The 56185-nt window shown below is 59.7% G+C and carries 51 protein-coding genes and 3 tRNA genes (1 of these 54 cut by a window edge); 19 read left to right on the plus strand and 35 right to left on the minus strand.

Annotated features, from left to right (window positions below; translation table 11 throughout):
• Window positions 1–166: 166 nt before the first annotated feature.
• The 6 genes from SNL23_RS19510 to rluD all read right to left on the minus strand — a co-directional run bounded on the left by SNL23_RS19510 (window position 167) and on the right by rluD (window position 5091).
• Window positions 167–242 (minus strand) — tRNA-Lys (locus tag SNL23_RS19510).
• Between the two features lie 5 nt (window positions 243–247).
• Window positions 248–324: transfer RNA gene (locus SNL23_RS19515), tRNA-Pro, on the minus strand.
• Between the two features lie 10 nt (window positions 325–334).
• Window positions 335–410 (minus strand) — tRNA-Asn (locus SNL23_RS19520).
• Between the two features lie 300 nt (window positions 411–710).
• On the minus strand, window positions 711–3275 hold the full coding sequence (clpB, locus tag SNL23_RS19525) for an ATP-dependent chaperone ClpB (RefSeq protein ID WP_318303164.1): 2565 nt from the start codon (window positions 3273–3275) through the stop codon (window positions 711–713).
• 131 nt (window positions 3276–3406) lie between these two features.
• Complete coding sequence (gene pgeF / locus SNL23_RS19530; RefSeq protein WP_076014001.1) at window positions 3407–4132, minus strand: peptidoglycan editing factor PgeF; 726 nt, start codon at window positions 4130–4132, stop codon at window positions 3407–3409.
• Window positions 4129–5091 (minus strand): 23S rRNA pseudouridine(1911/1915/1917) synthase RluD, encoded by a 963-nt coding sequence (gene rluD, locus SNL23_RS19535; protein ID WP_003215899.1) that lies wholly within the window; start codon window positions 5089–5091, stop codon window positions 4129–4131. Before rluD ends, pgeF begins: the two co-directional genes overlap by 4 nt.
• Before the next feature lie 149 nt (window positions 5092–5240).
• Between rluD and SNL23_RS19540 the strand changes: the two genes are divergently transcribed.
• Together SNL23_RS19540 and SNL23_RS19545 are read left to right on the plus strand one after the other, a co-directional pair.
• Window positions 5241–6266 (plus strand): outer membrane protein assembly factor BamD, encoded by a 1026-nt coding sequence (locus tag SNL23_RS19540; protein WP_076014002.1) that lies wholly within the window; start codon window positions 5241–5243, stop codon window positions 6264–6266.
• Window positions 6267–6390: 124 nt separating this feature from the next.
• Complete coding sequence (locus tag SNL23_RS19545) at window positions 6391–6624, plus strand: PP0621 family protein (protein ID WP_076014003.1); 234 nt, start codon at window positions 6391–6393, stop codon at window positions 6622–6624.
• On the opposite strand, the gene thiO is transcribed toward SNL23_RS19545, so the two are convergent.
• The 5 genes from thiO to pilV form a co-directional block, all read right to left on the minus strand.
• Window positions 6611–7720: a glycine oxidase ThiO gene (gene thiO, locus SNL23_RS19550; RefSeq protein ID WP_318303166.1), complete on the minus strand. Its 1110-nt coding sequence runs from the start codon at window positions 7718–7720 to the stop codon at window positions 6611–6613. The two genes, SNL23_RS19545 and thiO, sit on opposite strands and share 14 nt — an antisense overlap.
• Window positions 7721–7782: 62 nt before the next feature.
• Window positions 7783–8184 (minus strand): type IV pilin protein, encoded by a 402-nt coding sequence (locus SNL23_RS19555; protein WP_318303167.1) that lies wholly within the window; start codon window positions 8182–8184, stop codon window positions 7783–7785.
• Window positions 8185–8196: 12 nt separating this feature from the next.
• Window positions 8197–8724 (minus strand): pilus assembly PilX family protein, encoded by a 528-nt coding sequence (locus SNL23_RS19560; protein WP_167665247.1) that lies wholly within the window; start codon window positions 8722–8724, stop codon window positions 8197–8199.
• A 7-nt stretch (window positions 8725–8731) separates the two neighbouring features.
• On the minus strand, window positions 8732–9439 hold the full coding sequence (locus tag SNL23_RS19565) for a PilW family protein (protein ID WP_318303168.1): 708 nt from the start codon (window positions 9437–9439) through the stop codon (window positions 8732–8734).
• Window positions 9436–9912: a type IV pilus modification protein PilV gene (gene pilV / locus SNL23_RS19570; protein WP_318303170.1), complete on the minus strand. Its 477-nt coding sequence runs from the start codon at window positions 9910–9912 to the stop codon at window positions 9436–9438. The genes SNL23_RS19565 and pilV overlap by 4 nt, the downstream gene beginning before the upstream one ends.
• Window positions 9913–10130: 218 nt before the next feature.
• On the opposite strand from pilV, the gene SNL23_RS19575 reads away from it, so the two are divergent.
• Window positions 10131–10712 carry a GspH/FimT family pseudopilin gene (locus SNL23_RS19575; RefSeq protein ID WP_076014008.1) on the plus strand — a complete coding sequence of 194 codons (582 nt, stop codon included), beginning with the start codon at window positions 10131–10133 and terminating at the stop codon, window positions 10710–10712.
• Here the strand turns inward: SNL23_RS19575 and ispH are convergent.
• From ispH to murJ, 6 genes are all read right to left on the minus strand, one after another.
• Complete coding sequence (gene ispH / locus SNL23_RS19580; RefSeq protein WP_048724209.1) at window positions 10666–11613, minus strand: 4-hydroxy-3-methylbut-2-enyl diphosphate reductase; 948 nt, start codon at window positions 11611–11613, stop codon at window positions 10666–10668. The two genes, SNL23_RS19575 and ispH, sit on opposite strands and share 47 nt — an antisense overlap.
• Window positions 11614–11816: 203 nt before the next feature.
• Window positions 11817–12254 (minus strand): FKBP-type peptidyl-prolyl cis-trans isomerase, encoded by a 438-nt coding sequence (gene fkpB / locus SNL23_RS19585; RefSeq protein ID WP_003215879.1) that lies wholly within the window; start codon window positions 12252–12254, stop codon window positions 11817–11819.
• A gap of 7 nt (window positions 12255–12261) precedes the next feature.
• Window positions 12262–12771, minus strand: coding sequence for a signal peptidase II (gene lspA / locus SNL23_RS19590; protein ID WP_076014009.1), 510 nt, complete (start codon window positions 12769–12771; stop codon window positions 12262–12264).
• Window positions 12764–15595 carry an isoleucine--tRNA ligase gene (gene ileS / locus SNL23_RS19595; RefSeq protein WP_076014010.1) on the minus strand — a complete coding sequence of 944 codons (2832 nt, stop codon included), beginning with the start codon at window positions 15593–15595 and terminating at the stop codon, window positions 12764–12766. The genes lspA and ileS overlap by 8 nt, the downstream gene beginning before the upstream one ends.
• A 13-nt stretch (window positions 15596–15608) precedes the next feature.
• Window positions 15609–16547 carry a bifunctional riboflavin kinase/FAD synthetase gene (ribF, locus tag SNL23_RS19600; RefSeq protein WP_076014011.1) on the minus strand — a complete coding sequence of 313 codons (939 nt, stop codon included), beginning with the start codon at window positions 16545–16547 and terminating at the stop codon, window positions 15609–15611.
• A 118-nt stretch (window positions 16548–16665) separates the two neighbouring features.
• The gene (gene murJ / locus SNL23_RS19605) at window positions 16666–18204 is read right to left on the minus strand and encodes a murein biosynthesis integral membrane protein MurJ (RefSeq protein WP_076014012.1); all 1539 of its coding nucleotides are present in this window, start codon (window positions 18202–18204) and stop codon (window positions 16666–16668) included.
• A gap of 254 nt (window positions 18205–18458) precedes the next feature.
• On the opposite strand from murJ, the gene rpsT reads away from it, so the two are divergent.
• Window positions 18459–18737, plus strand: a complete 279-nt coding sequence (rpsT, locus tag SNL23_RS19610) for a 30S ribosomal protein S20 (protein ID WP_003215870.1) — start codon at window positions 18459–18461, stop codon at window positions 18735–18737.
• A gap of 147 nt (window positions 18738–18884) precedes the next feature.
• Here rpsT and SNL23_RS19615 read toward each other — a convergent pair whose 3' ends face one another.
• The 5 genes from SNL23_RS19615 to rplU all read right to left on the minus strand — a co-directional run bounded on the left by SNL23_RS19615 (window position 18885) and on the right by rplU (window position 22648).
• Complete coding sequence (locus SNL23_RS19615) at window positions 18885–19346, minus strand: CreA family protein (RefSeq protein WP_076014013.1); 462 nt, start codon at window positions 19344–19346, stop codon at window positions 18885–18887.
• Window positions 19347–19363: 17 nt separating this feature from the next.
• Complete coding sequence (proB, locus tag SNL23_RS19620) at window positions 19364–20482, minus strand: glutamate 5-kinase (RefSeq protein ID WP_017477809.1); 1119 nt, start codon at window positions 20480–20482, stop codon at window positions 19364–19366.
• A gap of 123 nt (window positions 20483–20605) precedes the next feature.
• Entirely contained in the window at window positions 20606–21829 is a 1224-nt protein-coding gene (gene cgtA / locus SNL23_RS19625; protein ID WP_076014014.1) for an Obg family GTPase CgtA, read from the minus strand.
• Between the two features lie 194 nt (window positions 21830–22023).
• Entirely contained in the window at window positions 22024–22299 is a 276-nt protein-coding gene (rpmA, locus tag SNL23_RS19630) for a 50S ribosomal protein L27 (protein ID WP_003215862.1), read from the minus strand.
• Between the two features lie 34 nt (window positions 22300–22333).
• Window positions 22334–22648, minus strand: coding sequence for a 50S ribosomal protein L21 (gene rplU, locus SNL23_RS19635; protein WP_003176051.1), 315 nt, complete (start codon window positions 22646–22648; stop codon window positions 22334–22336).
• Between the two features lie 239 nt (window positions 22649–22887).
• Between rplU and SNL23_RS19640 the strand changes: the two genes are divergently transcribed.
• From SNL23_RS19640 to SNL23_RS19650, 3 genes are all read left to right on the plus strand, one after another.
• Entirely contained in the window at window positions 22888–23856 is a 969-nt protein-coding gene (locus SNL23_RS19640; protein ID WP_003215860.1) for a polyprenyl synthetase family protein, read from the plus strand.
• A 185-nt stretch (window positions 23857–24041) separates the two neighbouring features.
• Window positions 24042–24383, plus strand: coding sequence for a zinc ribbon domain-containing protein YjdM (locus tag SNL23_RS19645; RefSeq protein WP_003215858.1), 342 nt, complete (start codon window positions 24042–24044; stop codon window positions 24381–24383).
• Window positions 24384–24580: 197 nt separating this feature from the next.
• A complete protein-coding gene (locus SNL23_RS19650) occupies window positions 24581–24838 on the plus strand; it encodes a PA4570 family protein (RefSeq protein WP_003215856.1) in 258 nt (85 codons plus the stop codon).
• Between the two features lie 131 nt (window positions 24839–24969).
• On the opposite strand, the gene SNL23_RS19660 is transcribed toward SNL23_RS19650, so the two are convergent.
• On the minus strand, window positions 24970–25587 hold the full coding sequence (locus tag SNL23_RS19660; protein WP_034115957.1) for an FKBP-type peptidyl-prolyl cis-trans isomerase: 618 nt from the start codon (window positions 25585–25587) through the stop codon (window positions 24970–24972).
• Window positions 25588–25708: 121 nt separating this feature from the next.
• A complete protein-coding gene (locus tag SNL23_RS19665; RefSeq protein ID WP_076014015.1) occupies window positions 25709–26197 on the minus strand; it encodes a TIGR00645 family protein in 489 nt (162 codons plus the stop codon).
• 166 nt (window positions 26198–26363) lie between these two features.
• Here SNL23_RS19665 and SNL23_RS19670 point away from each other — a divergent pair, with 166 nt between their 5' ends.
• Window positions 26364–28199, plus strand: coding sequence for a hypothetical protein (locus SNL23_RS19670; protein WP_076014016.1), 1836 nt, complete (start codon window positions 26364–26366; stop codon window positions 28197–28199).
• Window positions 28200–28332: 133 nt separating this feature from the next.
• Here SNL23_RS19670 and SNL23_RS19675 read toward each other — a convergent pair whose 3' ends face one another.
• Window positions 28333–28659, minus strand: coding sequence for a PA4575 family protein (locus SNL23_RS19675; protein ID WP_076014017.1), 327 nt, complete (start codon window positions 28657–28659; stop codon window positions 28333–28335).
• Window positions 28660–28960: 301 nt separating this feature from the next.
• Entirely contained in the window at window positions 28961–31399 is a 2439-nt protein-coding gene (locus SNL23_RS19680; protein ID WP_076014018.1) for a Lon protease family protein, read from the minus strand.
• A gap of 267 nt (window positions 31400–31666) precedes the next feature.
• Here SNL23_RS19680 and SNL23_RS19685 point away from each other — a divergent pair, with 267 nt between their 5' ends.
• The 5 genes from SNL23_RS19685 to SNL23_RS19705 all read left to right on the plus strand — a co-directional run bounded on the left by SNL23_RS19685 (window position 31667) and on the right by SNL23_RS19705 (window position 35743).
• Window positions 31667–32155: a DUF3015 domain-containing protein gene (locus SNL23_RS19685; protein ID WP_003215845.1), complete on the plus strand. Its 489-nt coding sequence runs from the start codon at window positions 31667–31669 to the stop codon at window positions 32153–32155.
• A gap of 93 nt (window positions 32156–32248) precedes the next feature.
• Window positions 32249–34102: an Lnb N-terminal periplasmic domain-containing protein gene (locus tag SNL23_RS19690; protein WP_076014019.1), complete on the plus strand. Its 1854-nt coding sequence runs from the start codon at window positions 32249–32251 to the stop codon at window positions 34100–34102.
• Window positions 34103–34251: 149 nt separating this feature from the next.
• Entirely contained in the window at window positions 34252–34548 is a 297-nt protein-coding gene (locus SNL23_RS19695; RefSeq protein ID WP_318303178.1) for a chorismate mutase, read from the plus strand.
• 270 nt (window positions 34549–34818) lie between these two features.
• On the plus strand, window positions 34819–35175 hold the full coding sequence (locus SNL23_RS19700; protein ID WP_318303179.1) for a hypothetical protein: 357 nt from the start codon (window positions 34819–34821) through the stop codon (window positions 35173–35175).
• A gap of 70 nt (window positions 35176–35245) precedes the next feature.
• Window positions 35246–35743, plus strand: coding sequence for a GreA/GreB family elongation factor (locus tag SNL23_RS19705; RefSeq protein WP_318303180.1), 498 nt, complete (start codon window positions 35246–35248; stop codon window positions 35741–35743).
• Here SNL23_RS19705 and gdhA read toward each other — a convergent pair.
• Together gdhA and ettA are read right to left on the minus strand one after the other, a co-directional pair.
• A complete protein-coding gene (gene gdhA / locus SNL23_RS19710; protein WP_318303181.1) occupies window positions 35740–37077 on the minus strand; it encodes an NADP-specific glutamate dehydrogenase in 1338 nt (445 codons plus the stop codon). The genes SNL23_RS19705 and gdhA overlap by 4 nt on opposite strands.
• 349 nt (window positions 37078–37426) lie before the next feature.
• Window positions 37427–39091, minus strand: coding sequence for an energy-dependent translational throttle protein EttA (gene ettA / locus SNL23_RS19715; RefSeq protein WP_076014026.1), 1665 nt, complete (start codon window positions 39089–39091; stop codon window positions 37427–37429).
• Between the two features lie 285 nt (window positions 39092–39376).
• Between ettA and SNL23_RS19720 the strand changes: the two genes are divergently transcribed.
• Both SNL23_RS19720 and glyA read left to right on the plus strand, forming a co-directional pair.
• Window positions 39377–43228 carry a bifunctional diguanylate cyclase/phosphodiesterase gene (locus tag SNL23_RS19720; RefSeq protein ID WP_318303183.1) on the plus strand — a complete coding sequence of 1284 codons (3852 nt, stop codon included), beginning with the start codon at window positions 39377–39379 and terminating at the stop codon, window positions 43226–43228.
• 277 nt (window positions 43229–43505) lie between these two features.
• A complete protein-coding gene (gene glyA / locus SNL23_RS19725; protein WP_063027005.1) occupies window positions 43506–44759 on the plus strand; it encodes a serine hydroxymethyltransferase in 1254 nt (417 codons plus the stop codon).
• 126 nt (window positions 44760–44885) lie between these two features.
• Here glyA and yjiA read toward each other — a convergent pair whose 3' ends face one another.
• The 3 genes from yjiA to SNL23_RS19740 form a co-directional block, all read right to left on the minus strand.
• Window positions 44886–45845, minus strand: coding sequence for a GTPase (gene yjiA, locus SNL23_RS19730; protein WP_076014029.1), 960 nt, complete (start codon window positions 45843–45845; stop codon window positions 44886–44888).
• Between the two features lie 147 nt (window positions 45846–45992).
• On the minus strand, window positions 45993–46190 hold the full coding sequence (locus SNL23_RS19735) for a YbdD/YjiX family protein (RefSeq protein ID WP_003176208.1): 198 nt from the start codon (window positions 46188–46190) through the stop codon (window positions 45993–45995).
• A gap of 12 nt (window positions 46191–46202) precedes the next feature.
• Window positions 46203–48272: a carbon starvation CstA family protein gene (locus SNL23_RS19740; protein ID WP_318303185.1), complete on the minus strand. Its 2070-nt coding sequence runs from the start codon at window positions 48270–48272 to the stop codon at window positions 46203–46205.
• 173 nt (window positions 48273–48445) lie between these two features.
• Between SNL23_RS19740 and SNL23_RS19745 the strand changes: the two genes are divergently transcribed.
• Window positions 48446–48814, plus strand: a complete 369-nt coding sequence (locus tag SNL23_RS19745) for a PilZ domain-containing protein (protein ID WP_318303186.1) — start codon at window positions 48446–48448, stop codon at window positions 48812–48814.
• A gap of 115 nt (window positions 48815–48929) precedes the next feature.
• Here SNL23_RS19745 and radA read toward each other — a convergent pair whose 3' ends face one another.
• The 3 genes from radA to katB are packed head-to-tail and all read right to left on the minus strand — an operon-like array spanning window position 48930 to window position 52467.
• Entirely contained in the window at window positions 48930–50297 is a 1368-nt protein-coding gene (gene radA, locus SNL23_RS19750; protein WP_003215821.1) for a DNA repair protein RadA, read from the minus strand.
• Between the two features lie 35 nt (window positions 50298–50332).
• Complete coding sequence (locus SNL23_RS19755) at window positions 50333–50872, minus strand: ankyrin repeat domain-containing protein (protein ID WP_318303187.1); 540 nt, start codon at window positions 50870–50872, stop codon at window positions 50333–50335.
• A 53-nt stretch (window positions 50873–50925) separates the two neighbouring features.
• Window positions 50926–52467 (minus strand): catalase KatB, encoded by a 1542-nt coding sequence (gene katB / locus SNL23_RS19760; RefSeq protein WP_318303188.1) that lies wholly within the window; start codon window positions 52465–52467, stop codon window positions 50926–50928.
• 286 nt (window positions 52468–52753) lie between these two features.
• Here katB and mscL point away from each other — a divergent pair, with 286 nt between their 5' ends.
• Complete coding sequence (gene mscL / locus SNL23_RS19765; protein ID WP_003215816.1) at window positions 52754–53170, plus strand: large-conductance mechanosensitive channel protein MscL; 417 nt, start codon at window positions 52754–52756, stop codon at window positions 53168–53170.
• Between the two features lie 42 nt (window positions 53171–53212).
• Here mscL and SNL23_RS19770 read toward each other — a convergent pair whose 3' ends face one another.
• The gene (locus SNL23_RS19770; protein ID WP_167665230.1) at window positions 53213–53989 is read right to left on the minus strand and encodes a ferredoxin--NADP reductase; all 777 of its coding nucleotides are present in this window, start codon (window positions 53987–53989) and stop codon (window positions 53213–53215) included.
• A gap of 436 nt (window positions 53990–54425) precedes the next feature.
• Between SNL23_RS19770 and SNL23_RS19775 the strand changes: the two genes are divergently transcribed.
• Together SNL23_RS19775 and SNL23_RS19780 are read left to right on the plus strand one after the other, a co-directional pair.
• Window positions 54426–55136 (plus strand): helix-turn-helix transcriptional regulator, encoded by a 711-nt coding sequence (locus tag SNL23_RS19775; protein WP_076014035.1) that lies wholly within the window; start codon window positions 54426–54428, stop codon window positions 55134–55136.
• Between the two features lie 128 nt (window positions 55137–55264).
• Window positions 55265–56185 carry the 5' portion of a methyltransferase gene (locus tag SNL23_RS19780; RefSeq protein ID WP_318303195.1) on the plus strand. The gene runs 204 nt beyond the window's last position, so the window shows 921 of its 1125 coding nt (coding positions 1–921); the start codon lies at window positions 55265–55267; its stop codon lies beyond the right edge, outside the window.

The following is a 56185-nucleotide window of genomic DNA, read 5'->3' on the forward strand; positions in this document are numbered from 1 at the left end:
GGGGTAAGGGGATTCGAACTCCTGACATCCTGCTCCCAAAGCAGGCGCGCTACCGGACTGCGCTATACCCCGGTAAAAAAAAGGCGACCTCTCAGTCGCCTTCTTCGATCAGCGCTTTTGGCCTCTGATCTTAAGATTCGATTCCAGCGTTAACTGGTCTCAAAAATGGTGGGTCGTGTGGGATTCGAACCTACGACCAATTGGTTAAAAGCCAACTGCTCTACCAACTGAGCTAACGACCCAAATATGGTCGGGGTAAGGGGATTCGAACTCCTGACATCCTGCTCCCAAAGCAGGCGCGCTACCGGACTGCGCTATACCCCGGTTTTGAAATTGGCTCCGTGACCAGGACTCGAACCTGGGACCCAATGATTAACAGTCATTTGCTCTACCGACTGAGCTATCACGGAACTACATATTTCAAAGTGTTACGTTGTTGCTTGTTACCTTCTCTTCGATGCTTCCGTATCGCTACGTTAGTGTCTCTGAGGCGCGCTATTCTACAATCTTAAAAACCCCTGTCAACCCTTTAAATTGCTTTTAAGACAATGATTTGCGCTTCTTTCTGATTTCTCCTTGGGGAGAAGAAACCGTTGGGCTGACGTTGCTGCGGGGCGCACTTTACAAGCCTTTGCCTTACAGTTCAACGCCCTATCGAAAAAAAAGGCCCCGCAACGCGGGGCCTCTCCTTAGAGCAGTACCACTCGGGCTTAGTGGAAGACGATTTCGTCGTTCTCCACCGCCGCCTCGACGCTGGTGCCCGGCATAAAGCTGCCCGACAGGATCAGCTGTGCCAACGGGTTCTCGATCCAGCGCTGGATCGCACGCTTCAACGGCCGTGCGCCATACACCGGGTCGTAACCGACAGCGATCAACTTGTCCAACGCCTCGCGGCTCAGGTCCAGGGACAACTCACGTTCCGCCAGACGGCTACGCAGGCGGCCCAACTGGATCTCGGTGATGCCCGCGATCTGATCCCGCGCCAGAGGCTCGAAGATCACCACTTCATCGACCCGGTTGATGAACTCCGGCCGGAAGTGGCTGGTCAGCGCGTCCATCACGGCTGCGCGCTGGGCTTCACGATCACCCACCAGTTCCTGGATCTGTACCGAGCCCAGGTTGGAGGTCATCACGATCACCGTATTGCGGAAATCCACGGTACGTCCGTGACTGTCCGTCAGGCGGCCATCTTCCAGCACTTGCAGCAACACGTTGAACACATCCGGGTGGGCCTTCTCGACCTCGTCCAGAAGGATCACCGAGTAAGGCTTGCGCCGTACCGCCTCGGTCAGGTAACCACCCTCTTCGTACCCTACATAGCCTGGTGGCGCCCCGATCAGGCGGGCCACGGAATGTTTCTCCATGAACTCGGACATATCGATCCGCACCATGGCCTCTTCGGTATCAAAGAGGAACTCGGCCAAAGCCTTGCACAGCTCGGTCTTACCCACGCCGGTCGGGCCGAGGAACATGAACGAGCCGCTCGGACGGTTCGGGTCGGACAACCCGGCCCGGGAACGCCGCACCGCGTTGGACACCGCAATCACCGCCTCGTCCTGGCCGATAACGCGCTGGTGCAACAGGCTTTCCATCTTCAGCAGCTTGTCGCGCTCGCCTTCGAGCATTTTCGACACAGGAATACCGGTCCACTTCGAGACAACTTCGGCGATTTCTTCCTCGGTCACCTTGCTGCGCAGCAACTGGTTCTCAGGCTTGCCGTGCTGGTCGACCATCTGCAGGCTGCGCTCCAGGTCCGGGATCACCCCGTACTGCAACTCGGCCATGCGGTTCAGGTCGCCTTTACGGCGCGCTGCTTCCAGCTCCTGGCGGGACTGTTCGATCTTTTGCTGGATCTGCGCAGAACCCTGCACTTCGGCTTTTTCCGAGGTCCAGATTTCTTCGAGGTCCGAATACTCGCGCTCAAGGCGAACAATTTCTTCCTGGAGTTTTTCCAGGCGTTTCTTCGCCGGCTCGTCCTCTTCTTTCTTCAGGGCCTGAGATTCAACTTTCAGCTGAATCAGGCGCCGATCCAGACGGTCCAGCACTTCAGGCTTCGAATCGATCTCCATCCGAATACGGCTGGCCGCTTCGTCGATCAGGTCGATGGCCTTGTCCGGCAACTGACGGTCAGTGATGTAGCGATGGCTCAACTTCGCCGCCGCAATGATCGCGCCGTCGGTGATCGCGACTTTATGGTGGACCTCATACCGCTCTTTCAGGCCCCGCAGGATCGCGATGGTGTCTTCTTCGCTCGGTTCTTCCACCAGTACTTTCTGGAAGCGACGCTCAAGGGCCGCATCCTTCTCGATGTACTGGCGATATTCGTTCAGCGTGGTTGCACCGACGCAATGCAACTCACCACGCGCCAGGGCTGGCTTGAGCATGTTGCCCGCATCCATCGAACCTTCGCCTTTACCGGCGCCGACCATGGTATGCAGTTCGTCGATAAACAGAATGATCTGCCCTTCCTGCTTCGACAGTTCATTCAGCAGGGACTTCAGGCGCTCTTCGAACTCGCCGCGGAACTTGGCGCCGGCAATCAGCGACCCCATGTCCAGGGACAGCAGGCGCTTGCCTTTAAGGCCGTCCGGCACTTCGCCATTAATGATGCGCTGGGCCAGGCCTTCGGCAATCGCAGTTTTACCCACGCCAGGTTCGCCGATCAGCACCGGGTTGTTCTTGGTGCGACGCTGCAGGACCTGGATGGTGCGACGAATCTCATCGTCACGACCGATCACCGGATCGAGCTTGCCTTCTTCGGCGCGCTTGGTCAGGTCGACGGTGTATTTGTCCAGGGCTTGGCGCGACTCCTCGTGGTTAGGATCATTTACCGCTTCGCCGCCACGCAGGTTGTTGATGGCGTTTTCCAGGGCTTTTTTGCTCACACCCTGGCCCAGCAACAATTTGCCAAGTTTGCTGTTGTCGTCCATGGCGGCGAGCAGCACCAGTTCGCTGGAGATGAACTGGTCACCCTTCTGCTGGGCCAGGCGATCGGCCTGGTTAAGCAGGCGCGCCAAGTCCTGGGACATGTTCACGTCGCCAGTGGGATTTTGGATTTTCGGCAGTTGGTCGAGCTCTTTGCTCAACTCCTTGCGCAGGCTGTTGACGTCGAAGCCTACCTGCATCAGCAACGGTTTGATGGAACCGCCTTGCTGCTCCAGGAGCGCTTGCATCAAGTGCGCAGGCTCAATGGCCGGATGGTCAAGGCCAACCGCCAGGGATTGAGAATCAGATAATGCCAACTGCAATTTGCTGGTTAAACGATCAATACGCATTAGTCACCTTCCTTTTGAGCAGGCCGGAGCTATAAACACATCCTGAATGAAGAAACCTGCCAGATACCCCTATAGATGTGGTCGATTCTGGGAGATTCAAGCTGCCAATAGTTGACGCAGGTCAGGAGAGTCTAGCGTTCAAGCCAGATAAGGGAGGCAAACCGACCGGTGCGCGGGCTGCGGCGGTAGGAATAGAAGCGGGGATCGGTCACGGTACACAAGCCGCCACCGTACACAGCCGTGACGCCGCGGGCTGCGAGCCGCAGGCGGGCCAGTTGGTAAATGTCCGCCATGAACTTGCCCGGGTTCTGACTGGGGACGAACGCCTCAATCGTTTCCGGAAGTTGCTGCATAAAGGCTTCACGCACTTCCGGCCCCACTTCGAAGGCTTGCGGGCCGATGGCCGGGCCCAGCCAAACCAGCACTTCGCCAGGTTCGGCGTCCAGGCTTTCGAAAGCGGCTTCCAGAACTCCCGCAGCCAGGCCACGCCAACCGGCATGGGCAGCAGCGACGCGGGTGCCGGCGCGATTGCAAAACAAGGCAGGCAAGCAGTCAGCCGTCATCGATGTGCAGGCGACGCCTGGGGTGCTGGTCCAACTGCCATCTGCCTCGGCAGTACGACCGGGGTCCGCCTCAACCACAACCACACCGTGAACCTGACGCAGCCAGGCTGGCTGAATATTGAGGGCATCGGTGAGGCGACGACGATTTTCGAGGACGGCTTCGAGGCTATCCTCAACGTGATCGCCGAGATTGAGGCTGTCGAACGGCGCCAGACTGACGCCGCCCGCACGGGTGGTAACGCAGGCTTTCACCCCGGCCGGCGCAGGCCAGTCAGGAATCAGCCAGTCACTCATCCGATGAACGCCTCGCGATCCTGCTTGAGCAGCGACAACAACCAGACAAAATCGTCTGGAAGTGGCGATTCCCAGCTCATCCGCTTACCGCTCGTCGGATGATCCAGTTCCAGGAAGCGTGCATGCAGTGCCTGGCGCGGGAAGGTTTTCAACGAATCAACCATGGTTGCACTGGCCGCCGGCGGAATACGGAAGCGGCCACCGTAGGCCGGATCTCCGACCAACGGGAAGTTGATGTGCGCCATGTGCACCCGAATCTGGTGGGTACGACCGGTTTCCAGCTTGACCCGCACGTGGGTGTGGGAGCGGAAACGCTCGAGCACGCGGTAGTGGCTGACAGCTTGTTTGCCACCTTCCATTACCGCCATGCGCTGGCGCTGCTGGCCGTGGCGACCGATCGGGGCATTGATTTTGCCACCTGCGGTTACCACGCCGATCACGATGCATTCATAGATGCGGCTGACGCTGCGGCTCTGCAGTTGTGTGACCAGCTGCGTCTGCGCCTGAATGGTCTTGGCCACCACCATAAGGCCGGTGGTGTCCTTGTCCAGACGGTGCACGATGCCGCAGCGCGGAACATTGATGATGTCCGGCACGTGGTGCAGCAAGGCATTGAGCAGGGTGCCATCAGCGTGCCCGGCAGCCGGGTGAACCACCAGACCTGCGGGTTTATTGATCACCAGGATGTCGTCGTCTTCATAGACGATGTCCAGTTCAATGTCCTGGGCGATCCATTCTCCCTGGGCTTCCTGCTCGGCAGTCAGCTCAAGAATCGCACCACCATGGACTATGTCTCGCGGGCGGATAACCGCCCCATCCACAGTCAGGCGGCCGTCTTTGATCCAGGCGGAAAGGCGCGAGCGCGAGTGCTCAGCGAATAATTGTGCGGCGACTTGATCGAGGCGTTGGCCGCCCAATTCGGACGGCACCTCTGCGCGAAGTTCAATTTTATCGGACATGCTCAGACTAGGCGTGGCACAGCCTTTGGTTTCGGCTGCGCGCTTGTGGTTAAATACGGCGTCTTTTGCCCCGAGGCTTTCCAAGGGGCGCTCATCATAACAGGACGGCCCCGCCCAAGACAGCGGCCGTCATAGGGACGCAAGCCGCCATGCAAGTGAAACACCTGCTGCTGATCGCCATCCTCGCCATGACTGCTGCTTGCTCGTCAACAAAGGAAGTCGTCGACGAAAACCTGAGCGAGGTCGAGCTGTACCAACAAGCTCAGACCGACCTGAACAACCACAGCTACACCAGCGCCACGGCAAAGCTGAAGGCACTGGAGTCGCGGTATCCGTTCGGGCGCTACGCCGACCAGGCCCAGCTCGAGCTGATCTACGCCAACTACAAGAACGCCGAGCCGGAAGCTGCCAAGTCCGCCGCCGAGCGTTTTATCCGCCTGCACCCACAACATCCGAACGTGGACTACGCCTACTACCTCAAGGGCCTGACCTCGTTTGACCAGGACGTTGGCCTGCTGGCGCGCTTCCTGCCGCTGGACATGACCCAGCGTGACCCGGGTGCTGCCCGCGACTCCTACAACGAGTTCGCCCAACTGACCAGCCGCTACCCGAACAGCCGCTACGCGCCGGACGCCAAGCAGCGCATGATCTACCTGCGCAACCTGCTGGCCTCCTACGAGATCCACGTAGCCCACTACTACCTGACCCGTCAGGCGTACGTTGCTGCCGCGAACCGTGGCCGCTATGTAGTGGAAAACTTCCAGGAAACCCCATCCGTGGGTGACGGCCTGGCCGTGATGACCGAGGCTTACCAGCGCCTGCACCTGGACGCCCTGGCGGCCACCAGCCTGGAAACCCTGAAGCTCAACTACCCGGATCACCCAAGCCTGAAGGACGGCCAGTTCGTACCGCAGGTTGCCGAAGCCGACAACCGTTCGTGGTTGAGCAAATACACCCTGGGCCTGATCGAGTCCCGTCCACCGCTGCCGCCGGGTGAAACCCGCGCCAACCAGGACATCATCAAGCAATACCAGGACGCCAAGGATTCGATCCCGTCGGACCTCAAACCGCGTGACGAAAACGGCGACATCATCGAAGAGCAAGGGCCTCAAGCCCTGGGCAACAACGAAGATCGCTCGTGGTTCAGCTACATGACCTTCGGTGTCTTTGACTGACTGTTCGCCGCGATGCAAAAAGGGAGCTCTTGAGCTCCCTTTTTTATTGCGCTGCATAATTGCGCTGTGCGCCCATCACGTCCTTGGCTAAACTGGCGCATTACTTGTCGAGAAGCTGCCCACCATGGTTCGTCTACTGTTCTGGATTGCCGTTATTGCTGCCGCGGTATGGATTTGGCGCAAATTCAAAAGCCCGGCCGCCAAACAGCAGCGGCCCAGCGAGCAAGGTACTATTCAGATGGTTCGTTGCGCTCACTGCGGCCTTCATCTGCCGCAGGATCGAGCCTTGAGCCTGCGCCAGGAGTGGTATTGCACCCAGGCGCATCTGGAGCAGGGTCCGAAGGCTATCCAGCGTTGATCCGGCCTGCCGGCGCGTAGGGCGTCGGATCAATGATCGGCTTATGCTCCAGCAACAAATCGGCAAACAACTGACAGGAAGCCGGCGCCAGCACCAGGCCATTGCGGTAATGCCCGCAATTGAGCCATAGCCCGTCAAACCCTGGCACCTTACCGATATAGGGAATGCCTTCCGGCGACCCGGGCCGCAAGCCGGCCCAATGCCCCACCACCTCGGCATCAGCCAGTGCCGGAATCAACTCGACGGCAGAGGCTTTCAGGCTTTCCAGGGCGGAATCGGTGGGCGTCTTGTCGAACCCCTCATGCTCCAGCGTACTGCCGATCAGGATGTGACCGTCTCGCCGCGGAATCGCATAACGCCCCTTGGCCAGGACCATGCACGATAGGAAGTCCGAGGCGCATTTATACAAGATCATCTGCCCCTTGACCGGCTCCACGGGCAACGCCAACCCCAGGCTACCCAGCAACTCACCGCTCCAGGCTCCGGCAGCAAGCACCACCTCATCGCCACGGATCGGCCCAAGAGCCGTATTCACCCCGACAACCTTGCCGCCCTCCTGAATAAACCCTTCAACCGCGCACTGCTCGTGAATCGTCACGCCCGGCAGGGCCAACAAGGCTGCCTTGAGGGATTTGACCAACCGCGGATTACGCACATTGGCCACATCCGCCATATAGATCGCCTGGGAAAACCCGGCACCCAGCACCGGCACAGCGTCATGGGCCGCTGAAACATCCACCTTGCTCAGCGGGCGCCCTTCGCGCGCCGCCCAGGCAAGCGCCTCGGCCTCATCGTCAAGGTCCAGCCAATACAGGCCCGTGGTGTGAACTTCCGGGTCAACGCCTGTAGCGGCGAACAAACGCTCTGCCAGTTGCGGGTAAAAATCCTGGGACCAGTGCGCCAGTGCCGTCACCGCCGGGCTATAGCGCCATGGGTACAGCGGGGAAACAATGCCGCCACCAGCCCAGGAAGACTCCTGCCCGACCGCCGAGCGATCCAGCAACACCACCGTCTGCCCCTGGGTCGCCAGGTTGAACGCTGTCAACAAGCCAATTACCCCGCCACCCACAACCACTACTTGCTGTTGCTTAGCCATTGTTCGATCCAGCCGATAAAAAGAAAAAGGCACGCCCGGCGCCCAATCGTCCAGCTTCCTCATCATTGCCCCCAGCACGCCTTGCGCGTCATGTCAGGCACGGCGCCCGGATTGCTTCGCGCACCGGCACTGGTCAGGCTGAAGGCTGCACAGGGATCGCTCGCCATCACCGAATCAGTTGCGGGCGTGGCAAGCAGAACGAAATCCTGAGGGTTCAATGCAGGGGTGATTCTATAGCGATCATTGCCGGCGATGACGCCAGTCGCATCAATAAAAGTGCCGTTCCTCGCGTAATAACGCTCCAGGTGCTGAGCTTGCTCGGTCAGCAACCCGGCAATTTCGGCGCGATAGACCTTTTTCATATGGTTCGTATAGCCGGGATAGGCGACGCCAACCAGAAGGCCGATGATCGCCACGGCGATCAATAATTCGATCAGGGTGAAACCAGTGCAATCCTTGCTCATCGTGCCGCTTACCTATTGAAGTTGTCGCCACATGATTCGTCGAAAACGCTCACCGGCGCCGCTGCCCACGCGCGCATACACCGTCTCCAGGACGGAACGCGAATGACCGCTGATTCCCACCGAAGTCACTCGATAGAGGGTGGCTTGGGTCTCTGCCGGAAGGTGAGCCAAGCCCATTCCCGGCCCAAGATTCTGAATACCGTAGACGCCATCTTTCATCCCCACCCAAGTGACAGCCGACACAGGGTTCGTCCCAGGCCCTACTACCGAAACCGACTCGGGAGGTGGCGCACACGCAACAGTCGATTGACAAGGACGCAAGCCAAAACCAGGTGCCTGCACCACAGACTCTCCAAGCCTGAGGCCGCTTTCGGCCAGCTGAAACGACTGGTTGCGCTGCCGAACGCTGCCGGTCATTTTTTCTTGCGAGATTGCCCCCTGCATCGAAGACAACCCGAGGAGCGCCAACAACAGCAGGAATACCAGGCTGATCAGCAAAACCATACCTGCCTGCCTCGAACAAGAACGGTAATAACCCATGGGCAAGCTACTCCAGACGATTACGTAGCGCGGCTACAACGCTGTAGGTCTGGTCTTTCACCCGCCCATTTGGATCCTGAAGTGTCAGCAGAATCCGCACACTGCGTATAAGCGACTCATCACCGGGGTTGGGGTCGTATCGGGTGACAATCGTTGAGCCCGCCTTCCCGGCCACCCCGAAACTGATATCAAAAGCCCCCACGTTATCCACCAGCACTGCCTTGCTCGGGGCTGCCAACGTGCTGAGCTTTAGCTGCCCCCCCTCGAAGGTGTAAGTCAGCTTGCGCAATGGAAAGCGGATCTGCCCGGGCGCAGGTGCTGGTGGGCTTCCCCCAAAAGCGTGAGCAGAACCGGTGCAATCGGAAAGCACTGTCCAGTCAGGCTTGCTGCCACCCTCTCCGACGTCAGCGGTCACCAGCGTCAGCGACCGGGAGTTGCCGGTGGCACTCCAGCCGATGGGGCGGCCGAACCCTGGGGGAGCGTTGCTGATTGACGCGGTGGACAGGCAACCAAACATGCCCGCCTGGCGTATTTCCTGAATCAGCTTGCCCAGGACGAACCGTGCATCATCCTGCAACAGCGAAGCTGCACTTTGGTTGTCACGGGTGGCTCGGGAGCTGAGCGCGATCTGGGTCACACCCATGATCAACACCAGCCCCAGCGCCAACGCCAGCAACAGCTCCACCAGGCTAAAACCGCGAGCGGGGCCGCTCATGGCAACCCCCTCGGGTCAACAGCAACCCGGCTGGTCAGGGTGAACGTTTCCCGAGCGCCTTGAGCCTTCGCCCCACGGGAGTCATCCCAACTGATGCTGATGGTCACCTCTCGCTGATTGACCGCAACCGAACCCCTTGCGCTCTCCCCTGCAAACCCTGCGATGTTGGCTTCGAAATCGTGCAGGTCCAGATCACGGACACTTGCGACCGAAGTGCTGGAGGGCGCGCGCTCGCTTTGCCCCCATGAGTAATCGGCGCCTGAGTTGGCGCGGATGCGGTCGAGCATGTCGTACGCAATGAAACTGGCCTGACTGGTCATCCTGGAACTGTCGGTGTATTTCAATGCATTGAGCTGAATCACCGCAGCCCCCAGCAGGCCGACGGCGAGGATCAACACAGATACCAGGACCTCGATCAGGGTCATCCCGGCCTGGGTCAATTGAGGGTGATTCGTTACGGGGCAAGCGATCATTACCATCGTCATCCATGTCGAAGGTCATCAAAAAGCAGTGGAAATCTGCCGTGCGACGCAAGACTAGCGCCGGTCTTGCCTGAGCGCTGCCCCCGGGAACAAAGCGAAATACTTTGGACAGGATGGCCATCATTCACCACGCCGGACTGGCCGCTATAACTAAGTCTGCCACTCGGCATTCACTGAAAAAGCACACCGCGTCCACGGAGGGACGGCACATGAAGCAACGAGGTTTTTCTCTGATTGAGCTGGTTCTGGGCCTGTTCCTGAGCGGCATCCTGGCCAATCTGGCAGTGCCGAGTCTCAAGGGGTTGCTTGAGTCGCAACGTCGCCAGAGCGCCGCAGAATCACTCGCCGGCGGGGTGCGTTACGCCCGCACGGAAGCCATCGCGCGTAATCGCACGGTGGTTATCCATGCACTGGAGGATGACTGGAGCCGGGGATGGAGGGTGGTACTGGACCTGAACGGTCGCGGCCATCTGGACGACAAAAACCCGGTGCTGCTGGAGCGCCAGGACAGTGGCCAGATACCGATTGTGGGGAATACGCCAGTGCGAACCCAGATACGCTTCAGCGGCCTGGGTGAACCGCTGCTGTCAGCAGGGGCTTTCAGCGCCGGCACCGTTCACGTGTGCGCGACGGACCAGCAACTGAGCCTGTATCAAGTAGTGCTGGCCGCCAGCGGGCGCATTAGCCTGCGCAGTAACAAAACCGAGCAGGCGCTGTGCCGGGGCTATGCCGGCACCTTGGGACTCAGAGCAGCGAGCGAACCCGCAGCTCCTTGGGCATGGAGAAAGTGATGTTCTCTTCACGGCCCGCCAGCTCATCAGCGCCTGTGGCGCCCCAGGCCTGCAGTTGCTGAATAACGCCGCGAACCAGCACTTCCGGGGCCGAGGCACCCGCCGTGATGCCGATGCGCTCGACGCCATCGAACCAGCTGCGCTGCATATCTTCGGCACCATCGATCAAATAGGCCGGAGTGGCCATGCGCTCGGCCAGTTCACGCAAACGGTTGGAGTTGGAGCTGTTAGGGCTACCCACCACCAGCACCACGTCGCATTCGTCGGCCAATTGCTTGACCGCATCCTGACGGTTTTGCGTGGCGTAGCAGATGTCGTCCTTGCGTGGCCCGCCAATCGCAGGGAAGCGCGTACGCAACGCATCGATGACGCGGCTGGTGTCGTCCATGGACAGGGTGGTCTGGGTAACGAAGGCCAGCTTTTCAGGGTTGTGCACCTGCAACGCGGCGACGTCTTTTTCGTCTTCTACCAGGTAGATCGCGCCGCCATTGCTGGCGTCGTACTGGCCCATGGTGCCTTCGACTTCCGGGTGACCGGCGTGGCCAATCAGGATGCATTCACGACCATCACGGCTGTAGCGCGCGACCTCGATGTGCACCTTGGTCACCAGCGGGCAGGTGGCGTCGAACACTTTCAGGCCACGGCCTGCTGCTTCAGTGCGCACGGCCTGGGAAACGCCGTGGGCGCTGAAGATAACGATAACGTCGTCCGGCACCTGGTCCAGTTCTTCAACGAAGATGGCCCCGCGGCTGCGCAGGTCTTCGACCACGAATTTGTTGTGGACGACTTCATGGCGCACGTAAATCGGCGGCCCGAAGACTTCCAGGGCGCGGTTGACGATTTCAATCGCCCGGTCCACGCCGGCGCAGAAGCCACGGGGGTTGGCGAGTTTGATTTGCATGCTGTGCCTCGTGTCTTGCCCTGAGGAGCGAGCTTGTGTGGCGAGGGAGCTTGCTCCCGCTGGGCTGCGAAGCAGCCCCAACCTGGGCAATCGAGACACATCAGGTGTATCTCGATGAACAGTTTGGGAGTGCTACGCACTCCAACGGGAGCAAGCTCCCTCGCCACAACAAGCTCGCTCCTACAGTAGGCCGATTTCGTTAGTTACAGCGCTTTAACGTCGATGATTTCGACATCAAAGGTCAAGGTTTTCCCGGCCAACGGGTGGTTGAAGTCGATGGTCACTTGCGCGTCATCAAAAGCTTTCACCACACCCGGCAGTTCGGTGTTCGCCGCATCATTGAAGATCACCAGCAAGCCTTCCGACAGTTCCATGTCCTGGAACTGCGAACGCGGGATGATCTGTACGTTTTGCGGGTTGGGCTGGCCAAAGGCGTTTTCCGGCAGGATCTGCAGGTTGCGCTTGTCGCCGGCCTTGAAGCCGAACAGTGCCGCTTCGAAACCCGGCAGCAGGTTGCCGTCGCCGACCTTGAAGGTCGCCGGGGCCTTGTCGAACGTGCTGTCGACCGTGTCGCCATTCTCCAGGCGCAATGCGAAATGCAAGGTGACTTCCGTGTTCTGGCCGATGCGTTGCTCAGCCAATACCTGTTCAGTCATGAACGGTCTCTCCGGTTTTCTTACTTTTGAACATATCCAACGCCAGCATGATTGCACCGACGGTGATGGCGCTGTCGGCAAAGTTGAACGCCGGGAAGTACCAGCGGTTCTGCCAATGCACCAGAATAAAGTCGATCACATGGCCCAGGGCAATGCGGTCGTACAAGTTGCCCAATGCACCACCGAGCACCAGGGCAAGTGCCACGGCCAGCCAGGTGTCATCGCGCCCCAGGCGTTTGAGCCAGACCACCAGCACGGCACTGACCACCACGGCGATCAGGGCAAACAGCCAGCGCTGCCAGCCGGAGCTGTCAGCCAGGAAGCTGAACGCAGCACCGGTGTTGTAGGCCAGGGTCCAACTGAAGTAGTCGGGAATCACCACGATCTGCTGGTACATCTCCAGGGCGCCTTCGAAATGAGCCTTGCTGAGCTGGTCAATGACCAGCACCAGCACGCTCAATACGAGCAAGCCCAGGCGTCCAAAACGACTGGCTTCAGGCATAGTGACGGACCTCGCCAGCGCCAGAGATGTTGTCGACGCAACGACCGCAGATTTCCGGATGCTCAGGATTCACGCCGACATCTTCACGGCAGTGCCAGCAACGGGCGCACTTGGCGAAGGACGACTTGACCACTTTGAGCTTGAGGCCCGGGACTTCGGTCGCGACGGCATCCGCAGGTGCCTGGGCAAACGGCGCCAGGCTGGCGGTCGAGGTGATCAAGACGAAGCGCAGTTCGTTGCTCAGCTTCGCCAGGTCAGCGGTCAGGCCTTCCTCGGCAAACAGCGTGACTTCGGCCTGCAAGTTGCCGCCAACGGCCTTCGCCGCGCGCTGCACTTCCAGTTCCTTGTTCACGGCAACCTTGACGGCCATCACGCCTTCCCAGTACTCGCGGCCCAGCTCGAAGTCGGCCGGCAATTCGGTCAGGCCTTCGTACCAGGTGTTGAGCATGACGGACTCGTTACGCTCGCCCGGCAGGTATTCCCAGAACTCGTCGGCGGTGAAAGCCAGGATCGGGGCGATCCAGCGCACCAGCGCTTCAGAGATATGGTACAGCGCGGTCTGCGCCGAACGGCGGGCCTTGCTGTTGGCACCGGTGGTGTACTGGCGGTCCTTGATGATGTCGAGGTAGAAACCACCCAGCTCCTGCACGCAGAAGTTGTGGATCTTCGAATAGACGTTCCAGAAGCGGTATTCACCGTAGTGCTCTTGCAGCTCGCGCTGCAGCAACAGGGTACGGTCCACGGCCCAACGGTCCAGGGCGAGCATTTCCTCGGCCGGCAGGATGTCGGTGGCGGGGTTGAAACCGGTCAGGTTCGATAGCATGAAGCGTGCGGTATTACGGATCCGGCGGTAGGCATCGGCACTGCGCTGCAGGATCTGCTCGGACACGGCCATCTCGCCCGAATAATCGGTAGAGGCAACCCACAGGCGCATGATGTCCGCGCCCAGGGTGTCGTTGACCTTTTGCGGCGCGATCACGTTGCCCAGGGACTTGGACATCTTGCGACCGTTCTCGTCGACAGTGAAGCCGTGGGTCAGCAGCTCGCGGTACGGGGCGTGATCGTCGATCGCGCAGCCGGTCAGCAACGAGGAGTGGAACCAGCCACGGTGTTGGTCGGAACCTTCCAGGTACAGATCGGCACGCGGGCCGGTCTCGTGGCCCATCGGGTGCGAACCGCGCAATACGTGCCAGTGAGTGGTACCGGAGTCGAACCAGACGTCCAGGGTGTCGCTGATCTTGTCGTACAGCGGCGCTTCTTCGCCCAGCAGCTCGGCGGCGTCCAGCTTGAACCAGGCTTCGATGCCTTCTTGCTCAACACGCTGGGCAACCACTTCCATCAGTTCGACGGTACGTGGGTGCAGCTCGCCGCTTTCCTTGTTCAGGAAGAACGGGATCGGTACGCCCCAGTTGCGCTGGCGGGAGATGCACCAGTCCGGACGGTTGGCGATCATCGAGTGCAGGCGCGCCTGACCCCAGGCCGGAACGAACTTGGTGTCTTCGATCGCCTTGATCGCGCGGTTACGCAGGGTGTCGCCGCTGGTCGGCTCTTTGTCCATGCCGATAAACCACTGCGCGGTGGCGCGGTAGATCAGCGGGGTCTTGTGACGCCAGCAGTGCATGTAGCTGTGGGTGATGGTTTCGGTGTGCAGCAGCGCACCGACTTCAGCCAGCTTGTCGACGATCGCCGGGTTGGCCTTGAAGATGAACTGGCCACCGAAGAATTCCAGGGACGGCGCGTACACGCCGTTGCTTTGCACTGGGTTGATGATGTCGTCGTTGACCAGGCCGTACTGCTTGCAGATCACGAAGTCGTCTACACCATAGGCAGGCGAGCAGTGAACCACGCCGGTGCCGGCGCCCAGTTCAACGTACTCGGCCAGGTAGATTGGCGACAGGCGGTCGTAGAACGGGTGACGGAAGTTGATCAGCTCCAGCGCGGAGCCGGTGGTGGTCGCGATTACCGAGCCTTGCAGGTTGTAGCGGGCAAGGCACGCCTCGACCAGCTCTTCAGCCAGCACCAGCAGCTTGTCACCGACGTCCACCAGGGCGTAGGTGAATTCCGGGTGCACGTTCAGCGCCTGGTTGGCCGGGATGGTCCACGGGGTGGTGGTCCAGATCACGATGGAGGCTGGCTTGGCCAGGCTCGCGAGACCGAAGGCTTCAGCCAGTTTGGCTTCGTCGGCGATCGGGAAGGCGACGTCGATGGTCGAGGACTTTTTGTCTTCGTACTCGACTTCTGCTTCAGCCAGGGCCGAGCCGCAATCGAAGCACCAGTTCACGGGCTTGAGGCCCTTGAACACGAAACCGCCCTTGACGATTTCGGCCAAGGCGCGGATTTCACCGGCCTCGTTCTTGAAGTCCATGGTCTTGTAAGGGTTGGCCCAGTCGCCCAATACACCCAGGCGGATGAATTCGGACTTCTGCCCTTCGATCTGCTCGGTGGCGTAGGCACGGCACAGTTCGCGGGTTTTATCCGCGCCCAGGTTCTTGCCGTAGGTCACTTCGACTTTGTGTTCGATCGGCAGGCCGTGGCAGTCCCAGCCCGGGACATAAGGCGCGTCGAAACCCGAAAGGGTTTTCGAGCGGATGATCATGTCTTTGAGAATCTTGTTCAGTGCGTGACCGATGTGAATCGTGCCGTTGGCATAAGGAGGGCCGTCGTGCAGGACGAATTTCGGACGATCCTTGCCAATCTCGCGCAACTTTCCGTACAGGCCAATACTGTCCCAGCGCTGCAGGATCTGCGGTTCGCGCTGTGGCAGGCCGGCCTTCATTGGGAAGGCGGTGTCCGGAAGGTTTAGCGTGGCTTTATAGTCGGTCATTTAAGGCTCTTCATTAGCGATGGGCGCTAGGTGCGGCTAGTGCACGGGCGGCGGCGACATCCGCATTGATCGCCGTTTTCAACGCCTCCAGGGAGGCGAAACGCTGCTCTTCACGCAGCTTTTGGTGGAAAGCCACCGTCAAACGCCGGTCATACAAATCACCGGCAAAATCCAAAAGGTGAACTTCCAGGTGGGCTTTGCCATCACCTGCAACCGTGGGCCTGACGCCTATGTTGGCGACTCCGGGCCACGATTGGCCGTCGATGTCGACACTCACCAGGTAAACCCCGGTCAGTGGCACACGACGGCGCTTGAGCTGCACGTTGGCAGTTGGCGTGCCCAGTTGGCGCGCCAGCTTCTGGCCGTGCAGCACCCGCCCGGCAATCCGGAACGGGCGACCGAGCAAGCGCTCGGCCAAGGCGAAGTCGGCAGCGGCCAAGGCGTTACGCACCTGGGTACTGCTCACGCGCAGGCCGTCCAGTTCGACGGTTTGCGCGGCTTCGACGGTAAAACCCTGGGTGACGCCGGCCTGTTGCAGGAAATCGAAATCCCCTACCCGGTCGCAACCGAAACGGAAGTCGTCGCCGACCTCCAGGTGCTGCACGCCCAGGCCGTCCACCAGGATACGGTCGACGAACTCGGCGGCGCTGAGGCTGCGCAAACGCTGGTTGAAAGCCAGGCAGAGGACGCGGTCCACGCCTTCTTCAGCCAGCAGTTGCAGCTTGTCCCGCAGACGGGCCAGACGCGCCGGCGCCGTCTCCGGGGTAAAGAATTCGCGCGGCTGTGGTTCAAAAATCACCACACAGCTGGGCACGCCCAACTCAACCGCACGCTCACGCAGGCGGGCCAGGATAGCCTGGTGGCCACGGTGAACACCGTCAAAGTTGCCAATAGTGGCGACGCAGCCCCGATGCTGGGGGCGCAGGTTGTGGAGACCTCGAACCAGCTGCATAACGCGCTTCTTGCTCATAAAGTGGTCGATTATAACCACACCCAGCCCCGGACGACAGGCAACAGCGCAGGCCATTTGCGCGAATCGATAAAACAACCGCCTTATCGACGAAAAGTCTCTAGCTCAGCGACTTGCGATTGAAATCCCGCAAGCGGAAGCCCATCAGCAGCAACATGCCGAAGTACACCACCACACCAGCCACTACCAACGCACCGAGGCGCATGAAGCGCTCCAGCATATGGCCCTGATCCCAGGCAGGCATAAAGTGCATCAGCCCCAGCAACACCGCAGACATCATCGCCACCGCCACAAGCAACTTGAGCGCGAACATGCCCCAGCCCGGCTGCGGCTGGAACATTTTCTGTTTACGCAGTTGATAGAACAGCAGGCCGGCGTTGATGCAGGCGCCGACACTAATGGCCAACGCCAGGCCGGCATGAGCCAGCGGGCCGATAAACACCAGGTTGAGCAGTTGCGTGACCACCAGGGTGAAGATCGCAATCTTCACCGGGGTACGGATATTTTGCTGGGCATAAAAGCCGGGCGCCAGGACCTTGATCACGATAATACCCAGCAGCCCGACGGAATAGGCGATCAGCGCACGCTGGGTCATCGAGGCATCAAACGCACTGAACTGGCCGTACTGAAACAGAGAAACGGTCAATGGTTCCGCCAGGATCCCCAGCGCCAGGGAGCACGGCAATACCAGGACGAAGCACAGGCGCAGCCCCCAATCGAGAATTCGCGAGTATTCGTGACGGTCCTTGCTGGCGTATGTGCGGGACAGCGTCGGCAGCAGGATGGTGCCGAGCGCCACGCCCAGCACGCCGGACGGCAACTCCATCAGACGGTCGGCGTAGTACATCCACGATACGGAGCCCGAGACCAGCAACGAGGCAAAGGCGGTATTGATGATCAGCGAGATCTGGCTGACGGAAACCCCGAGGATTGCCGGCAGCATGTTGCGCATAACGCGCCACACGCCGGTGTCCTTGAGGTTCAGGCGCGGCAGCACGAGCATACCGATCTTCTTCAGGTGCGGCAGTTGGTACAGCAGTTGTGCCAGGCCACCGGCCAACACCGCCCAGCCCAGAGCCATCACGGGCGGATCGAAGTACGGCGTCAGGAACAGCGCAAAAATAATCATGCTGACGTTAAGCAGGGTCGGCACGAAGGCCGGCACCGAAAAGCGGTTCCAGGTATTGAGGATCGCCCCGGCCAGGGACGACAGGGAAATCAGCAATATATAAGGAAAGGTCACCCGCAACAGATCAGTGGTCAGGGCGAATTTTTCCGGCGTATTGGCAAAACCGGGGGCCGTGGCCCAGATCACCCAGGGCGCGGCGAGCATCCCGGCGATCGTCACCAACGTCAGCACCAACGTCAGCAAGCCCGACACATAGGCAATAAAGGTGCGGGTCGCCTCCTCGCCTTGCTGGGCCTTGTATTCCGCCAAAATCGGTACGAAAGCCTGGGAAAAAGCCCCTTCGGCGAAGATCCGCCGCAGCAGGTTGGGCAGTTTAAAGGCTATAAAGAAGGCATCCGTGGCCATGCTGGCGCCAAAAATACGTGCCAGCAGCGTGTCACGTACAAACCCTAGAACCCGGGAAATCATCGTGATAGAGCTGACGGCGGCCAACGATTTGAGCAGATTCATTGAAAGAGTTTTTGCCTATAGATAAAGAGCAGGCGAACAAACGGCCCACATATGCGATACTCCGCGCCTGCAACAAGCACAGAGCCAAAGCTCGCGAGTTTACAGGTCAAGCGCCGGAAATAAATCACCCGCCTCTTAAGATCGACCACTCAGCAGTTCGCATCACCCGCCCTTGACAAGACTTCAACTCATCGGCATGATTCGCGGCCTATTTTGTTTGCTATTTCCTAAAAAGTCTTTCGAGGAGCTCGACGGTGGCCAACACACCTTCCGCCAAAAAACGTGCAAAACAGGCTGAGAAGCGTCGCAGCCACAACGCCAGCCTGCGTTCCATGGTTCGTACCTACATCAAGAATGTAGTTAAAGCCATTGACGCAAAAGACGCTGAAAAAGCTCAAGCTGCTTACGTTCTGGCTGTGCCAGTTATCGACCGTATGGCCGATAAAGGCATCATCCACAAGAACAAAGCTGCTCGCCATAAAGGTCGTCTGAATGGCCACATCAAGGCTCTGAACCTTGCTGCTGCAGCCTAAGCGATAAGCTTGTTAAAAAACCGACCCTAGGGTCGGTTTTTTATTGCCTGCCTGTTGGAGCAAGCTTGCTCGCGATGGTCTTTAACGATTATGTGCGCCGCCTGAATAAACGCGGCGCCCTCTGGCTTTTCGCGAGTGAGCTCGCACCTACTGGGCAGGCCATGGCAAGATCGGAATCGCCGTCACCGCATTCTGCGGACTGCCTTCGATCAAGCGGTCGCTGTAGACCAGATACACCAGGGTATTGCGCTTCTTGTCGAGGAAACGCACCACCTGCATGGTCTTGAACACCAGGGACGTGCGCTCCTTGAACACTTCATCCCCGTCCTTCAGCTCACCCTTGAAGTGAATCGCGCCCACCTGACGACAGGCAATAGACGCCTCAGCGCGATCCTCAGCCAACCCCAGACCACCTTTCACCCCACCCGTCTTGGCGCGGGACAGGTAGCAGGTCACGCCATCGACCTTCGGGTCATCAAAGGCCTCGACCACAATCCGGTCATTGGGGCCGACAAACTTGAACACCGTCGACACCTGGCCAATCTCTTCGGCCGATGCCAGCAACGGCATCGCCAGCAGTACACCGAGCAACCCCTTCATCACGCGCATCGAGAATTCCTTTTTACTTAAACCAGAATCAGGTTATCCCGGTGAACCAGCTCCGGTTCAGCCATGTAACCCAACAGACCGACAATCGCATCAGACGATTGCCCAATGATTTTCTGCGCCTCAAGGGCACTGTAGTTGGCCAGACCACGGGCAATCTCGCGACCGTCCGGCGCCACGCACACCACCATCTCGCCACGACGGAAGCTGCCTTGGACCAATTTTACGCCCACCGGCAGCAGGCTTTTGTTGCCCTGGGACAACGCCGACACAGCCCCAGCATCCAACACCAAGGTACCGCGCGTCTGAAGATGCCCCGCCAGCCACTGCTTGCGCGCCGCGAGCATGCCGCGCTCAGGCGACAGCAGCGTACCGATGCGCTCGCCCGCCTTGAGACGATCCAGCACCCGTTCAATCCGGCCGCCAACGATGATGGTATGCGCGCCGGAACGCGCCGCCAGCCGCGCCGCACGTAGCTTGGTCTGCATACCGCCACGCCCCAGGGCACCACCGACACTCCCCGCCACCGCATCCAGCGCCGGATCATCGGCACGCGCCTCGTAAATCAGCTGCGCCTCAGGGTTATTGCGCGGATCAGCGTCGAACATGCCGTCGCGATCCGTGAGAATCACCAGCAAATCGGCCTCAACCAGATTCGCCACCAGGGCCGCCAGGGTGTCGTTATCGCCGAAACGAATTTCGTCGGTCACCACCGTGTCGTTCTCATTGATCACCGGGATCACCTTGAGTTCAACCAGGGCACGCAGGGTGCTGCGGGCATTCAGGTAGCGCTTGCGGTCGGACAAATCGTCATGGGTCAGCAGAATCTGCGCCGTGTGGCGACCGTGCTCGGCAAAGCTGGACTCCCAAGCCTGCACCAGCCCCATCTGACCAATGGCGGCAGCGGCTTGCAGCTCGTGCATCGCGCTGGGTCGCGCGGTCCAGCCAAGGCGACTCATGCCCGCGGCAACCGCCCCGGACGACACAAGCACCAACTCGACACCGGCCTCATGCAAAGCCACCATCTGGTCCACCCAGACGCTCATGGCCGCACGATCCAGCCCCTTGCCATCCGCCGTCAGCAGCGCGCTACCGATCTTAACGACCCAACGCTGCGCACCTGTCACCTTGCTCCGCATCATCTTCAACCTTAGATAGAGGGCCGCGCGACCCAGCGCCGCCCATAACGTTATTCGTGACTACCGATTTCCAGATACCAAAACGCCGCTCGATTGAGCGGCGCTTAAGTTTACTGCAACGAATCAGTCGCGCACGTAAATGATTTCCGGACCATCTTCATCATCCACGTCTTCTTCGTCCCAATCATCGTCACCGATGTCATGGACCGACTTGACGCCACTGCGACGCAGGGCACGCTGGTCATCCAGCGCCTGCAACTGGGCACGAGCTTCGTCTTCGATGCGCTGATCCAGCTCGGCCAGCTCTGCCTTGTAGACAGGGTCGGCAGCCAGGCGGTCGGCACGATCTTCGAGGTAACGCATGATGTCGCGCGTCAGGCGCTCAGTGCCTTCTTTGGCAATGGCCGAGATCACGTAGACCGGACCAGTCCATTCCAGGCGATCAACGATTTCCTTGACGCGCTCTTCGTGCTCTTCCTCGAGAATCTGGTCGCACTTGTTCAGTACCAACCAACGATCACGCTCAGCCAGGGACGGGCTGAACTTGGTCAGCTCGCTGACAATCACTTCAGCAGCGTCTGGTGCGCTGGTGTCATCCAGCGGCGCCATGTCGACGAGGTGCAACAGCAAACGGGTACGGGACAAGTGCTTGAGGAAACGAATCCCCAGGCCCGCGCCGTCGGAAGCCCCTTCGATCAGGCCCGGAATGTCCGCAACCACGAAGCTCTTCCACCGATCAACGCTGACCACACCCAGGTTTGGCACCAAGGTAGTGAACGGGTAATCGGCAACTTTCGGCTTGGCAGCAGACACCGAGCGAATGAACGTACTTTTGCCGGCGTTCGGCAGGCCCAGCAGACCTACGTCAGCCAGCACCTTCATTTCCAGCTTGAGGTCACGCTGCTCGCCAGGCTTGCCCGGCGTGGTCTGGCGTGGCGCACGGTTGGTACTGGACTTGAAACGGGTGTTACCCAGACCGTGCCAGCCACCATGAGCCACCAGCAGGCGCTGACCGGCCTTGGTCAGGTCGCCGATGATTTCCTGGGTAGCGGAGTCGATCACGGTAGTGCCGACCGGAACCCGCAGGACCAGCTCTTCGCCTTTTTTACCGGTGCAGTCAGTGCTGCCGCCGTTGGAACCACGCTCGGCATCAAAGTGCCGGGTGTAACGGTAGTCCACCAGGGTGTTGAGGTTTTCGTCGGCGATCATGTAGACCGAGCCGCCATCACCGCCATCACCGCCGTTAGGACCACCGTTTTCGATGAATTTTTCCCGACGGAAACTCATGCAACCGTTACCGCCGTCGCCAGCTTTTACTCGGATCGAAACTTCATCAACAAACTTCATAACAAAACGCCTCTCGCCACACGGACGAGCTTAAGAAACCAAGACATAAGACTCTTGCAAAAATGAGCGCAGCGACCTCAAGCAACGACCGCAAATCCAGCTGCTTTCGCCCATCACAAACAGCTTTGCAAGAGACTCACCCCACAAACGAAAAAGCCCCGTCGCGAGACAGGGCTTTTCCAGCAACTACGTAATTATGCCGCGACGACTTCAGTCTTCGGGACAATGCTCACGTAACGGCGGTTGAAAGCGCCTTTTACTTCAAACTTGATCACGCCGTCGATTTTAGCGAACAGAGTGTGATCTTTACCCATGCCAACACCGTAACCGGCGTGGAATTGGGTGCCGCGCTGACGCACGATGATGTTGCCCGGAATGATAACCTGGCCGCCATACATCTTCACGCCAAGGCGTTTGGCTTCTGAGTCGCGACCGTTACGGGTACTACCACCAGCTTTTTTGTGTGCCATGAGTCAATTCTCCTAGTGAGGAATTAGGCTGAAATTAAGCCTGAATACCGGTGATTTTGATCTCGGTGTACCACTGGCGGTGGCCCATACGCTTCATGTGGTGCTTACGACGACGGAACTTGATGATGCGGACTTTATCGTGACGACCTTGGGAGATCACTTCAGCCACAACGGTAGCGCCTGCAACAACTGGAGCGCCGATGTTCACGTCATCGCCATTGGCGACCAACAGAACGCGATCAAAAGTAACGGATTCGCCAGTAGCGATTTCCAGCTTCTCGATCTTCAGGTATTCACCTGGGGCGACCTTGTATTGCTTGCCACCAGTAACAATTACTGCGTACGACATGGTATTTCTCCGATAATCCTGCTCACCCAGCGCTTTATAAGAAGAGGTATTGGCTGGCATGGCTGCATGGGATGGACGTCCCGAATGCAATTGCGTAAGGCAGGTGCTGCCCAGGAAGTTCAGGGTGCGCGATTGTACGCAAGCTAAGGAGGCGTTGCAAGTGGCCGTCTATCGCGCCTTGACACTACGGGGCGTGGGTCCTAGCATGCCGCGCAACCCTTCTGGAGCGACTGTCGCTGATGCAACCCCAAGCTTTCTACCGCGCGGTGGCGGACGATTTTAGCGCCGTCGACGGCATCATCAAGAAGCAGCTGACTTCTAAAGTGCCGCTGGTCTCCAAAATTGGCGACTACATTACGTCGGCCGGCGGTAAACGCCTGCGTCCTTTATTAGTGTTGCTGTGTGGCAAGGCCCTCGGCCGCGAAGGCGATGACCTGCGCCTGCTGGCCGCGACCATCGAGTTCCTGCACACCGCCACCCTGCTGCATGACGACGTGGTTGATATGTCCGGCATGCGCCGTGGTCGTGAGACGGCCAACGCGATGTGGGGCAACGCGCCGAGCGTGCTGGTGGGCGACTTCCTTTATTCGCGCTCGTTCGAAATGATGGTCGAGCTGGGCTCGATGCCGGTGATGAAGATTCTTTCACAGGCCACGCGCATCATCGCCGAAGGCGAAGTGTTGCAACTGTCGAAGGTTCGCGACGCCAGCACCACCGAAGAAACCTACATGGAAGTGATTCGCGGCAAAACCGCGATGCTCTTCGAAGCCTCGACCCACAGCGCTGCCGCCTTGTGCGAAGCGACGCCCGAGCAGAGCGAAGCCCTGCGCACCTTCGGCGATCACCTAGGCGTAGCCTTCCAACTCGTAGACGACCTGCTGGATTACCGCGGCGACGCCGAAACCCTGGGCAAGAACGTCGGTGACGACCTGGCCGAGGGCAAGCCGACCTTGCCGCTGATCTACACCATGCGCGAAGGCACGCCTGAACAGGCCGCCCTGGTGCGTAAGGCGATCCAGAAAGGCGGGATCGAAGACCTGGAAAGCATCCGCGAAGCCGTGGAAGCCTCGGGCTCCCTCGAATACACCGCGCAACTGGCCCGTGACTACGTCGCTCGCGCCATCCAATGCTTGGAAGCCCTTCCAGCCAGCGAATACCGGGACGCCCTGGTTGAGCTGAGTGAGTTCGCGGTCGCCCGCACTCACTAAGCAATTCCTGTAGAAACGAGCTTGCTCGCGAAGGTCTACAACGATAACGCGTACACCTGATTACACGCGGCGTCCTTGAGTTTTTCGCGAGCAAGCTCGCTCCTACAAGGGACGGTGCCCCCTCCCCCCGCTAAAACCCTATATAATGTGCGCTTTTTAGCCATCCTGAAACCAAAGGAGCTTTAGTGAGCACGTTGCCACCCTGCCCGAAATGCAATTCCGAATACACCTACGAAGACGGCGCCCAGCTGATTTGCCCGGAATGCGCCCATGAGTGGGCCGTCGGTGGCGAAGCCGAGGCTGCCAGCGATGAATCCGTCAAGAAAGACTCTGTGGGCAACGTCCTGCAGGACGGCGACACCATCACCGTGATCAAGGACCTCAAGGTCAAGGGCACGTCGCTGGTGGTCAAAGTCGGCACCAAGGTCAAGAACATCCGCCTGTGCGATGGCGACCACGATATCGACTGCAAAATCGACGGTATCGGCCCGATGAAACTCAAGTCCGAGTTCGTCCGCAAGGTCTGAACCGGCTGCCTCCATCTCGTGCCCGGCACGGGATGGCGTTTCACCCTCCCCGCGTCATTTCCGCACTAGCGGCAAAAGGCCAGCCCTTTTGATCAAAAACAATATCCACACAGAAAAGTCCGGAAATCGCCAATAGAGGCTTGCTATTCATTGAATAAGAATTATTCTCATTGAAACCCATCAAGGAGATGCTTCCCATGACTTATTTGATCGATGCCTGGCTGGACCGTCCACACCCTTACCTGCGAATCCTCCATCGGGAAACCGGGGAAGTCTGCGCAGTACTGGAAGAAGAAGCGTTAAGCGAACTGCAGGATCAGGGCGACCTTGACGTCAATGGCTTGAGTTCCAGTGAACCTGGGGTGCTGAAAGAAGTGGTGAGAAATCTGTTTTTGTTCTGCTATGCCCGAGCGTTGCGCCCGGTGACGGATCTCAATGGCAAGTTTCATCCATGAGCAACCTGCAAAACCGTATAGGAGCGAGCTTGCTCGCGAAGAACTCAAAGACACCGCGTTCATTCAGCATGGGCGCGTCATCGTTGACGTTCATCGCGAGCAAGCTCGCACCTACAACCTAGTCAGCGGTCTTACAGAACGTCGAGCAACTCGACGTCGAACACCAGAACGCTGTGCGGCGGAATGCTGCCAACGCCTTGAGCGCCGTAAGCCAGTTCGCTCGGCACGTACAGACGCCATTTGCTGCCGGCATTCATCAGTTGCAGGGCTTCGGTCCAGCCAGCGATTACGCCGCCAACCGGGAACTCTGCAGGCTGGCCGCGCTCGTAGGAGCTGTCGAACACAGTGCCGTCGATCAGGGTGCCGTGGTAGTGAGTACGCACTTGGTCTTCACGGGTTGGCTTGGCGCCGGTACCGGCAGTCAGCACTTCAAATTGCAGGCCGGAAGCCAGGGTGGTGATGCCGTCACGCTTGGCGTTTTCAGCCAGGAAAGCCAGGCCTTCGCCAGCAGCAGCTTCAGCCTTTGCAGCGGCTTCGGCTTGCATGATTTCGCGGATGACCTTGAAGCTGGCGGCCATTTGCTCTTGGTCCACACGGCTAGGCTTGCCGGCGAAAGCGTCGGTCAGGCCAGCCAGGATCGCGTCCAGGCTCACGCCCGGTGGCGGGTTGTCGCGCAGTTGGTCGCCCAACTGACGGCCAATGCCGTAGCTCACGCGGGTTTCGTCGGTGGACAGATTAACTTCGGACATGGAAAGGCTCCGCTGTAGGACGACACACGTGTCGTCCAAACTAAAAGGGCGAGCAGACTAGCACACAAGCCCCGCTCTTGATGAGCCCTGGAGCCTCAGGCGCACACCCGACGGGCGCTGATCAATGTTTGGTCAACTTGTCCAGATAACCCATGGCAAACGCAGACACCACGAAGGTCATGTGAATAATCACGTACCACTTCAAATGCTCGGGATCGACGTTCTTGGCGTCCATGAACACCCGCAGCAAATGGATCGACGAAATCGCCACGATGGACGCCGCGACCTTCATCTTCAGCGACGAGGAATCCATGGTCCCCAGCCAGTTGAGCTTCTCTTTGCTTTCGTCGATGTCCAGCTGGGAAACGAAGTTCTCGTAGCCGCTGATCATCACCATCACCAGCAAGCCGCCCACCAGCGCCATGTCGATCAACGACAGCAGCACCAGGATCACATCCGACTCGCTCATGGAAAACACCATGGGAATCACATGGAACACTTCCTGGAAGAACTTCAGCCCCAGCGCCAACAGCCCAAGGGACAACCCGAAATAGATCGGTGCCAACAGCCAGCGTGAGGCATACATTGCATTTTCGATAAAGCGTTCCATTGAATCTCACACAGCGTGGCTAAAAATGGCGCCGAGTATATCAGCCGCACACAAACGCCAGAAACCGTCGAGAAAACTGATCTGTACGGCATCTGTAAAAGAATTTTTCTGCTAGTGTCGGGCTCATCAACTCGGCTCGATGATGTCGGACAGGAAAACTCAGATAATGGATGTGCGATCCCCTTTGGCCAGCATTGGCCTGTGCGCGGCGTTGCTGATGGGCAGCGGTTGCTCCCCAAGCGATGAACACAAGCAAGCCAGCCTCGAAGAGAAAACCGCCAAGTTCGAACAGTCCCTGGACGCCATCCAGGATCCCAAGCTCAAGGACGCCGTGTCCGAGCTCGGTGGCTCGCTGTTGCTGCTGGAACGGGCACGGGCCAAGCTGGCCAGCAAGCCTATCGAGGCCGAGTACAGCGAAGACGCCCTGGCACTGCTCAAGCACTACCCCACGCCCCAGGCGTTGGTTGATACCTACATCAACGGCCTGTTTGTCCTGCGCAAGGCATCCCATTCGGACTACCTGACGGACCTGCAACCGATCTTCCCGTTCAACTTCAACATGCCCGACCAGTTCCCCTTCCCCCATGGCCTGGAATGGCAGTCGGTCACCTTGAGCAACAACAAGGTCATCCCCTTCCAGCCGGAGTGGTCGGAAACCGACCCGGGCATCCAGTTGAGCCCTACCAGCTCCAATCTGACCAACCCCGATGACCTGACGGTGACTTACCCGTTCGTCGAAGGCATCGAGACTGAAAACAAAAGCCAGCCGCAGCCCGTCACCCTCAAGGGCAAGGTGGAAGTGATCGCGCCGCGTAAAGTCTTCACCTTCGACCTGTCGAAGAAGGACGTGGGCCGCAAGCGCATTGAAGAAAACGTCACAGTCACCCTGCTGACCCTAGAAAAGAACTACGCCGAGATCGAACTGACCAACAGCGCCCCGCTGGCGCCGGAAGTCGCGGACGAATCGCCTAACCCGCTGCTGGTGCAGGCTCGCGACACTACCGGGCAATTTCTCTCGCGCTCAGGCTCAATCAACGAGAACGCCGCGCAACTGGCGTTCTACGAGAAGCAACTGGCGGAGATGCAAAAGCAGACGGCCTGGTCCGACGCCTTCGAGAAGCAGCTGGAAGACGAGCAGAAAGCCTTCGAACTCAAGCAGGGCAGCCACTACACCAAGGTGTACTTCAATGGCTTGATCGACAATGTGCAAGTCAGCGTGCTCGACTTTTCCCAGGCCACCGTGACCCGCAAGGACCTGGACCTGCCCGTAAGGCGCTTCGACAAAAACAGCCTGGAGAAAACCGTACAGCCCCTGCCGATGCCGGTCACCGTGTATGACGACCAAGCCGCGGACTGGCTCAAGGACGCCACCCTGTCCGAAGACCAGCTAAAGAAAAGTGTCACCATCAACCAATCGGTGGATGACGCCAGTGCGGCGCACGTCGAATTCGATCACCCCTACACCTTCAACGACGACCTGCTGGGCGACGACCGCGGCGGTGGTGACGCTCCCGTGACCTTCCTCACTGCCAACGACGAAGGCAAGCTCGGCGAGCCGATCGAACTGCCCGCCGAAGCCTACGAAGTCGACCCAGGGCGCGGCACCATCACCTATGACCTGAACCTGTTCCCCGAGAATCCGGGGTTTGCCGTGGGATCAATGCCACTGTTCCTGGCCACCATCGAAAAAGGCAGCCTCACGGCTGGGCAGTTGCCCAAAGGTCTGGAGCTGAAAGACAACGCGCTAATTGTCGACCAGAAACTTTTCCCCGCCGACAGCTGGCGGTTCTACGCCAAGGACGCCAGCGGCAACTACCTGAAAGAGATTCTCGGGGTCAGCCACCGCGCCGAGGAATACGGCACGGCGCTGTTCGACGTGCATTACTTCTACGGCCAGCCGACTACATTGGAGACTTACCAGCGCACCGGTCTGGACACGGTGCAGTATGGGTTTGAGGTGAAGCTGGACAAACCCGAAGCGACCCCAGCGCTCAAGCCATAACATCAGCTCCACTGGCGCTGAAGATCGAATGTGAGAGCGGGCTTGCTCGCGAATGCAGTGCATCAGTCACAGATATATTGACTGACACAGCGCATTCGCGAGCAAGCCCGCTCCCACATTTGGCTTTCGGTACTCAGCGGATATCGCTCAGCGCGGTCTGCCGCCCGCCATTGAGCTGTCGCAAGTGCGCCTGCAGGTGCAGGCACCAGATTTGCGGGTCGTCGGCCAGCTCGTACCCGTGCAGGGTCAGGCTTTCGACAATCGAATCAAGGATGGTTTGTGCCACGAAAGGTCCATGAAACGGGCCTTGGGATTTGATGGTGGAAGGCTGTTCACCCGTCATTCCGGCGGCAAACAACAAGGTCCACATCCCGGTATCCCCGGCGAGAGGGCGAATGGAACATTCGATACGAGTAACCAGGCCCAGGCACTGGCGGGTGAGGCAGAGGTTGCGCGACATGGCGGCGACCCTCGGTAGATCCGGTATTCAGCCTCGCAGGGCAAGACTGTTTCTATCCAGCGACTCCTGTGGATATCCCTTGAGCTGAGAATAGAAGAAACCCGGTACAAACCAAGGCCGGGGGACCAACGGACGACTGCCCCGTGGCGAGGGGGCTTGTCCCCCGTTGGGCTGCGTAGCAGCCCCAATAGGATAAACGTGCTCTAACAGGTTAAACGCAGTGCCTGGATTTGGGGCCGCTTCGCAGCCCAACGGGGGACAAGCCCCCTCGCCACAAAGCGCGCCCTTCATCCGATCAAAATCACACCGGTTTGGCTTCTGCCAACGCCTCCTGCGCCAGCTCCTTCTCGGCTTCCTTCAAATCATCTTCACTGATCATCTCGGCAATCGCCCGCAAACGCTCCACCACCCGTGCATTGACGCTGCCTTCCGGGAATTGCCCCTCCTCGTCTGGCGAACCCGCAGGCTCACCCACTAGCAGGCTCAAGGCCTCGTCGGCCTGACGCACGGCATAGACGTGGAACTGCCCGTCGCGTACAGCCTGCAGCACCTTCTCATCGAGCATCAGCGTCGCGACGTTGGCCTGGGGAATGATCGCCCCCTGCTCGCCGGTCAGCCCGCGGGCTTCACAGAGGCGGAAGAAGCCTTCAATCTTCTCGTTGACCCCGCCCACCGCCTGCACTTCACCAAACTGGTTGATGGAGCCGGTGATGGCAAAGCACTGCTTGAGCGGCGTTTTCGACAGCGCCGAAATCAAGGTGCAGGCCTCGCCCAAGGAGGCGCTGTCGCCGTCGACATAACCGTAGGACTGCTCCAGGGCGATACTCGCCGAGATCGCCAACGGGAATTCCTGGGCATAACGGCTGCCCAGGTAACCGGTGAGGATCATCACGCCCTTGGAGTGGATCGGCTGGCCGAGGTTAACTTCACGCTCGATATCCACGATGCCGCTGCCGCCCGGGTACACCGAGGCAGAGATCCGCGCCGGTACACCAAACGCCGAGTCACCCACCTCCAGCACCGTCAGCCCGTTGCACTTGCCCACCGCTGCACCGGCGGTGTCGATCAGGATCACCCCGGCGAGCATGTCGTCGAGAATCCGCGCCGACACCCGCCCGGTGCGCGTGGCCTTGGCCTTGAGCGCACGCTCGATGTGCCCAGCGTCGGTGCGTTCATCACCCGCCAGGTGACGAATGAAGTCCGCCTCGCTGACCAACTGGAACAAATCACCGATACGCGCCGACAAGCGCCCCTGGTTCTCCGCCAGCCGCGCGCTGTAGGTCGCCAGCCGTGCCACGGCATCCGAGGTCAACGGCGCCATGCCTTCTTCCGAGGTGCGGGTTTTCAGCAACTGGGCGAACTGCTCCAGGCTTTCATCCACCATCGGAATGTCTTCGTCAAAGTCCACCAGCACCCGGAACATCTCCTGGAAGTCCGGATCTGCGTCCTGCAACGCGTAGTACAGCTGGCGGGAGCCAATGATGATGACCTTGAGCTGCAACGGGATCACTTGCGGGTTGAGGGTCACCGTGGCCAGGCGGCCCAGTTCGCCCAACGGTGACTCCATTTTCAGCTTGCGCGATTGCAGGGCACGCTTGAGGGCGTCCCACACAAACGGCTCGCTGAGCATTTTCTCGGCTTCGAGGATCAGGAAACCACCATTGGCACGGTGCAGCGCACCCGGCCGCAACTGGCGGTAAGTCGTGTAAAGCGCGCCCTGGTCGGTGCTGTATTCAATACGGCCGAACAGGTTGTCGTAGGTCGGATGCGGCTCGAATACCACCGGCGCGCCACCGTTGACCGGATGGCCTACCACCAGGCTCGGGCAGTACTGCTCCTCCAGCAACTTGCGGGCCTGGGCATCGGTTTTCGCGTCGTCCACCAGTTGCTCGACCACGGTTTTCAGCAGGTAGACCTGCATTGCCTGCAGGTAGCCGCAGACTGCCGCGTTCTCCGCATACTTCTCGGACAGCGGCGACAGCAGTGGCTGCAAAGCCAACGTGATGGTTTCTTCGTTGAACTGGCGCATCTGGTTGTTGGACTCGCGCTTCCACTGGGGCAGGCTGGCGAGTTCTTCGTTGAGGCGTTCTTCCAGTTCGGAAATATCAGTGTGGAAACGCTCGCGGTCAGCTTCCGGCAACTGCGAGAACTCAGCCTCGTCCAGAGCCTTGCCGTCGAGCATCGGGGTGAACGCAATGTTGGTGCTGTCACGGTACAGCGCCACGTCCTTTTCCAGAGCCAGGCGCTCGATGACGTCAAGAGCACGGTCGTAGCGCTGGTTGAAAGCACGGTCGATGGCGCTTTTGCGCTGTTGATAAGTCGGGTGTTCAAACACGGCCGGAAAGGTCGCGACCAGGTTATCGATCAAGCCGTTGATATCGGAGATGAACGCGGCAGCACCGCCCGCGGGCAGCTCCAGCGCGCGGGGTTCGCGAGGCTCATCGAAATTATTGACGTAGACCCAGTCGGCCGGGGTCTGCAGGCGCTTGCCTTCGGCCTTGAGGTAACGTTTGACGAACGAAAAGCGGCCGGTACCGGGCTCGCCCATGACAAACACGTTGTAACCGGGGCGTGGCATGGCCACGCCGAACTGCAAGGCTTCGACCGCACGTTCCTGGCCAAGCACACCGCGAAAGGGCTCCAAATCATTGGTGGTCGAGAAGCTGAACTGTTCAGCGGAAAAAGGACGAGTCAGCGCTTCGGGCGCTAGACGCAAGCTGGCAGCAACAGGATCAGGCATCGGGCTTCCTTACATCAGGCGGGGCAGATGACGGCATTCTGGCGCCGGGTTGGGCCGGCTGGCAAGGACGGCTTAGGGAAAGCATAGACCCAGGTTTGAGGCTGTAAAAAAACCGAGTGTTTCCGGCTTGTTTCATAAAAAGTCACGGAACCCTTGGATCATGCCTAAACTCCAACCTGCTGCGGGTTGGACTAATAACCGACCCCTAGGGTGCTGTCAGGCACCTGAACCCTTGTCCATTGGTTTGCACACAAAGAGAACAAAGCTATGAAACGGATCCTTCTCGGTACTCTCTTCACCGTCGTCTCCCTCAATGCAATGGCTGAAGCGCCAGGTGGCCCGAACTGCGGTTGGGGCAACATGTTGTTCGAAGGCCAACGCGGCACTCCGGCTCACTTCCTGGCCTCCACCACCAACGGTACCTCCGGTAACGCCACATTCGGCATGACCTCGGGCACCAACGGCTGTAGCACCAACAGCGCACTGACCTACGGTGGCAAATCGTGGATTGCCATGAATGGCATGATGAACGAGCTGTCCGAAGACATGGCCAAGGGTAACGGCGAAGCGCTGACTACCTACGCTGTAGTACTGGGCGTTGCTCCTGAAGATCGCGAGCACTTTGCCGCTGTGACTCACGAGCACTTCCAGCAAATCTTCAGCAAGGCTGACGTAACCGCTGATGACGTGCACAACAACACCCTGGCTGTACTGAAAAGCGACACCCGTCTGGCGAAATACGCTACCCAGGCTTAAGCTCGACCCGCCCGTGCCTTTCGAGGCACGGGTTTTGTTATTTTTGGACCTGCCTCCCCTTTGGGTCTTTTTATCTCGACTTAAGTTGCCCACATGCTCAAACGCCTTGCCTACCTGGCACTCTTCGCCTGCGCCCCGCTGTATGCGGCGCCGCACCTTGATGATCAACGTTTGCAGCAGTTGGCCAACGAGCCGTTCTGGCTCTCGCTGGGGCATTACGAATCCGGCAAATTCGAAGGCTGGCGCAGTTATGTCAGCGACAAGAAATTCTTCCTCGCCCCCGATGGCGCCCACCATCCGGACCAGGAGCTGAAGGCCACGGTGGAGGCACTGTATGCCCCGGCCAGCCTCGGCGAAAAACACGTCCAATGCGTTTATCCCGCACGTACCCGTTGGCTCAAGGACCAGTTGCACCTGACTGACTTGCCAACGCTGGACTGCAAGGAATTCAAGCAATGGTTCAAGGACGTTGCGCCCCACAGTGCGGTGATGATCTTCCCGGCGGCTTACCTCAACAGCCCGTCGTCAATGTTCGGCCACACCCTGCTGCGCATCGACCAGGCTGACGTGCAGAGCAACAACACCGCCCTGCTCAGCTACGCGATCAACTTTGGCGCCTATATCGAAGGCTCGGACAACAGCATCCTCTACGCCTGGAAAGGCCTGATGGGCGGTTATCCCGGCCTGTTTGCACTGGTGCCCTACCAGGAAAAGCTCTCGGAATACCGTAGCCTGGAGAACCGCGACCTGTGGGAATACCGCCTGAACCTGACCCAGGTCGAGACCGAGCGCATGGTTGAGCACGTGTGGGAGCTGAAGCAGATCCAGTTCGACTACTTCTTCTTCGACGAAAACTGCTCCTATCGCCTGCTGGAACTGCTGCAAGTGGCCCGCCCAAGCCTGCGGCTGACCGAGCAATTTCCGCTGACCGCCATTCCTACCGACACGGTAAAAGCCGTGAAAGAAGCCGGCCTGGTAGAAAAAATCGACTATCGCCCGTCCCGTGAACGGGAACTGCTGGAGCGCGCCAAACCGCTGGACAGTGACGAGCAGCAATGGGTGCTGAAGATCAGCGACGACCAGAAACAACTGCAAGAGCCGACCTTCAAGGCCATCGCCAAAGACCGCCAGGCCCTGATAATCGACGCCGCCTATCGCCTCGGCCGCTACCGCGCCAACGGCCTGGAGCGTGACACCGAACGCTCCCAACGCAGCTTTGAACTGCTGCGGGCGATCAACCAGAACCCGGCACCAGACCTGAAAATCGAACGCCCCGGCCTGCCCGAAGACGGCCACGAATCCCGCACCTGGCAAGCCGGCATCGGCACCCGGGGCGACAAGGCCTTCGGCGAATACGGCCTGCGCATGGCCTACCACGACCTGAATGACAACGCCGAAGGCTTCCCCTTGGGCGCGCAGATCGAAATCCTGCAAATGAAACTGCGCCAGTACGAAGGCAACCACTGGCAGTTGCAGCAACTGGATTTGGCGACCATTCGCTCACTGACCCCGCGCAACGAACTGCTGCAACCCTGGTCGTGGCAAGTGACCGGTGGCCTTGAACGCGTACCGGGCAAGCATGACGACGAGACGTTGGTCAGCCACGTCAATGGCGGCGCCGGCGGCACTTGGCAACTGCGTGACGACATGCTCGGCTTCGCCCTTGGCACCGTGCGCGTGGAACACAACAGCGACTTTGGCGAAGCCATCTCCCCGGCGGCCGGCTTCAACACCGGCGTGCTGTGGCGAAACCCGCTGGGCAACCTGAGCCTGGAAGCCAAGGGTGATTTCTTCACCAATGGCGAAGTACGGCGCAGTATCAGTCTGAATCAACAGTGGGAACTGTCGCGCAACCTGGGGCTGAGATTGAGTGCGCAGCGCGAATACAGCCACCTCGCGACACCGGTGAACGAAGTGATGCTGGAAGTGAAGTGGTATCACTATTAATCCCTGAGCCGTAGATCATTCCCACGCTCCGCGTGGGAATGCATCCTGTGACGCTCCGCGTCACGACCTTTAAAAGCGGACGCAGAGCGTCCAGGGCGGCATGCCCACGCAGAGCGTGGGAACGATCACTAAAAGGAGCTTCAACCAACATGGCCGTTAATTGCACCAGCCTCGAGCAAGTCCGGGAAAACATCGACCGCCTTGATCACCAGATCGTTACGCTGCTGGCCGAACGGGGCGGCTTTGTCTCACAGGCTGCGCGCTTCAAAAAAGACAGTGACGGCGTGAAAGCCCCGCAGCGGGTTGAGCAGGTGATTGCCAAGGTTCGCGATCTCGCTGATACCGCTGGCGCCAATCCGGACGTCACAGAGCAAGTCTATCGGGCGATGATTGCAGCGTTCATCCAGCAAGAACTCGCAGAGCACGCCGCCCTGACACCAGACTGAACCACACAATAACCTTGTGGCGAGGGAGCTTGCTCCCGCTGGGCTGCGCAGCAGCCCCAAAACCAGACACCTCACCCTTTCTGGAATATCTCAATACCCTGAACAGGGGCCGCTTCGCGCCCCAACGGGAGCAAGCTCCCTCGCCACAGGGGATGCGTGATCGCCCGAAGAAGCAGCGTCACACAGATTTCTCACATCCGTTTCACATACCCCGAACGAATCCACTCCTACACTTCCCCTATCAGCCGTTCAACGGCCAGGGAGCAAGCGATGTGGCGGTACGCAGCAGTGCTGGGCCTGATGGCCCTCCTTTCAGGTTGCCAATCAACCCATGAAGACTTGCTGGCCAAGGGTTACCCGCCCGCCTTCGCCGACGGCTACGACGACGGTTGCAGCAGCGGCCGCCAAGCCGCCGGGGTGATCACTGGGGAATTTCGCAAGAATGTCCCCCGCTACCTGAAAGACCGCACCTACGCCGAAGGCTGGGAAGATGGCTTCCGCCAGTGCAAGGCCATGCGCGAAAACGAAGATCTGAACGACTACAAGAACCGTCATTGGGACGACCGCGAACGCGCCTGGCAGCAGGAAAAAGACCGCGATGCCGCCCGGGCCTTTCGTTCGCAATAGGTCGCTTTCAGACATCCGGCGAAACTTAACCCCTGCGACCATGGCCCAAACTCCATAGCAGGAGAACGCCATGAGTCGAGCTTTCGTCAACGAAGACAGCGCCGCTGCCCAGGCCAGCCAACCGGTGGAGCGCCAGGTCAGCGAACAACCCAATCACCTCACTGCCCGCGGGCTTGCGCAGTTGCAGGCCAAGGTGGCGCAGCTGCAAAGCGAACACAGCGAAGAGTCCGTCAAGGGCGAGCAAGCCGATAAACAGCGCCAGGCCGACCTTGAGCGGGATTTGCGTTACTTCAACCAGCGCCTGCAAAGCGCACAGGTGGTGGCGCCAGCAACCTCCACCGAGAAGGTGCAGATCGGCAGTTGGGTCACGTTTGCCAATGAACAGGACGAAGAGCAGCGGATTCAACTGGTGGGCGAAGACCAGGCTGACGCCACGGTAGGCCTGATCAACTGGGGTTCGCCCCTGGGCCGGGCGCTGCTGGGTGCTCAGGTGGGTGACGAGGTGCTGTGGAAGCGCCCCGTCGGCGATCAGTTGATCGAGATCCTGCGCATCGAGCCCGAGGCTTAGACGATGCCTTGAGCCAGCATTGCGTCCGCGACTTTCACGAAGCCGGCGATGTTGGCGCCCTTCACGTAGTTGACCCGACCGTTTTCTTCGCCGTAATGCACGCAGGCATGGTGGATCGACTGCATGATGTTGTGCAGCTTGCTGTCCACTTCGCCAGCGCTCCACAGCAGGCGCATGGCGTTCTGCGACATCTCCAGCCCGCTCACCGCCACGCCGCCGGCATTGGAGGCCTTGCCCGGTGCGAAGAGGATGCCGGCGTCGATAAAGATATCCACAGCCTCCAGGGTGGTGGGCATGTTGGCGCCTTCGGCCACGCATGCGCAGCCATTGCGCAACAGGGTGCGCGCCGCGTCGGCGTCCAGTTCGTTCTGGGTGGCGCAGGGCAGTGCGATGTCGCAGGCCAGCTCCCACGGTGCTTGGCCGGCGCGGAATTCGAGGCCGAAACGTGGAGCCAGTTCGCTGATGCGCCCGCGCTGGACGTTTTTCAGCTCCAGCAACGCCGACCACTGCTCTTCGGTCAAACCGCTTTCGCAGTAGAGGGTGCCTTCGGAGTCGGACAGGGAAATCACCTTGCCGCCCAGGTCCATGACCTTGCGCGCCGCGTATTGGGCGACGTTGCCGGAACCGGAGATGGCCACGCGCTTGCCTTCGACATGCTCGCCATTGCGCTTGAGCATTTCTTCAGCGAAGTACACGCAGCCAAAACCGGTGGCTTCCGGGCGGATCAGGCTGCCGCCGTAGCTCATGCCCTTGCCGGTCAGTACCGAGGTGAACTGGTTGCTCAGGCGCTTGTACTGGCCAAACAGGAAACCGATCTCCCGGGCGCCCACGCCGATATCACCGGCGGGCACATCCACGTCGGAGCCGATGTGGCGATACAGCTCGCTCATGAACGCCTGGCAGAAGCGCATCACCTCGGCGTCGCTCTTGCCCTTGGGATCGAAGTCGGAGCCGCCCTTGCCGCCGCCCATGGGCAGCGAGGTCAGGGAATTCTTGAAGGTCTGTTCGAAGGCGAGGAATTTCAGCACGCCCAGGTTTACCGATGGGTGGAAGCGCAGGCCGCCCTTGTACGGGCCGATGGCGCTGTTCATCTGGATCCGGAACCCGCGGTTGACGCGTACTTTGCCCTGGTCATCTTCCCACGACACCCGGAACACAATCGCACGCTCCGGCTCGCAGATGCGTTCCAGGATGCCCGAGGTCAGGTAGTGGGGATTGGCTTCAAGAAACGGCCACAAACTGCGCAGTACTTCTTCCACGGCCTGGTGGAATTCCGGCTGGTCGGGGTCGCGTTTCTTGAGGCGGGCAAGGAAGGATTCAACGGATTCGATCATGAAAAGTCTCGGCAAATTTATTGTCGTTAAAGGAGATTTGTCCCGGACTTTATCAATTCATGTCGCACCGCGACAGGGCGAAATGTCGCTTTTGTGAATTTAAATGGTGCATTAGATATAAATACAGGCGGTTTTTGCACCTTAATGAGGATTTAAAGTCGAGTTTTGCACCAATAGTTAAACCGTCTTCGCGAGCAAGCCCGCTCCCACATTTGGAATGCATTTCAAGGTGGGAGCGGCGGTGCGACGATTCGACTTGCTCGCGAATGAATCCAACTCGGTCTTACAAAAAAACACGCAAAAAAAAGCGGAGCCCGAAGGCTCCGCTTTTTTAAACCACCAACCCGAATCAGGCCAGTTTTTTATGCCGTACACGATGCGGCTGGGCAGCGGCTTCGCCGAGGCGTTTCTTGCGATCGGCTTCGTATTCGGTGTAGTTGCCTTCGAAGAACACCGCTTGGGAATCGTCTTCGTACGCCAGGATGTGAGTGGCCACACGGTCAAGGAACCACCGATCGTGAGAGATCACAATGGCGGCGCCCGGGAAGTCCAGCAGGGCTTCTTCCAGGGAACGCAGGGTTTCAACGTCGAGGTCGTTTGACGGTTCGTCGAGCAGCAAGACGTTGCCGCCTTCTTTCAAGGTCAGGGCCAGGTGCAAGCGACCGCGCTCACCACCGGACAGGTCCTTGACGAACTTTTGCTGGTCGCCGCCCTTGAAGTTGAAACGGCCCACATAGGTGCGCGACGGGATTTCATAGTTACCGATACGGATCTGGTCGGAACCGTCGGAAATCTGCTGGAACACCGTCTTGCTGCCGTCGAGGTCGTCGCGGCTCTGGTCCACACAGGCCAGTTGCACGGTTTCGCCGACTTCGATGGTGCCCGAGTCCGGTTGTTCCTTGCCCATCAGCATGCGGAACAGGGTGGATTTACCCGCACCGTTACCGCCGATCACGCCAACGATGGCGCCTTTCGGCATGGAGAACGACAGGTTGTCGATCAACACGCGATCGCCGTAGCCCTTGCAGACGTTCTTGAACTCGATGACCTTGTCACCCAGGCGCGGACCGGCCGGGATGTAGATTTCGTTGGTCTCGGAACGCTTCTGGAATTCCTGGGACTGCATTTCTTCGAAACGCGCCAGACGGGCCTTGGATTTCGATTGACGTGCCTTGGCGCCTTTACGCACCCATTCCAACTCGTCTTTCATGGCCTTTTCATGGGCCGACTGCTGCTTGGATTCGGCCGCCAGACGGTCGGACTTGGCTTCCAGCCAACCGGAGTAGTTGCCCTCGTAAGGGATACCGGCGCCACGGTCGAGTTCCAGAATCCAGCCGGCCACGTTGTCCAGGAAGTACCGGTCGTGCGTGATCGCAACCACGGTGCCCGGGAAGTCGTGGAGGAAGCGCTCCAGCCAGGCGACGGAATCGGCGTCCAAGTGGTTGGTGGGTTCGTCGAGCAGCAGCATGTCGGGGGCCGACAACAGCAGGCGGCACAGGGCCACACGACGCTTTTCACCACCGGACAGGTGCTCAATCTTGGCGTCCCACGCCGGCAGGCGCAGCGCATCGGCGGCAACTTCCAGCTGGCGGTCCAGGTTGTGACCGTCACTGGCTTGCAAGATGGCTTCGAGCTTGGCCTGTTCTGCCGCCAGTTTGTCGAAGTCAGCATCTTCTTCGGCGTAGGCTGCATAGACCTCGTCCAGGCGGGCCTGGGCGTTCTTGATCACGCTGACCGCTTCCTCGACCACTTCACGCACGGTCTTGGTCGGGTCCAGGATAGGTTCCTGTGGCAGGTAGCCGATGTTCAGTTCGGGCATCGGGCGGGCTTCGCCGTCGAACTCGGTGTCGACGCCGGCCATGATTTTCAACAGAGTGGATTTACCCGAACCGTTGAGGCCGAGCACGCCGATCTTGGCGCCCGGGAAGAAGGACAGAGAAATGTTTTTCAGGATTTCCCGCTTCGGCGGAACAACTTTTCCCAGCCGATGCATGGTGAAGACGTATTGAGCCATGGTGAACCTAGCGTCAGTGACTGATGAATTAAGCGGGCGAAACCCGTGCCAGGCCATGCGCGGCGCGGGCCGTTGACCATGATCAATGCCTGCGTGCGGTAGAAGCCTGATTGTCTGGGGCTGGAACGCCCTCGCGTAACCGGCAAAGCTACCTGAATGCGCATGGGCAGTCCAGCCAAGCGGGGCTGGCACTTTGCCACAACACAAGGCATGCTAGCCGCCCTCCGGGCGTCCGGCTTATAGTGCACGTCGCGCGCCAGTCCAGCCAAACCGCAGGATCACAGTTTGTCCAACGTCACCCCGCCAACTCCCCTGCGCGCCGCTCATATAGCGCCGGGAGCGCCCCTGCACGGCACCTTGAAGGGCGCATTGGCGACGCTGGTCTTGTTGCTGCTCGCCTTATTGTTCTGGCAACTGCTGGACCAACTGCAGCAAAACCAGAAAAACCAGCAGCAGTACACCATCGACTACAGCGCCGACCTGGCCGAACAAATCAGCCTGAACATGGCCCTCAGTGCGCAGATCGCGCTGAACCTGCTGCCGATCGTCGAGCCGCCTCGGGACAATGAACAGCAACAAATCCTGATGCGCACCCTGCAACGCTCCCTGCCGGAGCTGCGCAGCGTCGCCCTGCTCGCCCCCAGCGGCGCGATGATCAGTGACAGCGCCGGCGACAGCCAGGACAGCGCCTGGCTCGAAGAACTGGTCAAGCGCAGCCACGCCCAGTCCTATTACTTGAGCAACAACAACGACGGCACCGTCATCTACCTGTTGCTGCATCAGCCCAGTGGCGGCACCAAGATGTACTGGGCCTTGCGCCTGGCGCCCAACTTCCTGGCCAACCTGACACGCCAGGACGGTCAGGGCCAGCGTCCGATGTGGGTGATCGAAAACCGCCTCAACCACCGCGTAGTCAGCCGTGACAGCGGCATGCCGGCCCAGTGGGCCTCGGCGTTGACCCCGGACGAATTGAACAAAAGTGTACTGGTCACGCCCCTGAGCAAAAGCGACTGGCAACTGCGCGGCCTGTTCGACCGTGCCGCCGTGCTGGAGCAACTGCTGCCGGCCTTTATCGGCAAATGCCTGCTGGGCCTGGCCTTCTCGCTGATCCCGGTGATCGTGCTGCTGAACATGCGCCGCCGCCAGCGCCAGGTGCATGAAGGCCGCCGCCGCTACCAGGATATTTTCGAAGGCACCGGCGTGGCGCTGTGTGTATTGGACCTGTCCGGCCTGCGCGCCTTCTTCGACAAAGCCCAATTGCAGACCCGCGAGCGACTTCAGCAATTGCTGCAAGACAGCCCGGAACAACGCCAGCAACTGCTCAAGGAACTGCGCATCACCGAGGTCAATCAGGTGGCGGTGCGCCTGCTGAATGTCGCTTCCTGCGAGCAAGCCTGGGAGCGCCTGATCGACGCTTGCCCGTCGAGCCCTACCGCCATCGGCAACCAGGTGATCGACGCGGTACTGACCCAACAGAAGCAGCTCGAACTGGAAATCCAGCTCAGCGATGTCGAAGGCAACGACCAATACCTGTGGCTGGTGATGCGCCTGCCGGAACAACAGGACGACTTCAAGGCGGTGATCCTGAGCATCAGCGACATCACCAGCCGCAAGCTGATCGAGCTGTCGCTGGTGGAGCGCGAGGGTTTCTGGTCGGACGTGGTACGCACCGTGCCCGATCACCTGTATGTGCAGGACGTGATCAGCCAGCGGATGATTTTCAGCAACCATCACCTGGGCCACACCTTGGGCTACAACAAGCCCGAGTTGCAGCAAATGGGCGAGTATTTCTGGGAAATCCTGCTGCACCCCGAAGACGCCGAGCGTTACCACGACCTGCGCCTGCAACAGCGCCAGGCCGGCTACCTGAGCCAACTGCAGTGCCAGCTGCGCTTTCGCCACCGCAACAACCAATGGCGGCGCTTCGACATCCGCGAACAGGCCCTGGCCCGGGACAAGACCGACCAGGTCACGCGCATCATCGGCGTGGCCAAGGACATCACCGACCAGATCGAGGCCAGCGAATCCCTGCGTGACAGCGAACAGCGCTACCGCATGCTGGCTGAAAGCATCAGCGACGTGATCTTCTCCACCGACAGCAAGCTGGCCCTGAACTACGTCAGCCCGTCGGTGAACGGCGTGCTGGGCTATGACGTGGACTGGATCTTCGAAAACGGCTGGCAATCGACTATCGCCAACCCGCAACAACTGACCGGCATTTACTCCCTGGTGGAGCAAGTCAGCCGCGCCCTGGACCAACCCGACTCCCTCGCGGCGTTGCGCAACGACGTGCAGACCCAGCTGTTCCTGTTCGACTGCCTGCGGGCCGACGGGCGCAAGATCCCGATCGAACTGCGCCTGGTGCTGGTGTGGGACGAACACGGTGCGTTCGAAGGCATCCTCGGCGTGGGTCGCGACATCAGCCAGCAACGCCGTGCGGAAAAAGACCTGCGCATGGCGGCCACGGTATTTGAACACTCGACTTCGGCGATCCTGATCACCGACCCTGCCGGCTATATCGTGCAGGCCAACGAGGCGTTCAGCCGGGTGAGTGGCTACGCGGTGGCGGACGTGCTCGACCAGTTACCGAACATGCTCACCGTCGACGAACAGCAGGAAGCCCACCTGCGCTACGTGCTCAAGCAATTGCACCAGCACAGCACTTGGGAAGGCGAAGTGTGGCTCAAGCGCCGCAACGGCGAGCATTACCCGGCCTGGGTCGGGATTACCGCCGTATTCGATGACGAAGGCGACCTGGCCAGCTACGTGTGCTTCTTCAGTGACATCAGCGAGCGCAAGGCCAGCGAACAGCGGATCCACCGCCTGGCCTACTACGACGCCCTGACCCACCTGCCCAACCGCACGCTGTTCCAGGACCGCCTGCACACCGCGTTGCAGTCGGCGGAACGGCAGAAGTCGTGGGTGGTGCTGATGTTCCTCGACCTCGACCGCTTCAAGCCGATCAACGATTCCCTGGGCCACGCCGCCGGCGATCGCATGCTCAAGGAAATGGCCACCCGCTTGCTGGGCTGCGTGGCCGAAGACGACACCGTGGCGCGCATGGGCGGCGACGAGTTCACCTTGCTCCTGCAACCGCGAGCCAGCCGCGAAATGGCGTTGAACCGGGCGATCAATGTGGCCGAGCAGATTCTGGCCAGCCTGGTGAAACCGTTTGTGCTTGAGGGCCGCGAGTTCTTTGTGACCGCCAGTATCGGCATCGCCCTGAGCCCGCAGGACGGCAACGAACTCAGCCAGTTGATGAAGAACGCCGACACGGCGATGTACCACGCCAAGGAGCGCGGAAAGAACAACTTCCAGTTCTACCAGGCCGACATGAACGCCAGCGCCCTGGAGCGTCTGGAGCTGGAAAGCGACCTGCGCCACGCCCTGGAACAGAACGAATTCGTGCTGTATTACCAGCCGCAGTTCAGCGGCGACGGCAAACGCCTGACCGGCGCCGAAGCCCTGCTGCGCTGGCGCCATCCCCGTCGCGGGCTGGTGCCACCGGGGGACTTTATCCCGGTGCTGGAGGAATTGGGGCTGGTGGTGGACGTGGGCGACTGGGTAATCAGCGCAGCCTGCCGCCAACTCAAGACCTGGCACCAGAACAAGGTGCGGGTGCCCAAGGTCTCGGTGAACATCTCGGCCCGGCAGTTCTCCGACGGGCAACTGGGCGAGCGCATCGCGACCATCCTCAAGGACACCGGCCTGCCGCCGGCGTGCCTCGAGCTGGAGCTGACCGAAAGTATCCTGATGCGCGAGGTCAACGAGGCGATGCAGATCCTCGCCAGCCTGAAAAACCTCGGCCTGAGCATTGCGGTAGATGACTTCGGCACCGGTTATTCATCGCTGAACTACCTCAAGCAGTTCCCCATCGACGTGCTGAAGATCGACCGCACCTTTGTCGACGGCCTGCCGTCGGGTGAGCAGGACGCGCAGATCGCCCGGGCGATTATCGCCATGGCCCACAGCCTGAACCTGGCGGTGATCGCCGAGGGTGTGGAAACCCATGAGCAGCTGGACTTCCTGCGGGAGCACGGTTGTGACGAGGTGCAGGGCTACCTGTTCGGACGGCCGATGCCGGCGAACCGGTTTGAGGCGCAGTTCAGTAATGACGCGCTGTTCATGTTCGACTGAGAGCGTGTGATGCCGCTTTTTGTTGCGAGGGGGCTTGTCCCCCGTTGGGCTGCGAAGCGGCCCCAAAACCTGGCACCTCGATCTACCTGAAGAAACGCGTGAGCCCTGAATGGGGCTGCTGCGCAGCCCAACGGGGGACAAGCCCCCTCGCCACAAGGGCACCGCTCATCCCTAAGTGAATCCCGCTTGTCCGCGACATGATGTCCTTTCATATGCCATCCAAAACCCATTAGGTTAGAATGCGCTTCTTTTCTGCCCCCGATCCTTGAGGACCGCCATGTTCAGCCGTGATTTGACCATTGCCAAGTACGACGCCGATCTCTTTGCCGCCATGGAGCAAGAAGCCGTGCGCCAGGAAGAGCACATTGAGCTGATCGCTTCGGAAAACTACACCAGCCCTGCGGTTATGGAGGCTCAAGGTTCGGTTCTGACCAACAAGTACGCCGAAGGCTACCCGGGCAAGCGTTACTACGGTGGTTGCGAGTACGTCGACATCGTTGAGCAGCTGGCCATCGACCGCGCCAAGGAACTGTTCGGCGCCGATTACGCCAACGTCCAGCCACACGCCGGTTCCCAAGCCAACAGCGCCGTGTACCTGGCCCTGCTGCAAGCGGGCGACACCATCCTGGGCATGAGCCTGGCCCACGGCGGTCACCTGACCCACGGCGCCAGCGTTTCCTCCTCCGGCAAGCTGTACAACGCCGTTCAGTACGGCATCGACGGCAACGGCCTGATCGACTACGACGAAGTCGAGCGCCTGGCGGTTGAGCACAAGCCAAAAATGATCGTGGCGGGTTTCTCTGCCTACTCGCAGATCCTGGATTTCCCACGCTTTCGCGAAATCGCCGACAAGGTGGGCGCCTACCTGTTCGTCGACATGGCCCACGTGGCCGGTTTGGTCGCTGCTGGCGTCTACCCGAACCCGGTGCCATTCGCTGACGTGGTGACCACCACCACCCACAAGACCCTGCGCGGTCCACGTGGCGGCCTGATCCTGGCTCGCGCCAACGCCGAGATCGAGAAGAAGCTGAACTCCGCCGTATTCCCAGGCGGCCAGGGTGGCCCGCTGGAGCACGTGATCGCCGCTAAAGCGATCTGCTTCAAGGAAGCCCTGCAGCCTGAGTTCAAGACCTACCAGCAGCAAGTGGTGAAAAACGCCAAGGCCATGGCCGGCGTGTTCATCGAGCGTGGTTTTGACGTGGTGTCCGGCGGTACTGAAAACCACCTGTTCCTGCTGTCGCTGATCAAGCAAGACATCTCCGGTAAAGACGCTGACGCCGCTCTGGGCAAAGCCTTCATCACCGTGAACAAGAACTCGGTACCGAACGACCCACGTTCGCCGTTCGTCACCTCCGGCCTGCGCTTCGGCACCCCGGCTGTGACCACTCGTGGCTTCAAGGAAGCAGAGTGCAAGGAACTGGCTGGCTGGATCTGCGACATCCTGGCTGACCTGAACAACGAAGCAGTGATTGATGCTGTTCGTGAGAAGGTCAAGGCCATCTGCAAGAAGCTGCCGGTATACGGCGCTTAATAGCAAAAAGCCCGCTGTAGGAGCGAGCTTGCTCGCGAAGAACGTCAACGATAACGCGTGCATCCTGGATGCACGCGGTGCCTATAAGTTCTTCGCGAGCAAGCTCGCTCCTACATGTGGGCTTTTTTATGCCTGATAGATGCGCTGGAAACCCTCGCGAATCTTTTCTTCCGGCAACTCGTCGGCAATAAACACAATCACACTTTCCCGCGTCTCGCCTTCGGCCCATTCGGTGTCCCAATCGAAACCGTAGAGCTTCAGCACGCCCTGAAACACCATCCGCCGGTCTTCCCCGGCAATGTTCAGCACGCCTTTGTAACGCAGCAATTGCTTGCCGTGGTCTTCCAGCAGCTCGTTCATGAACTCGCTGAGTTTGTCGATATCCAGCGGCTGGTCGGTGCGCAGCACCAGGCTGGAGATACGGTCGATGGACGGCGCCTGGCTTACCGGGCGCAAGGTCATGCCAGCGTTGAGGTTGAATCCACGCACATCCAGCAGTTCGGCGAGGTCGATCTTGCCGTGCTCCACCACGCGAATCGGTGCGCGGCGGTTGATGCGGGTCAGGCGCTCGCTGAGGGCGTCGAAGGTGGCGTCGTCCACCAGGTCGCGCTTGCTCACCAGCAGGCGGTCGGCAAAACCGATCTGCGCCTGGGCGATGGTCTGGGTCAGGTGGTGCTCGGCGTGGGCCGCGTCCACTAGGGTGATGATGCCGTCGAGGATGTAGCGCTCGCGCAGTTCTTCATCGATGAAAAAGGTCTGGGCCACCGGGGCAGGATCGGCCAGGCCGGTGCACTCGATCACCAGGCGGTCGAAGGCGATTTCGCCGCTGTCCAGGCGTTCCAGCAGCAGGTACAGGGCCTTGGTCAGGTCGGTGTGGATGGTGCAGCACACGCAGCCATTGGACAGGGTCATGACTTGCACCGGCTCGCTGCCCAGCAGTTGGGTGTCGATACCGGCGTCGCTGAATTCGTTTTCGATCACGGCGATTTTCAAGCCGTGCTCGGCCTTGAGCAGGTGGCGCAGCAGCGTGGTTTTACCCGCGCCGAGAAAGCCGCTGAGGATGGTAACGGGGATGGGAGAGGACAAAGAATTCTCCTTGAAATAGGAACGCAAAAACAATTGTAGGAGCGAGCTTGCTCGCGAAGAACCCAAGGACACCGCGTGCATTCAGGAAGAACGCGGTGTCTTGACGTTTTTCGCGAGCAAGCTCGCTCCTACAAGGGACCTAACGACTCAACAGCACTTGGGCCCACCCTTGCCGCCGTAACGGGCTTCCTGGCGTTCCCGGAAGAACGCCTTGTAGTCCATCATCGGCTTGTCGGGGTGCTTGGTTTGCATATGCTCGACGTAAGTGTCGTAGTCGGGCATGCCGACCATCAGGCGCGCGGCCTGACCGAGGTATTTACCGAGGCGACTGATGTCATTGAACATGATTGCAATCCTCTATCCAGCGTCCGGGATGGCCTGGTATGGCGCTTCTTTATCCGTACGTTCCTTTTTGCCCCAGGCGGCAATGCCGACTTTGAGCGCATAGAACAGGATGCTGAAGACCACGAACAGGAACAGCGCCGTCAGCGTTGCGTTGGTGTAGGCGTTCCAGATCACGTGTTGCATCTGGTCGATGCTCTTGGCCGGTGCGAGGATCTGGCCGCCGGCCAGGGCGTCGCTGTATTTCTTGGCCAGGGACAGGAAGCCGATCGCCGGGTTGGCGTCGAACAGCTTGATGAAGCCGGCGGTCACGGTGCAGATCAGCAGCCAGACAGCCGGCAGCATGGTCACCCAGATGTAGCGCTGGCGTTTCATTTTGATCAGCACAACGGTAGCGAGCATCAGCGCGATACCGGCCAGCATCTGGTTGGAGATACCGAACAGCGGCCACAAGGTATTGATGCCGCCCAGTGGGTCGATCACGCCTTGGTACAGCAGGTAACCCCACATCGCCACACAACCTGCGGTAGCGATCAGGTTGGCGGTCCAGGACTCGGTACGCTTGAGCGCCGGCACGAAGGAGCCGAGCAAATCCTGAAGCATGAAGCGACCGGCACGGGTACCGGCGTCGACTGCGGTCAGGATGAACAGCGCTTCGAACAGGATCGCAAAGTGGTACCAGAACGCCATGGTGTTTTCACCCGGCAGGACGCTGTGCAAGATCTGCGCGATACCGACCGCCAGGGTCGGCGCACCACCGGCACGGGCCAGGATGGTGGTTTCACCGATGTCATGCGCCACCGCCTGCAACGCTTCCGGGGTAATCGCAAAACCCCAGCTGCTGACAGTTTGCGCAACGGTCACCACGTCAGCACCGACAATGGCGGCCGGGCTGTTCATGGCGAAGTACACGCCAGGCTCGATCACAGAAGCGGCAACCATCGCCATGATGGCCACGAACGACTCCATCAACATGCCGCCGTAACCGATGTAACGGGCGTGCCCTTCATTGGCCAGCAACTTGGGCGTGGTGCCCGAGGAGATCAGTGCGTGGAAACCCGAGACCGCGCCACAGGCAATGGTGATGAACAGGAACGGGAACAGACCGCCCTTCCACACCGGGCCGGTGCCATCGATGAACTGGGTCAGCGCCGGCATTTTCAGGTCGGGCATGGTCACCAGGATGCCAATCGCCAGGGCGATGATGGTGCCGATTTTCAGGAAAGTAGACAGGTAGTCACGTGGCGCGAGGATCAGCCACACCGGCAACACGGCGGCGACAAAGCCATAACCCACCAGCATCCAGGTGATCTGGATCCCGGTGAAGCTGAACGCCTTGGCCCACACCGGGTCAGCGGCAATCTGCCCGCCCAGCCAGATCGAGCCCAGCAGCAACAGCACGCCGACAATCGAGATTTCGCCGATACGGCCCGGGCGGATGTAGCGCATGTAGATGCCCATGAACATCGCGATCGGGATGGTCGCCATCACCGTGAAGATGCCCCACGGGCTTTCGGCCAGGGCCTTGACCACGATCAGCGCCAGCACCGCGAGGATGATGATCATGATCAGGAAGCAGCCAAACAGCGCGATGGTCCCGGGAATGCGGCCCATTTCTTCGCGGACCATGTCCCCCAGGGAACGGCCGTTGCGACGGGTGGAGAGGAACAGGATCATGAAATCCTGCACCGCGCCCGCCAGCACCACACCGGCTATCAGCCACAAGGTGCCGGGCAGGTAGCCCATCTGCGCTGCCAGTACCGGGCCGACCAAAGGCCCGGCGCCGGCGATTGCCGCGAAGTGGTGACCGAAAAGGATATGTTTGTTGGTCGGCACGTAGTCCAGACCGTCGTTGTTGACCACGGCGGGGGTAGCCCGCAGTGGATCGAGCTGCATCACATGGTTAGCGATGAACAGACTGTAGTAACGGTAAGCAACCAGATAAATGGCCACTGCTGCGACCACAATCCACAAGGCGTTGATCGCCTCGCCGCGGCGCAAGGCCACTACGCCCAGGGCGCACGCTCCTACGATTGCCAGCAGCAGCCAGGGTAGATGGCGTAGCAGGCTATTATTATTTTTCATTTTTATATTCCAGCCAGGGTGGACAGAAAGACAGCCATCCCGAGTTTAGCGCTACTGGCCTTAAAGGCCACCCCCCTACGTTGGTCTAGAGCCTTGCCGGGGCGAAAAAAGCAGAAAAAACCGTCCCATGATGGCGCACGGCTACAATTCTTTTATCCACAGAGGGTTTCACCATGAGCGAACAGCCTTCAGACCGTCGCCGTTTTCGACGCATTGCCTTCGATGCCAAGACCGAGCTCACGCAAGACGGCCATGTCTGGTCGGTGCAATTGGTAGATTTGTCGCTCAAGGGATTGCTGGTGCAACGGCCGCAGGACTGGCAAGGCCATCGCTACGAATCGTTCGACGTGGACATTCATCTGGACGCCGAGACCGAGGTGAAGATGCAGGTGCGGCTGACCCATGATGATCATGGGCAGCTCGGTTTTGTGTGCGAGCACATCGACCTCGACTCCATCAGCCACCTGCGGCGGATAATCGAGCTGAACCTCGGTGATCAGGCAGAGCTGGAGCGGGAATTCGCCGCCTTGCTGGAGATCTGAACATGTGGGAGCTGGCTTGCCTGCGATGGCGGTGTGTCAGTTTGCATATCAATTAGCTGATACACCACCATCGCGGGCAAGCCCGGCTCCCACTTAGGCGATGGGTGGCTGGCGTCTATTCGAACAGGGCATCCAGCGCCTGCTCCAGGCGCGTCACCCCAATCACTTGCAGCCCAGGTGGCATTTCTTTCGGGGCATTGCCCTTGGGCACGATGGCGCGCTTGAAGCCGTGCTTGGCTGCTTCCTTCAGGCGCTCCTGACCGCTGGGCACCGGGCGCACTTCACCCGACAAACCCACCTCGCCGAACACCAGCAAGTCGTGGGGCAACGGCCGGTTGCGCAGGCTGGACATCACTGCCGCCATCAACGCCAGGTCGGACGCGGTTTCCAGCACCTTGACCCCGCCCACCACGTTGAGGAACACGTCCTGGTCATGGGTGGGAATGCCGCCATGGCGGTGCAATACCGCCAGCAACATCGCCAGGCGGTTCTGGTCCAGGCCCAGCGTGACGCGGCGCGGGTTGGCCAAGTGGCTGTCGTCCACCAGCGCCTGCACTTCCACCAGCATCGGGCGGGTGCCTTCCCACGTTGCCATCACCACACTGCCCGGGACTTCTTCTTGGGCGCGGGTGAGAAAAATCGCCGACGGGTTGGAGACTTCTTTCAAGCCGCGGTCAGTCATGGCGAACACACCCAGCTCGTTGACCGCGCCAAACCGGTTCTTCACCGCCCGCAGCAAACGCAACCGCCCGTCGGACTCGCCTTCGAAATACAGCACGGTGTCGACCATATGCTCCAGCACCCGTGGGCCAGCCAGCGCGCCTTCTTTGGTCACGTGGCCCACCAGGAAAATCGCCGTGCCGCTCTGTTTCGCATAGCGCACCAGCAGCGCAGCACTTTCCCGCACCTGGGACACGCCACCCGGCGCCGATTGCAGTTGTTCGGTGAAAATCGTCTGGATCGAGTCGATCACCATCACCTTGGGTTTTTCCAGGCGCGCGGTGGCGATGATGCTTTCGATGCAGGTTTCGGTCATCACCCGCAGTTGGTCCTGGGGCAAGCCCAGGCGGCGCGCACGCATGGCCACCTGCTGCTGGGATTCTTCGCCGGTGACATACAGCGCCGGCATGCGGCTGGCGATGCTGCACAGGGTTTGCAGCAAGATCGTGGATTTACCGATGCCCGGGTCACCGCCAATCAGCACCACAGAGCCGTCCACCAGGCCGCCGCCCAGCACCCGGTCCAGTTCACCGGAAGCGGTGGAGAAACGCGGGATTTCTTCGACGCTGACTTCGGCCAGGGTCTTGATCTGGGTTTGTTGCCCGGTCCAGCCGGACCGACCGCTGGGGGCCACGGCGCCGCCGCTCTCGATCATGGTTTCGGTCAGGGTGTTCCACGCACCGCATTCCGTGCACTGCCCGGCCCATTTGGGAAAGGTCGCGCCGCACTCCGTGCAGCCATACATGCGCTTGGCCTTTGCCATTTGAGAACCTCCAACCGAAAAACCGCGATGATAGCTCAGCGCGGCGCCGGGGTACGGATTTCACCACTGGCCAAGCGTGAAGCGCTGTTACCGCTCGGGTCTTCGGCGTTGAGATCCGCGCCCTTGGCTTTCAGTTCATCCAGCAGTTCCACGCGCTTGAACAGCCCGGCGTACATGGCCGCCGTTTGTCCGGCACCGTTGCGTTGGTCGGGGTTGCAGTCGGTGGCGAGCAGGCGCTGGGCGATTTTCAGCTCACCCTTGAAGATCGCGCCCATCAAGGCGGTGTTGCCGCGTTTGTCCTGCACGCAGGCATCGGCGCCGGCTGCGAGCAACCGGTCCACGTAGGCACTTTCGCCGTGATAGGCGGCGAGAATCAGTGCCGTGTAGCCTTTTTCATCCTGGGTGTTCAGCGAATAGCCGGAATCGATGAAGGTGTTGAGCATTTCCACGTCGCCACGGCGGGCGGCGTCGAAGTAATAGTCCTGCAACTGGGTTTTTACCGCTTCGGGGTCAGGCGACTCGGCATGGGCCGTGAGGGCCAGCAAGGCTGTAAATAACGCGATGTAGATACGCATGGGGTTTCTCCTGCCTGGGTGTCGGCGCCCGCTCGGGCGCCGACGGGGGCCAATCAGTCAGTCAGCTTTTCAGCCAGCGCCTTGACGCGGGCCAGGTCGCCCTTGGCAACTTTGGTCACGCCAGTGCCGTACTCCGGATCAGCTTTATAGAGGAACGACAGGATGATGTGCTTGCTCTCGTCATCGGTGGTGGCCAGGGAGCCGCCGAAGTTGTCGATCAAGTCCTGGCGTTCTTTCTTGTTGAACGAGCGGTACAGGTCGCCGGCCTGCTTGAAGTTCTGCTCACGCTGGATCTTCGCCTGCTGGGTACTGCCCGACAGGGCCGACTGGCTGTAACGCGCGGTTTGCGGCTCTTCCCGTGGCAGCAGGCGGCTTGGCTGGTAGTTCACGCCGGTGGTGGTCTTGCCGAAGTTCATCGCGCCGTCCTGGTTACCGTTGTTGACGGTCACCCGGGGTGCGTTGATCGGCAGTTGCAGGGCGTTTGGCCCCAGGCGGTACATTTGCGTATCGGCGTAGGAGAACACCCGGCCTTGCAGCAGGCGGTCTTCCGACGGCTCGATGCCCGGCACCAGGTTGGCCGGGGCCATGGCCACTTGCTCGGTTTCCTGGAAGACGTTGGCCGGGTTGCGGTTCAGCACCATCTGCCCGACTTTGCGCTCAGGCACGTTTGGCCAGATCTTGGTGGCGTCCAATGGGTCGAAATCAAACTTGGCCAGCTCTTCAGGTTTCAGCACTTGCACATACAGGTCCCACTTGGGGAAGTCGCCCTTGTTAATGTGCGTGACCAAATCATTGGTCATATGGCTGTAGTCACGGCCCTGTACTTCAGCTACTTGTTTAGGGTCAAGGTTCTTGATGCCTTGCAGGCTCTTCCAGTGGAACTTGACGTAGTGCACTTCGCCCTTGGCATTAATCAACTTGTAGGCATGTACACCGTTACCGTCCATTTCCCGGTAACTGGCAGGAGTGCCAGAGTCCGAATACAACTCGGTCAGTGTACGAGTCGACTCTGGAACATGGGAGAAGAAGTCAAAGCGACGGGAATCGTCATCAAGGTTAGTGCGCGGGTCTGGTTTAAAGGCGTGAACCATATCCGGGAACTTGATCGCATCGCGAATGAAGAACGTCGGGAAGTTATTACCTACCAGGTCCCAGTTGCCTTCAGCGGTGTAGAACTTGGTAGCAAAGCCGCGGGGGTCACGCAGGGTTTCCGGCGAATGGTTGCCGTGAACTACCGCAGAAAAACGCACAAATACCGGCGTGGCTTCACCGGCGGCAAATACCTTGGCCTTGGTCAGGTCGCTGAGGTTGTCGGTGACGGTGAAGGTACCGTGGGCACCGGTGCCGCGAGCGTGCACAACACGCTCCGGAATCCGCTCGCGATCAAAGCGCTGCAATTTCTGGATCAGTTGCACGTCTTGCAACAGGACCGGGCCATTCGCACCGGCGGTTTGCGAGTTCTGATTGTCACCGACCGCCGCGCCATTGTCGCGCGTGAGGTTGGCGGCGTGTACGGACAGCGAAAGAAGACTGGCGCTCACTACGAGCAACACCCGTCGCGCAGAAATAGGCCCGCGGCTAATAGGGTTTTTCATCGAGGTTTCCTCTGGTTTTTTTAGTGCACATTGAGTTGTGCTTTCCAGAGGCTAGTGACCTGCGAGTCAGAAGATAAATAGAAAAGCCGTACCAACCCGATTAAAAAAATAGTGTGGTAACCCCATGAAATAGCGGGTATTCCGCGCGCGATTGGTGGCACTTTGCAAACTATTTGCGATTTAATGTGTCGATAAAAACGGACACTGTTAGCAGTTGTGTCGAGCAAGCCTCGCCACACTGTCTTACACTGGCTTCTACCTCCTCATCTGTAACAAGGAATAACCTATGGGCGTGTTAAGTGAGTTCAAGGCCTTCGCGGTCAAAGGTAATGTGGTCGACATGGCCGTCGGTATTATCATCGGTGCCGCCTTCGGCAAAATCGTTTCCTCCTTTGTAGGCGACGTAGTGATGCCACCCATCGGCCTGTTGATCGGGGGCGTCGACTTCGGCGACCTGGCCGTAACGCTCAAAGCCGCCCAGGGCGATGCGCCTGCCGTGGTGCTGGCGTACGGCAAGTTCATCCAGAGCGTGATCGACTTTGTGATCGTCGCGTTTGCGATCTTCATGGGCGTGAAGGCCATCAACCGCCTGAAGCGTGAAGAGGCCGTGGCGCCTAGCCTGCCGCCGGTTCCGACCAAGGAAGAAGTGCTGCTCGGGGAGATCCGCGATCTGCTCAAGGCACAGAACAGCAAGCCCGAGTAAGCTCGGCAAATAAAGTAAAGGCGCCTGCAGGGCGCCTTTGTTTTACCAATAGTTTTCTACCGCGACCTGCCCCGGGCGGCGGGTCAGGCTCAGTTGCATGTCACGCTGTTTCAGCAGCTGACGCGTGTCGTCGATCATCTGCGGGTTACCGCAAATCATCACTCTGGAATGCTCAGGGGTCAGCTCCACACCTGCGGCGCGCTCCAACTCGCCATTCTCGATCAGGGTAGTAATCCGACCGTTCAACGCGCCCGGATGTTGCTCACGGGTGACAATCGGAATGTAAGTGAGCTTGTGGGCGTGCTCTGCCAGGTACTCTCGTTCGCCCAGCTCATGGATCAACGACTGGTAAGCCAGCTCCGTTGCTTCGCGGGCACTATAGACGAGGATAATCCGCTCGAATTTCTCCCACACCTCGAAGTCCTGCAGGATCGACAGAAACGGTGCAATACCGGTCCCGGTGCCCAACAGCCACAGATCACGACCATCCACAAACCGGTCCAGGGTCAAAAAGCCCGTGGCCTGGCGCTCCACCAGCAAGGTATCGCCCTCCCGCAGGCGACTCAGCTCACTGGTGAACTCGCCACCTGGTACCACGATGGAGAAGAAATCCAGGTACTCATCAAAGGGCGAGGACACCACCGAATAAGCACGCCACACAATGCTGCCATCGGCCTTGGTCACCCCCAGGCGCACGAACTGCCCGGCGCGAAAGCGAAAGCCCGGGTCTCGGGTAGTGCGCAGGGTAAACAGGCTGGGGGTCAGCGATTGCACGTCGAGCAGGGTCTGGCGGGTGTATTTTTCAGCACTGGCCGTCATGGGAAACTCCATTTGCAGAGGCCCCTAGTGTCCCTCAAAGCAGCGCCTGGAAACACCGATGGTTTGTGCTGGCATTGCCGCTGCGCAGAGGTCTTGGCCAACGATTTTTCCACAAGCACAAATCGGCAAACGCTGGACGGTACTAAACATTTGGCTATTAGCCGCACTCCGACAAGACGCTAGATGATGAAATGCAACTAAATATTAATAAGTAACACTCACAGCAAGCCCTTCAAAAAAATGGAAAAACCTTTATCGCGCTCGGCAACTTGTACACCGATTTTAATTTGTACAGGTACTCTTGGACTAAAAGCACAGCCGAAAATAACAGAATTTTCATTTCGAACTGTAGCCGTTGTCCTACACTAATTTTTCATGTCGTAACCGGGGGGACTGGAAGTACCCCATGAAAAACCGTGCACATGGAGCGTTACCGATGATCAACTGGCACAACACTCGCGTTCCCAAACTCGAAGGCGAAAGCGAAATAACCAGTATGTACGAAGCCGCCCTCAACCTTACCTACGAGCTTGGCTTCCAATACTGCGCATTCACCCTTAGTTCTCATCTACCCAACAACCAAACGAAAACCGTCAACCTCAACAACTATTCAAATGAGTGGAATACGCTGTACAAACAACAACACTACTTTGATCTGGATCCTGTTGTTGCACACTGCAAACGCTCGGTTCTACCCATCGTCTGGGAAGAGAAAATCTTTTCCTCGGTACCGGACTTATGGGTTCATGCCCAAACCCACGGCCTGAATTTTGGATGGACACAGTCGATCCATGACTTCCAGGGTGTTTTCAGCATGCTGACCTTGGCCCGTACCTCCGTCCCTGTGGGACCTGAAGAACTCTATGAAAAAGCCGGGCAAGTACTTTGGATTTGCCACGCGATGCATGCGGTCGTCGCAAAAAAGTATGCTGACGCTCCTAGCCCGCAAGCCCCCAGTAAATTGACCCCGCGGGAAACCGAAATCCTGCAATGGTCGGCCATGGGCAAGACCGCCTCCGACATCGCCACCATCCTGTGCCTTTCCGAACGCACGGTCGGTTTCCATATCAGCAGTGCAATGAAGAAACTCGGGGTCAGTAACAAGATTGCCGCAGTGATCACGGCAGTGAAATGCGGGTTGTTTTAAACACCGAATGTAATCCAGGGGAAAAAAACGTAACATTTGCGACCAGTTCCCGGTGATGACGCGAGTGCCTGATGAGCCTCCTGTCGCCGTTCACCCCGATGGTTCGCTTACCCAGAGTCTCCCCTGCCATGCCCCTGCTCGACAGCCCCTTCGCCCAACTCGACCTGATCCGTCAGCCAGAACAGCACAACGACCCGCTGCAAGCGTTTGATGCAGCCGATGAGTACTTGCTCAGCTACCTGGCGGAACAACAGCTGACGCCGGCGACCCGCGTACTGGTGCTCAACGACAGTTTCGGCGCCCTGGCGGCCAGCCTCGAAGGGCATGTGCAGTTGACATCCAGTGGTGACTCGTTCCTCGGTGCCCTGGGCCTGGAGAAGAACCTGGCGCGCAACGGCAAGACCTTCGACGCGGTAACGTTCCTGCCCGCCAGCCAGACCCCAGCCGGGCCGTTCGACCGCGTACTGATCCGCGTGCCGAAGACTCTGGCCCTGCTCGAAGAACAACTGATTCACCTGCAAGGCCAGCTGGCACCTGGCGCCGAGGTCATTGCTGGGGCGATGGTCAAGCACTTGCCTCGCGCCGCCGGTGAATTGCTGGAGCGCTTTATCGGGCCGATGCACGCCTCTCTTGCGGTCAAGAAGGCCCGCCTGCTGATCGCCACCCTGGCCGACCGGCCGCACGCAGTATCGCCCTACCCGACGCGCTACAGCCTGGACACCCCGGCCATCGAACTGCTCAACCACGCCAACGTGTTCTGCCGCGAAGGCCTGGACATCGGCACCCGGGCCTTCCTGCCGCACTTGCCACAAAACCTGGGCAGCGCCCGCGTGGCAGACCTGGGATGCGGCAACGGTGTGTTGGCGATTGCCAGCGCGCTGCAAAACCCCGAGGCGCAGTACACGCTGGTGGATGAGTCCTATATGGCGGTGCAATCGGCCGCCGAGAACTGGCGCGCGGCCCTGGGCGAGCGCGACGTGCTGATTCGCCCCGGCGACGGCCTGGCCGATCAGGAGCCGCAATCACTGGACGTGGTGCTGTGCAATCCG

It is taken from the genome of Pseudomonas sp. SED1, from assembly GCF_034044025.1.
Lineage (GTDB): Bacteria > Pseudomonadota > Gammaproteobacteria > Pseudomonadales > Pseudomonadaceae > Aquipseudomonas.

What these genes read in the sequence shown, in the direction of transcription:
- rpmA (WP_003215862.1), bottom strand. Translation starts at nt 22,299, where the DNA reads ATGGCACACAAAAAAGCTGGTGGTAGTACCCGTAACGGTCGCGACTCA.
- SNL23_RS19700 (WP_318303179.1), top strand. Translation starts at nt 34,819, where the DNA reads ATGTGGCGGTACGCAGCAGTGCTGGGCCTGATGGCCCTCCTTTCAGGT.
- SNL23_RS19740 (WP_318303185.1), bottom strand. Translation starts at nt 48,272, where the DNA reads ATGAAAAATAATAATAGCCTGCTACGCCATCTACCCTGGCTGCTGCTG.
- SNL23_RS19640 (WP_003215860.1), top strand. Translation starts at nt 22,888, where the DNA reads ATGCAACCCCAAGCTTTCTACCGCGCGGTGGCGGACGATTTTAGCGCC.
- SNL23_RS19615 (WP_076014013.1), bottom strand. Translation starts at nt 19,346, where the DNA reads ATGCGCGTGATGAAGGGGTTGCTCGGTGTACTGCTGGCGATGCCGTTG.
- SNL23_RS19695 (WP_318303178.1), top strand. Translation starts at nt 34,252, where the DNA reads ATGGCCGTTAATTGCACCAGCCTCGAGCAAGTCCGGGAAAACATCGAC.
- SNL23_RS19685 (WP_003215845.1), top strand. Translation starts at nt 31,667, where the DNA reads ATGAAACGGATCCTTCTCGGTACTCTCTTCACCGTCGTCTCCCTCAAT.
- gdhA (WP_318303181.1), bottom strand. Translation starts at nt 37,077, where the DNA reads ATGATCGAATCCGTTGAATCCTTCCTTGCCCGCCTCAAGAAACGCGAC.
- ribF (WP_076014011.1), bottom strand. Translation starts at nt 16,547, where the DNA reads ATGCAGCTGGTTCGAGGTCTCCACAACCTGCGCCCCCAGCATCGGGGC.
- glyA (WP_063027005.1), top strand. Translation starts at nt 43,506, where the DNA reads ATGTTCAGCCGTGATTTGACCATTGCCAAGTACGACGCCGATCTCTTT.
- rplU (WP_003176051.1), bottom strand. Translation starts at nt 22,648, where the DNA reads ATGTCGTACGCAGTAATTGTTACTGGTGGCAAGCAATACAAGGTCGCC.
- SNL23_RS19755 (WP_318303187.1), bottom strand. Translation starts at nt 50,872, where the DNA reads ATGCGTATCTACATCGCGTTATTTACAGCCTTGCTGGCCCTCACGGCC.
- SNL23_RS19670 (WP_076014016.1), top strand. Translation starts at nt 26,364, where the DNA reads ATGGATGTGCGATCCCCTTTGGCCAGCATTGGCCTGTGCGCGGCGTTG.
- SNL23_RS19690 (WP_076014019.1), top strand. Translation starts at nt 32,249, where the DNA reads ATGCTCAAACGCCTTGCCTACCTGGCACTCTTCGCCTGCGCCCCGCTG.
- ispH (WP_048724209.1), bottom strand. Translation starts at nt 11,613, where the DNA reads ATGCAAATCAAACTCGCCAACCCCCGTGGCTTCTGCGCCGGCGTGGAC.
- lspA (WP_076014009.1), bottom strand. Translation starts at nt 12,771, where the DNA reads ATGCCTGAAGCCAGTCGTTTTGGACGCCTGGGCTTGCTCGTATTGAGC.
- SNL23_RS19560 (WP_167665247.1), bottom strand. Translation starts at nt 8,724, where the DNA reads ATGGGTTATTACCGTTCTTGTTCGAGGCAGGCAGGTATGGTTTTGCTG.
- SNL23_RS19680 (WP_076014018.1), bottom strand. Translation starts at nt 31,399, where the DNA reads ATGCCTGATCCTGTTGCTGCCAGCTTGCGTCTAGCGCCCGAAGCGCTG.
- proB (WP_017477809.1), bottom strand. Translation starts at nt 20,482, where the DNA reads ATGCGGAGCAAGGTGACAGGTGCGCAGCGTTGGGTCGTTAAGATCGGT.
- radA (WP_003215821.1), bottom strand. Translation starts at nt 50,297, where the DNA reads ATGGCAAAGGCCAAGCGCATGTATGGCTGCACGGAGTGCGGCGCGACC.
- murJ (WP_076014012.1), bottom strand. Translation starts at nt 18,204, where the DNA reads ATGAATCTGCTCAAATCGTTGGCCGCCGTCAGCTCTATCACGATGATT.
- SNL23_RS19650 (WP_003215856.1), top strand. Translation starts at nt 24,581, where the DNA reads ATGACTTATTTGATCGATGCCTGGCTGGACCGTCCACACCCTTACCTG.
- SNL23_RS19545 (WP_076014003.1), top strand. Translation starts at nt 6,391, where the DNA reads ATGGTTCGTCTACTGTTCTGGATTGCCGTTATTGCTGCCGCGGTATGG.
- SNL23_RS19770 (WP_167665230.1), bottom strand. Translation starts at nt 53,989, where the DNA reads ATGACGGCCAGTGCTGAAAAATACACCCGCCAGACCCTGCTCGACGTG.
- SNL23_RS19665 (WP_076014015.1), bottom strand. Translation starts at nt 26,197, where the DNA reads ATGGAACGCTTTATCGAAAATGCAATGTATGCCTCACGCTGGCTGTTG.
- SNL23_RS19540 (WP_076014002.1), top strand. Translation starts at nt 5,241, where the DNA reads ATGCAAGTGAAACACCTGCTGCTGATCGCCATCCTCGCCATGACTGCT.
- SNL23_RS19555 (WP_318303167.1), bottom strand. Translation starts at nt 8,184, where the DNA reads ATGAGCAAGGATTGCACTGGTTTCACCCTGATCGAATTATTGATCGCC.
- clpB (WP_318303164.1), bottom strand. Translation starts at nt 3,275, where the DNA reads ATGCGTATTGATCGTTTAACCAGCAAATTGCAGTTGGCATTATCTGAT.
- SNL23_RS19675 (WP_076014017.1), bottom strand. Translation starts at nt 28,659, where the DNA reads ATGTCGCGCAACCTCTGCCTCACCCGCCAGTGCCTGGGCCTGGTTACT.
- SNL23_RS19745 (WP_318303186.1), top strand. Translation starts at nt 48,446, where the DNA reads ATGAGCGAACAGCCTTCAGACCGTCGCCGTTTTCGACGCATTGCCTTC.
- pgeF (WP_076014001.1), bottom strand. Translation starts at nt 4,132, where the DNA reads ATGAGTGACTGGCTGATTCCTGACTGGCCTGCGCCGGCCGGGGTGAAA.
- katB (WP_318303188.1), bottom strand. Translation starts at nt 52,467, where the DNA reads ATGAAAAACCCTATTAGCCGCGGGCCTATTTCTGCGCGACGGGTGTTG.
- mscL (WP_003215816.1), top strand. Translation starts at nt 52,754, where the DNA reads ATGGGCGTGTTAAGTGAGTTCAAGGCCTTCGCGGTCAAAGGTAATGTG.
- rluD (WP_003215899.1), bottom strand. Translation starts at nt 5,091, where the DNA reads ATGTCCGATAAAATTGAACTTCGCGCAGAGGTGCCGTCCGAATTGGGC.
- thiO (WP_318303166.1), bottom strand. Translation starts at nt 7,720, where the DNA reads ATGGCTAAGCAACAGCAAGTAGTGGTTGTGGGTGGCGGGGTAATTGGC.
- SNL23_RS19705 (WP_318303180.1), top strand. Translation starts at nt 35,246, where the DNA reads ATGAGTCGAGCTTTCGTCAACGAAGACAGCGCCGCTGCCCAGGCCAGC.
- ileS (WP_076014010.1), bottom strand. Translation starts at nt 15,595, where the DNA reads ATGACCGACTATAAAGCCACGCTAAACCTTCCGGACACCGCCTTCCCA.
- SNL23_RS19565 (WP_318303168.1), bottom strand. Translation starts at nt 9,439, where the DNA reads ATGAGCGGCCCCGCTCGCGGTTTTAGCCTGGTGGAGCTGTTGCTGGCG.
- SNL23_RS19660 (WP_034115957.1), bottom strand. Translation starts at nt 25,587, where the DNA reads ATGTCCGAAGTTAATCTGTCCACCGACGAAACCCGCGTGAGCTACGGC.
- SNL23_RS19775 (WP_076014035.1), top strand. Translation starts at nt 54,426, where the DNA reads ATGATCAACTGGCACAACACTCGCGTTCCCAAACTCGAAGGCGAAAGC.
- cgtA (WP_076014014.1), bottom strand. Translation starts at nt 21,829, where the DNA reads ATGAAGTTTGTTGATGAAGTTTCGATCCGAGTAAAAGCTGGCGACGGC.
- pilV (WP_318303170.1), bottom strand. Translation starts at nt 9,912, where the DNA reads ATGATCGCTTGCCCCGTAACGAATCACCCTCAATTGACCCAGGCCGGG.
- SNL23_RS19575 (WP_076014008.1), top strand. Translation starts at nt 10,131, where the DNA reads ATGAAGCAACGAGGTTTTTCTCTGATTGAGCTGGTTCTGGGCCTGTTC.
- ettA (WP_076014026.1), bottom strand. Translation starts at nt 39,091, where the DNA reads ATGGCTCAATACGTCTTCACCATGCATCGGCTGGGAAAAGTTGTTCCG.
- SNL23_RS19735 (WP_003176208.1), bottom strand. Translation starts at nt 46,190, where the DNA reads ATGTTCAATGACATCAGTCGCCTCGGTAAATACCTCGGTCAGGCCGCG.